Below are 54,311 nucleotides of genomic sequence, written 5' to 3' on the forward strand. Positions count from 1 at the left end.
AGATGCCGCCCACGGCCTGAGGCCCGCCGCGTCACCTCCAGCGCAGCAGCGCCCCCAGTCCGCCCGCGGGTATGTCCTCGTGCGTTCCTGTCGCCGGGGTCACCGAGAGGGCCGCGGCGTCGGTGGCGACCACGGAGCGGATCACGGCGTCGTCGGCGCGGGTCGGCCAGGGCCGCGGCTCGCCCAGTGTCTTGAGATCCGTGCGCCGCACCGCCACCTGGTCGGGGGCCTCGCCGATCCACACCTCGCGGTGTGTGTCGGGGCCGTCCGGACGGACCAGCAGTTCGTCGATGCGGTGCTCACGCGCCGCCTCGACCAGCGCGGGCACGCCCTCCACGGCTCCGGCACGCCCTTCGGCGTCGGGGGTCCGGGCGGCCAGGAACCGTCCCAGCTCCGCTTCCGCGCGCCGACGGACGTGCTCGACGCGGGCCCGCTCGACCTCCTCGTCCAGGAGCCTGCTGCCGATGCCGTGGTCGGCCTCCACCACGCGGTCGGCCAGTTGCTGGGGCAACCGCTCGTGCACGGCACGGCACTCCCGCTGCTCCCCGACCAGGATCAGCAGGTCGGCGCGGACCTCGTCCTGGCACGCGGCGAGCGCGTCGGCGATCTCCCCGGCATTGTTGTCCCAGGTGTTCTCCACCCTGAGCTGGAAGTGCCGCTCCGACCAGTCGGCCGTCGCCGTGCGGTGGATGGGCCAGGACTGACCGGTGACCGAGCCCGTCCCACGGCTGCCCACCCCGCTGCGCAGTTCGAAGTCCGCGCCCCTGCGGTCGACGTACGCCACCAGGCAGACGGGGTCCTCGCCCGCCAGTTCCAGCAGCGGCGCCACATGCGGCAGGGGCGCCCACCGGGCAGAGGTGCCGCCCGGCGGCCGGGCCAGCGGCGGGTCCAGGAACACCTCGCCGGCATGCGCGAAGACGGCTCGGCCGTGCGGATCGGTGGAGTGGCGCAGATCGTCCACGGCCTCGGTGACGGCCCGGCAGGTCGGCTCGTCGGCTCCCTGCTCGGCCAGCTCGCGGCCGACCGCCTGGGCGGTCAGCTCCCGTTCGTGCGGTGTGTCCTCCGTGTGCCGTGAGAGGTCGACGTACACCGACGCCCAGGGCCCGGAGCGTTCGTACAGCGGATACAGAAAAGCAAGATCCATGGTCTTCTCCCGGGTGCGCGCTGCGGCCGACGCGCCGTGCGGCGTGGCCGGGCCGGTCGTCCGCCGCGTCCGGCACCCCGTCACGCGGTCGCGGTCTGCTCGGCGAACACGTCCAGGAACGTCTCGCAGAACGCCTTCAGGTCGTCCGGCTTGCGGCTCGTGACGAGCTTGCCGGGGCCGTGGTCGCAGACCTGTACCTGCTCGTCGACCCAGGTGCCGCCCGCGTTGCGGATGTCGGTGCGCAGGCTCGGCCAGGAGGTCAGCGTCCGCCCCCGCACGACGTCGGCCTCGACCAGCATCCACGGGGCGTGACAGATCGCGGCGACCGGGCGGCCCCGCCGGAAGAAGTCCTTCACGAACGACAGGGCCGGCTCACTCAGCCGCAACTGGTCGGGGTTGGCGACGCCGCCCGGCAGCACCAGCGCGTCGAAGGAGCCGGCCGATGCGGGGTCCACGACCTCGTCCACGGGAAAGGTGTCCGCCCTGTCGAGATGGTGGAAGGCCTGCACCTCGCCCGGCCGCGTCGACACCAGTACGGGCTCGTGGCCCGCGTCGGTCACGGCCTTCCAGGGTTCGGTGAACTCGACCTGCTCCACGCCTTCGGGTGCGGTCAAAAACGCGATGCGCATGATGGTGATCGTCCTTTCGTCGGCCGTACGCCGCGGCGAAGGTGTGCCCTGCGGCGGTTGCCGCCGGTTGCCTCCCTTGGATTCGGCGCGCTCGCGCGACGCCGGTGTGACGCCGCCCGGAGTACCCACCGGCATCGCACCTATGCGCCCTGGCGGGCGTGGCCGGTCGCCGGCCGCTGCGGCGCCGTCACGGGTGTCCCCGCCGCGGGGACACCCGTTCCGGCGCCGCCCCGTGCCACCGTCACGCGGCCGCCCGCAACGCCTCCCGCTCCGGTACGCCTGCATCCCCTGCGTCTCCTTGCACCGCCCGCGGCACCGGAGCCGGCAGCCGGCGCGCCCGCAGGACGCGGCCGGCCGTGATCGTTCCGGCGATGAGCAGGCCGCCGACGATCAGGGCGCCGCGCGCACCGGAGACCTCCATCAGCAGGCCGAGCGCGGGCGGGCCGCCGAGGCTCCACACCGTGCCGATGCTGCTCCAGACGCCGAGCACCCGGCCCCGCAGATGGGCGGGCGGGTCGGTCTGCAGCACGGCCGTGCCCGCCGTGTCGGAGGCGGACTCCACCACGGCCATCGGCAGGACCAGCACCAGCAGCACGGCCAGCGAGGGCGACAGCCCGGCCGCCACCTGGAGCAGTCCGCCGGTCGCGGCCAGCGTGCCGACGAGCCGGACCGAGGGCCGGCGGGTCCGGGCGCCGAGGACGGCACCGAGGGCGCCGCCCACGGCGAGCACGGTGGACACGGTGCCGAACGCCCCCGCACCGCCCGCGAGCGGCCCGGTGACGAGCACGGCCAGGGTGAGCCCGTAGTTGCGGCCGAGGACCGAGCTGATGCCGGTGACGCAGGCGAGCGCGACCAGTCGTGGCCGCCGCGCGAAGTGGGCGAGCCCCTGGCGCACGGTCATGTCCCGGTCGGCCGGGTCGCTGCGCACGGCGGGCGCATCCTTCGGCACGGTACGCGCCGATCTGCCGTACGCGGGGCGCAGCAGCGGCACCACCGCGGTCACGAACAGGAACGACAGCCCGTTGGCGGCGTAGGCGGCGGCCGTGCCGAGGAAGCCGACGGTCACGCCGGCCAGCGCCGTGCCGAGCAGCCGGCCCGCGCTGTGCACCAGGGCGCCCACGCCGATGGCCGAGGGCACGTCCCCCGCGGGCACGAGATCGTTGCCGAGCAGGGCGCAGGCCGGTCCGTCGACGGTGGCGATGATGCCGGTCAGGGCGGCGAGCACGAGCAGGGACGGCAGGTCGAGCCGGTCCAGGGCCACGAGCACGGCCGTCGCGAACGCCACCGTGCCGAGCAGGGCCTGGCTGACGGCGACCGTCAGCCGGCGTGGCCACCGGTCGACGGCGGCGCCGCCGAGCACGCTCATGAGCAGTGCGGGCGCGGCCTGCACGGACATGGACAGGCCCGTCGCGGCGGCCGATCCGGTGATCTGCAGGACGAGCAGGTTCTGCACCGTGAGCTGCATCCAGGTGCCGACGTTCGACACGAGGTTGGCGACGGACCACCAGCGCATGCTGCGGTGCCTCAGCGACCGCCAGGGCGAATGCGAGGCTCCGGTGCGCGAGGTGGCGGTTTCGGGCATGGAAGAGGGCGGGGAAGGCGGGGAAGGCGGGGAAGGGGGAGAAGACACGGTCCGGTACTCGATGACGACGGGGAGTCAGCGACAGGGGCCGGGCGGAGCCGAGCGGCCCGACCGGTGCAGCCGAACAGCCCGGCCGCGCTGCGTGTGCAGCGTCCACCGAGTCGGTCACGGCTCGGACCATCGTGGCAGAGCGGTGCCGCGGCCGACCGTTCCCGTGCCGCGGATGCCGCCGCGGCTCGGCCCAACTGTGCGCGGCTGCGCCGCACTTGGGGTATGAGTGTGTTTGCTCACAGGCGCACCCGGCCAGTAGCGTTCACCAGTTGAAACCAACTGTGTCCGCCCTGGTCAGCGGGGCGCGGCGGGACCTGGGGCGGGCCCGGTCACGCGTTGTGCACGCGGGGCTGCCGGCCCCGGCGGTGCCGGCGGGCAACTGCCGGATGACACGGGGAAAACCAGGGGCCGGGAATCAGATGGCGTCGCGCCGTCACGCCGCTTGGGCCCGGGTGTGCGGTCCATGCGGTCGTCCGGACGCGCGGGCTCCGGCGCGCAGAAGGCGCGAGCACACCGAGGAAGTGGGACATTAGGAATCAACGTGTGAAAACTACTGCCCGGGGGAACCCAGTGGCAGTGCCGTCCGCACAGCGGCGGACCCGGGGCACGCTGACACTCGCGAGTGCACACCGGCCGGAACTTTCACTTTCGCACAAACATGTTTCTCTTCCCCGCCGGACGGTGAGGGCAGCGTGGCCTTCCTGCACCGCGACGCGGCCAAAGGACGCCTTATGACTGATACGACGACGTGTGCCACCTGGCGACATGCCCTGGTGACCGGCGGTGCCGGGTTCATCGGCAGCCACCTGTGCGAGCAGTTGCTGAACGCGGGAACCGAAGTCGACTGCGCCGACAACCTGTTGTCCGGAGCGCGCGCGAATGTCGCGCACCTCCAGGGCCGCCCGGGCTTCCGGTTCGTGGAGTGCGACGTCTGCGCGCCCGATGCCACCGGGCGGCTGGCCGGACCGTACGACCTGGTCCTGCACTTCGCCTGTCCCGCCTCGCCCGCCGACTATCTGCGGCTGCCCCTCGAAACCCTCGACGCAGGCAGTCTGGGCACCCGCGCCATGCTGGCCCTCGCCGAGCGGGACGGCGCGCGGTTCCTGCTCGCCTCGACGTCCGAGGTCTACGGCGACCCCCTGGTGCATCCCCAGCGCGAGGACTACTGGGGCAACGTCAACCCGGTCGGCCCGCGCAGTGTCTACGACGAGTCGAAACGTTTCGCCGAGGCACTGGTCACCGCGCATGTGCGCACCAAGGACGCCGACGCGGGAATCGTGCGCCTGTTCAACACCTATGGGCCGCGCATGCGGGCACACGACGGCCGTGCCGTGCCCACCTTCGTCTGCCAGGCCCTGGCCGGTCAATCGCTGACCGTGGCCGGGGACGGCAGCCAGACCCGTTCCCTGTGCTACGTCGACGACATCGTGGACGGCATCCTGCTGGTGGCCGCCAGCCGGTCGGTACGCCCCGTCAACCTCGGCGGCACCGACGAGGTGACCGTGCGGGAGATCGCCTCGCGCATCGTGGAACTGGCGGGTTCCTCCTCCCGTATCGAGTTCGTCGACCGCCCCGCCGACGACCCGCAGCGGCGCCGCCCGGACACTGCGCTGGCCCGCGAACTGCTGGGCTGGACGCCCCGGGTGCCCTGGGAGGAGGGCATCAAGCAGACCATCGCCCACTTCGCGGCGCGGCCGGTGCCCGAGCCGGCCCCGCAGGTGTGAGGCGCCCCCCCATGCCCCGACGGAGGCACCATGCGTGTTCTGGGAATCAACGCCCTCTTCCACGACCCCGCCGCCGCACTCGTGGTCGACGGCCGGATCGTGGCGGCGGCGGAGGAGGAACGCTTCAGCCGGCGCAAGCACGGCAAGCGGCCGATCCCGTTCTCCGCCTGGGAACTGCCCGAACTGTCCGCCCGCTGGTGCCTGGACCACGCCGGCCTGACCCCGTCGGACCTCGACGCGGTCGCCTACTCCTACGACCCCGAACTCGCCCGCCCGGCCGGCCTGATGGGACTGGACGACCCCTGGGACCACCTGCGGCAGGACTACGCCCGCCGGGCACCGGACTTCCTCGCCGAGGCGCTGCCCGGACTCGATCCGGACAAGGTCCGCTTCGTCGCGCACCACGTCGCCCACGCCGCCTCCGCCGGCCAGGCATCCCCGCATCCGGACTGCGCCGTGCTGGTGCTGGACGGCCGCGGCGAATGCGGTTCCCATCTCGCCGGCCGCTATGTCAACCGTGAACTGAGCGTGCTGCGTTCGCAGTCGCTGCCCGACTCGCTGGGCCTGTTCTACGAAGACCTCACCCAGCACCTCGGATTCCTGCGCAGCAGCGACGAGTTCAAGGTGATGGCCCTCGCCTCCCACGGCGAGCCGCGCTTCCTCGACCGGCTGCGCGGCTATGTCCACCCGGACGCCGACGGGGGCTTTCGGGCCCGCCCCGTGCCCTGGGCGTCCCTCGTGCCGCCCCGCGCCCCGGGCGGCGCCTGGACACAGGACCACGCCGACGCGGCGGCCAGCGCCCAGGTGTGTCTGGAAGAGGTCCTGCTGGGCCTTGCTCGGTGGCTGCGCGAGCACACCGGCGAGGACGCGCTGACCCTGGCGGGCGGCGTGGCACTCAACTGCGTGGCCAACACCCGGCTGTACCGGGACGGCCCGTTCACATACATCTGGGTGCAGCCCGCCGCCGGGGACGCGGGAACCGCCCTCGGCGCCGCGCTGCACGTCGCCCACCAGAAAGAAGCCGTGGAGGCCATGCCGTCCGCCGCCCTCGGACGCGGCTGGCACGACGCCGAACTGCGCGCCTGGCTGGAGCGTGCGGCCGTACCCTACGAGGAACCCGAGGACATCGCGGAGACCGTCGCCGAAGAACTCGCCCGCGACGGCATCGTGGCCTGGTTCCAGGGCCGCAGCGAATACGGCCCCCGGGCGCTCGGGCATCGCTCGCTGCTGGCCCATCCCGGCCGCGCCGAAAACCTGGAACGGCTCAACGCGGTCAAGGGACGTGAGGAGTTCCGCCCCGTCGCCCCGATGGTGTCGGCCGAACGGGCCGCGGAACTCTTCGACGGCCCCCTGCCCAGCCCGTACATGCTGTTCGTGCACGACGTGGCCGCCGAGTGGCGCGCGCGCATCCCCGCGGTCGTGCACGTGGACGGCACGGCCCGGATCCAGACCGTGGACCGCGCCAGCGAGCCGCTGGTGGCCCGGATGATCGACGGCTTCGAGCGCCGTACCGGGCTGCCCGTGGTGGTCAACACCAGCCTCAACACCGCCGGGCGGCCCATGGTGGACGACCCGCGCGACGCCCTTGAGTGTTTCGGCTCCGCCCCCGTCGACCTGTTGGCGCTCGGTCCGTTCGCCGTGCGCCGGAAGAAGGTGTTCGCATGATGTGCGGCCCCGGTGTGCGGGGGCACGGCGTCCCCGCCTACGCCGTCGTCGTCCCCACGATCGGGCGTGACTGCCTCACCGCGTGCCTGCGCGCGCTCGCCGCGGCCGACGGCCGTCCACCCGAGGAGGTGGTCCTCGTCGACGACCGCACGGACCCCGCCACGCCGCTGCCCTTGGAAGCGGCGGGCGTCCTGCGGGACCGTACCCGCACGCTGCGCACGGGCGGACGAGGTCCGGCGGCTGCCCGCAACGCCGGGTGGCGCACGGTGCGCGCGCCCTGGACCGTCTTCCTGGACGACGACGTCCAGGTGCTGCCCGACTGGTCCCGCCGGCTCGCCGAAGACCTCAGCGCGGCCGCCGCGACCACCGGCGGGGTGCAGGGACGCCTGCGGGTCCCGCTCGACCCGGACCGCAGGCCCACCGACTGGGAACGGGGCACCGCGGGTCTGGAACATGCGGCCTGGGCCACCGCCGACATGGCCTACCGCACGGCGGTACTGGCCGAGGTCCAGGGCTTTGACGAGCGGTTCCGCCGCGCGTTCCGGGAGGACGCCGACCTCGCCCTGCGGGTTTCGGACGCGGGCTGGTCCCTGTGCCGCGGGCGGCGCATTACCCGCCACCCGGTGCGGGACGCCGACCGGTGGGTGTCGGTACGGGCCCAACGCGGCAACGCGGACGACGCGCTGATGAGCCGTCTGCACGGCCGCGACTGGTGGCACCGCGCCCGGGCACCGCGCGGCCGGCTGCCCCGGCACGCGCTGGTCACGGCCATGGCCCTCGCGGCGCCCGCGCTCGCCCTGACCGGCCGGCCGCGCGCCGCCCGGGCCGGCGCCGCCCTGTGGGCGCTCGGCACCGGCGAGTTCGCCCTCGCCCGCGTCCTGCCCGGACCGCGCACCGCACCGGAGGTCGCCACCATGCTCGCCACCAGCGTCGTCATCCCGCCGCTGGCGGTTGGCCACTGGCTCACCGGTCTGGTACGGCACCGGGCAGCCGTGCCCCTGCGGCCAATGCCGTCGAAGCGGGCACCGGCACCGACCGCCCGACGGGCCACGCCGTTCGGAGGCACACCATGACGCGCCGCGCCGCCGCCCGGAGTTCCACCGTGTGTGGTGTGGCTCGTGTGCCCGCGGTCGTGCCGTTCCTCCGTGGCGGCGTGCGAGGTGACGCGTCGTGAAGGTTCTGGTCGTCCGTCTCGACAGCTTCGGTGACGTGCTGCTCGCCGGGCCCGCGGTCCGGGCCGTCGCCGCGCACAGCTCGCACGTGACGATGCTGTGCGGCCCGAGCGGGGACCCCGCCGCCCGGCTGCTCCCCGGCGTCGACGACGTGATCGTGTGGGCCGCGCCGTGGGAGGGCTTCGATCCGCCCGCCGTCGCCGAGGCGGACGTCGACGGCCTGATCCGGTGCCTGACGGACGCCGCCTTCGACACCGCGCTCATCCTCACCTCGTTCCACCAGAGCCCCCTGCCCACCGCGCTGCTGCTGCGACTGGCGGGCGTCGGGCGGATCGGCGCCGAAAGCGTCGACCACCCCGGGCGGCTCCTCGACGTACGGCACCGGCGTCCGCCCGGCCGGCACGAGGCGCAGGCGGCGCTCGACACCGCCGCCGCCATGGGCTTCCTGCCGCACCCGGGCGACGACGGGCGGCTGCGCGTCCTGCCCCCGCCCGACACCGCGGCCCTGACCGGCAACGGCCCCTACCTCGTCGTCCACCCCGGCGCGAGCGCGCCCGCCCGCACCTGGCACCCCGAGCGCTGCGCCGAGGCCGTCGACCTGCTCACCGATGCGGGACACCGCGTCGTCGTCACCGGCGGCCCCGGCGAGCGGGAACTCACCCGGGAGGTGAGCGGCCACACCGCCGTCGACCTCGGCGGCCGGACCGACCACCGCACCCTGGCCGGCGTGCTGTGCCTGGCCGACGTCGTGGTCAGCGGCAACACCGGCCCGGCCCACCTCGCCGCCGCCGTGGGGACACCGGTCGTGTCCCTGTTCGCGCCCGTCGTCCCGGCCGACCGCTGGGCCCCCTACGGGGTGCCGAGCATCCTCCTCGGCGACCAGACGGCGCCCTGCGCGGACAGCCGCGCCCGCAGCTGCCCCGTGCCCGGTCATCCGTGCCTGGACGAGGTCACGGCCCAGGACGTGGTGCGCGCGGTGCACAAACTCCTCCAGGAGGGCGGATGAACATCCTTGTCTGGCATGTGCACGGCTCATGGCTCACCTCGTTCGTGCAGGGGCCCCACACCTTCCTCGTCCCGGTGACCCCGGACCGCGGCCCCGACGGGCTCGGGCGGGCCCGCACCTGGCAGTGGCCGGCATCCGTCCGCGAACTGACACCCGAGCAGCTGCGGCAGGCCGACATCGACCTCATGGTGCTGCAACGGCCGCACGAGACCGACCTGGCCCGGCGCTGGACCGGCCGCCGCCCGGGCATCGACGTGCCCGCCGTGTACGTCGAACACAACAGCCCGCACGAGACACCCGCGGACACCCGCCACCCGCTGGCCGGCCGCCGCGACGTCACGCTCGTGCACGTCACCCACTTCAACCACCTGATGTGGGACAACGGCAGGGCACCGACCACGGTGATCGAGCACGGCATCATCGACCCGGGCCACCTGTGGACCGGCCGGGAGCGGCGCGCCGCCGTCGTCGTCAACGAGCCGCTGCGGCGCGGCCGTACCACCGGAACGGACCTGCTGCCCCGGTTCGCCGACTGGGCACCCCTGGACGTCTTCGGCATGCGCACCGACACCCTCGCAGGCCACCTCGGACTGCCACTCGAACGCTGCCGGGCCCGGGATCTGTCCCAGTCCGCTCTGCACGCGGCGATGGCCCGCTGCCGTCTCTACCTCCACCCGATCCGCTGGACCTCCCTGGGGCTGTCCCTGCTGGAGGCGATGTTCCTGGGGATGCCGGTGGTGGCGCTGGCCACGACCGAGGTCCGCGAGGCCGTACCCGACGGAGCAGGCGTCGTCTCGAACCGGTTCGACATCCTGCGGGACGCCGTCCGCGGCTTCCTCGCCGACGCCGAGGACGCCCGGACGGCAGGGGAGGCAGCCCGGGCGGCGGTGCGGGCCCGCTACGGAGAACGACGTTTCCGGGACGACTGGGAACGCCTGATCAAGGAGGTCACACGATGAGCCACAGCTACTCCGCGGCCGGGCGCGTCGCCATGGTCTCCGAGCACGCCAGTCCGCTGGCCCAGCTCGGCGGACCGGACGCGGGCGGCCAGAACGTCTACGTGGCCCAGCTCGCGGCGCAGCTGACCCGGCGGGGCCACGAGGTCGTGGTGTACACACGCCGCGACGGTCCCGGGTTCCCGGAGCGGGTGACCACGTCGGACGGCGTACGGGTCGTCCATGTGCCCGCCGGCCCGCCTGCCCCCATACCCAAGGACGAACTGCTGCCCTACATGGAGGAGTTCAGCCAGTGGCTGGCCCGCGAATGGGCAGCAGGACCACCCGATGTGGTGCATGCGCACTTCTGGATGTCGGGCCTGGCCGCGCTGGCCGGCGCGCGCTCCCTCGGGCTGCCGGTGATCCAGACCTACCACGCCCTCGGCACCGTGAAGAAGCGGCACCAGGGCGCCGCCGACACCAGCCCGCCCGAGCGCAACGCGATCGAGACGGCCGTGGGCCGCGAGTGCAGCGCGATCATCGCCACCTGCGCGGACGAGGTGGCGGAACTCGACGCGATGGGCCTGCCCCGGCGGCACGTCACCGTCGTCCCCTGCGGTGTCGACCCCGGGCTTTTCGCGCCGGTGCCCGGCGCGCGCGAGCACGGCACCGGGCCCCGGCGACTGCTCGCGATCGGCCGCCTCGTCCCACGCAAGGGCTTCGACCGCGCCATCCGCGCCCTGGCGGCCGTACCCGACGCCCAGTTGCTGATCGCCGGCGGACCCCAGCGCGCCCTGCTGCGCGCCGAACCGGAGGCGGAGCGCCTGTGGGCCCTCGCCGTCGAGTTCCGGGTCAGCGACCGCCTGGCGCTGCTCGGCGGGGTGAGCCGCGCACACATGCCGGGGCTGATCTCCAGCGCGGACCTCGTGCTGTCGCTGCCCCGCTACGAACCGTTCGGCATCGTCCCGGTCGAGGCCATGGCCTGCGGCACCCCCGTGGTCGCCACCGCGGTCGGCGGACAGCTCGACACGGTCGTGGACGGCCGCACCGGCGTCCTGGTGCCGCCCGAGAGCGCCGACCACGCCATCGGCACGACGGTCCGCGGCCTGCTCGACGACCGGGACCTGCTCGCCGAGTACGGCGCCCGCGGACGGCGGCGGGTGCTCGACCACTACACGTGGGACCGGGTCGCCGACGCGGTGACCCGCGTCTACAGCGCCGTGTCGAGTGTCCCCTCGCTCTCGGGAGTCGTCCGATGAAACCCGTCACCGACGTCACGCACTGCGACGACCTGATGAAGGCCCTCGAAGGGTTCCGTGCGGACGCTCCGCTGCTTCAGCGGTGGGGTACCGTCCTCGCCGGCCGTCTCGGCGACGGCGCGCGGCTGCTGGCCGCGGGCAACGGCGGCAGCGCGGCCCAGGCCCAGCACCTGACGGCCGAACTGGTCGGCCGCTACCGCGAGGACCGCCCCGCGTTCTCCGCGCTCGCCCTGCACACCGACACCTCCGCCACCACGGCGATCGCCAACGACTACGGGGTCCAGGAGATCTTCGCCCGGCAGGTCGCCGCGCACGGGCGGCCCCGCGACGTCCTGATCCTCCTGTCCACCAGCGGCGCCAGCGCCAACCTGCTCGTCGCGGCGACCGAGGCGCACCGTGTCGGCATGACGGTCTGGGCGCTGACCGGCCCGGCCCCCAACCCCCTGCGGGCCGCCGCCGACGAGGCGCTGAGCGTGTCCGCGACGAGCGCCGCCACGGTCCAGGAACTGCACCTCGTGGCCGTCCACATGCTCTGCGAGTCCTTCGACCCGGCGGTGCGCCGGCACACCGACGCGCAACGGCGCCACCACACCGGCAGGCGGCCGGCCGGCGCGGGGAGGGCCGCCGGATGACCACGCCAGGCCCGCTGCTCGTCGTCGGGGACGCCCTGCTCGACCACGACCTCACCGGCCGCGCCGAGCGCCTCGCACCCGACGCGCCCGTGCCCGTCGTCAGCGGCGTCCGGCGCACCAGCCGCCCCGGCGGCGCGGCGCTCGCCGCCTGCCTCGCCGCTCTTGACGGCCGGCCCGTCACCCTCGTCACCGCGCTGGGCGACGATGCGGCCAGCGACACCCTGCGCCGGCTGCTGGCCGGCCGGGTCCGGCTGGTACGGCTGCCGCTACGCGGTGAACTGTCCAGCAAGACCCGGGTGCTCGCGCAGGGCAGGCCGCTGCTGCGCATGGACGACGGGGACGGACGCGCCCTGCACGCCACGGACGAGGCACGCGAAGAGCTGAACGCGGCCGGGGCCGTCCTCGTCGCCGACTACGGCCGCGGCACCGCCGACACGCTGCGCTCCGCGCTGACCCGGGCGGCCGCCCGGCTGCCCCTCGTCTGGGATCCGCATCCGCGGGGCGCACCGCCGGTGCCCGGCGCCCGCATCGTCACCCCGTCCGCGGGCGAGGCACGTGCCTTCGCCGCCAGCCTCGACGACGCCCGGGAACCCGCGGCGGGCAGCGAACTGCGCACCAGCGCGCACGACGCCGCGCTGCTCGTCGCGGCCTGGCGGGCCGCCGCGGTGACCGTGACGCTGGGCGGACGCGGCGCGCTGCTGTCGCACGGCGGGACACCGCTGATGGTGCCCTCGCCGGTCACGTCCGAGGGCGACGCCTGCGGCGCCGGGGACCGGTTCGCGGCGACGGCCGCCGGGCTGCTGGCCGACGGCGAGCTGACCGAGAACGCCGTGCGCGCGGCCGTGCACGCCGCCACCCGGTACGTCATGGAGGGCGGCGTCCGCTCGCTCGGCACCGAAGTCCTCCCCGACGAGCAGGCATCCCGCGCGACCGGACACGAGCCGGACGACGACGCCGTGCGCACGGCCGACCGGGTACGGGCCGCGGGCGGGACGGTCGTCGCCGCGGGCGGCTGCTTCGACCTGCTGCACGCGGGTCACGTCGCCCTGCTGCAGGCTGCCCGGCGCGCCGGGGACTGCCTGATCGTGTGCGTGAACTCGGACACGTCGGTGCGCCGGCGCAAGGGCGGCGGCCGACCGCTCGTTCCGGTGGCCGACCGCGTCCGGGTGCTGCGCGCCCTCGAATGCGTCGACGCGGTCGCCGTGTTCGAGGAGGACACACCGGAGCGGCTGCTCGGCGAGCTGCGCCCGCACATCTGGGCCAAGGGCGGCGACTACGCCCGCGCCCCGATGCCGGAGGCGTCGCTGGTGGCGAGCTGGGGCGGCCAGGTCGTGCTCTTCCCCTACCTCGACGGACGATCCACCACCGGCATCGCACGGCGGGCCGCCCTCTCCCCCCGCCCCGCGGGCCTCGCCAGGGCCGCGGCGCCGGGACGGACGAGGCGGTGACCGCCGCACCGGATGCGCCGCGGGTGCTGGTGCTGCGCGCGCTGGGACTGGGCGACCTGCTCACCGGAGTACCGGCGCTGCGCGGTGTGCGCCGGGCCTTTTTGCGGCACCGGATCGTCCTCGCGCTGCCCGCGGCCCTCACCGAGGCCGCACTGGCCACCGGCGCCGTCGACGGGATCCTGCCGGCCGAGGCACCCGACAGGGCCGTGCCGCGGCTGGACCACTGGCCGGGACCACCCCCGGACGTGGCGATCGACCTGCACGGCAACGGGACCGAGAGCCGCGACGTACTGGCCGCCCTCGCACCGCGCCGGCTGCTGGCCCACGCACACGAGGACCCGGTCACCGGCCGGCCGCCGGTGTGGCGATGGGACGAACACGAGCGGGAACGCTGGTGCCGCTTCCTCGGGGCGTACGGCATCCCCGCCCACCGCGACGACCTGCGGCTGCCGACCCCGCAGGCGGCCTCCGCGGCGCCCGGCGCGGTCGTCGTCCACCCCGGCGCGCAGTCCGCCGCACGCCGCTGGCCGGCCCCGTGCTTCGCCGAGGTGGCCCGGCGCCTGCGGGCCCACGGCCATCGCGTCGTCGTCACCGGCGGCCCCGCGGAGGACGCCCTGGTGCTGGACGTCGCCGGGCGCGCGCGGCTACCGGACCGGGACGTGCTGCGCGGCGGACTGCCGTTCGGTGAACTGTCGGCACTCGTCGCCCGCGCCGCGCTGGTCATCAGCGGCGACACCGGCCTCGCCCACCTCGCGGTGGCGCACGACGCGCCGTCCGTGACGTTGTTCGGGCCGGTCCCGCCGCGCCTGTGGGGGCCACCGCCCGGCCCGCGCCACCGCGCCCTGTGGAAACCCGGACCGCCCGGCGATCCGCACGGCGACACACCCGACCCTCAGCTCCTGCGGATCGGAACGGACGAGGTCACCGAGGCGGCCCACACCCTGTTGCGCCCCGGCCCTGCCAGTCGGCCGGCACCGGCCATGCGACCACGGAACGGAGATGAGGCCCGTGTTCCCCCGGCCCGTCCCTGAACAGCAGTCCACCGCGACCGGCGTCCCGGACGGCCGCATCACGGTCGCGGTGATCACCCGCGACCGGTGCGCCAGCGTGCTGCGCACCCTCGACCACCTCGGCGCACTCCCGGAACGCCCCGCGGTCATCGTCGTCGACAACGGTTCCGACGACGCGACGCTGCGGGCGCTGCGCCGGCACCCGGCGGCCACCCGCGTGCTCAGCCCAGGCAGGAACACCGGGGCCCTGGGGCGCAACCTCGCCGTACGGCACGCCACGACTGCCTACGTCGCCTTCAGCGACGACGACTCCTGGTGGACGCCGGGCACACTGCGCCGAGCCGCCGACCTGCTCGACGCCCACCCACGCCTCGGTCTGCTGGCGGCCCGCACCCTCGTCGGCCCCCGGTCCACGGAGGACCCGCTCAACGCCGTCCTCGCCGCCTCCCCCCTGCCCGGCCGGCCCGACCTGCCCGGCCGGCCGGTCCTGGGCTTCCTCGGCTGCGCCTGCATCGCGCGCCGTGACGCCTTCCTCACCGCGGGCGGCTACCACCCGCTGCTCTTCTTCGGCGCGGAGGAGACCCTGCTCGCCTACGATCTCGCGGCCGGTGGCTGGGGCGTCACCTACGAGCCGTCCCTGACGGCCCGTCACCATCCCGCCCCGTCGGGCCGCGCCGACCGCAACCACCTGGTGCGCCGCAACGAAGTCCTCACCCTGTGGCTGCGCCGCCCCCTCCCGGTGGCCCTGCAGGGAAGCGCGCGCCTCGCCCAGGACGCGGCCGCCGCACGCCCCGGCGCCCGGCGCGCCCTCGGGGCCCTGCTCGTGCGGCTGCCGGCCGCGCTCGGCCGGCGCCGCCGGCTGCCACCGGACGTCGAGCGGGCGGCCCGGCTGCTGGACGGCGCCGCGACCCAGCGGACGCGCAGGGCAGGACCGCCATGAGCACGCACACCGACGCGCCCGACGGCCGTACGAGCGTCGTGGTGATCACCCACAACCGGCGCGCCGAACTGCTGCGCACGCTGGAGCTGATGCGACGGCTGCCCGAGCGGCCCGCGCTGATCGTCACCGACAACGCCTCGACCGACGGCACGGCCGAAGCGGTCCGGCGCGCCTTCCCCGACGTCCGGCTGCTGTGCCCCGGCCGCAATCTGGGCGCCGTGGGACGCAATCTCGCGGTGCGCCACGTCCGCACGCCCTACGTCGCCTTCTGCGACGACGACACCTGGTGGGAGCCGGGCAGTCTGCGGCGGGCGGCGGACCTGCTCGACCCGCGGCCCCGGCTCGCGGCCGTCACCGCCCGTATCGTCGTCGAGCCCGCCGGTACCGAGGACCCCGTCGTACCGGAGCTGCGCGGCTCGCCGCTGTCGGGACCCGACTGGCTGCCGGGGCCGGCCCTGGGCTCGTTCCTCGCGGCCGCCACCGTGCTGCGCACCGACGCCTTCCGGTCCGCCGACGGCTTCCACCCAGGACTGTGGCTGGGCGGCGAGGAGGAACTGCTCGCCACCGATCTGCAGCGGGACGGCTGGTGGCTGAGCTACGCCGAAGAGCTGACCGTCCATCACCAGGCCTCGGCGCTGCGGGACGGCACGGAACGGCGCATCACCGGCCTGCGCAACACCCTGTGGTTCACCTGGCTGCGCCGCCCGCTGCTGCCCGCGCTGCGCCGCACGGCCGAGCTGATGCTCACCGTGCCCCGCGACACGGCCTCGCTCCGCGCCTTCGCCCGCGCGGCGGGCGGGCTGCCCTGGGTCCTCAGGGCGCGTGCCCCGGTCCCGCCGGCCCTGGAAGAACGGCTGGCCACCTTGGAGCGGGCCCGACACGACTCGACCGCGCGCAAGTATGTGGGGTGAGCAGCCGGGCAACGGGCTGCTCACCCCACATACACCGGTCACACACCCGCGGTCACCGAGGGCGCTCGTCGCGGGTGTGTGTGGCCAAAGCCACGCAGGAAGCCGGCGGCGGCCGTCCCTGCACAGCCGTTTCCCGGACTACCGTTTCACCCAGACCTGTCCTCTTCCCCCTTGTTCCCGCCTGTTCCCGCCTGTTTCCCCTGTTTCCCCTGTTTCCTCTTGTTCCCCCTCATTCCCCCTCGGCCCTGGGACGGCAAGCAGTGCTCGCAGACCTCTCCCCGCTCATCGCGGCCACGGCCCGCTGGCTGCTGACCGCCTTTCCACCGGACGGTGGCGTGATCGCCTCGGCCCTGTGCGAGGCACAGGCGCGGCAGGCGGTGACCGTGGCGGCATGGCTGCGGTATCCCACCGCGCTCGACGCCGGTCTGGTCGCGATGGCCGGGCCCGGGGGTTCGTCGCGGCTCGACTGGATCACCGGCGCGGACCCGGCGCAGGACCCCGAGACGGCCGAGACGGCCTGGCGCACCTGGGTGGACGAGGTGGTCGCCAGCTGGGCGGCCGGCTTCCTCGCCGACCCGGACCTGGCCGGGCGCGCCGTGGACGCGCTCGCCGGGGGAGAGCACACCGCCGCCGCACGGGTCGACTTCCGGCGGCTGCGCACCCCCGACGACGGCGACCGGCGTGCGGGAGCGCTACTGAGACACCCCGACCTGCTCGCCCCCGTCGCCGAACTGCACCGCGCCCAACTGCTCGCCCGGCTCGACGAGTGCGGGCGCGCGGCCATGAACTGAGCGCCCCGATCCACGGGCAGGCCCTGCGGACCCGGCAGGCGGCCGGGGGCTCCGCCCTCGGCCGCGCGGCCGGTCAGTCGGGCTTGCCCCGGCCCGTCAGCGCATCGCGGAGCCGGTCGACCAGACCGACGCCCGGCGCCAGCAGTTTGTTGACCGGAGGCTTGTCCGGTGCGGAGGGGTGAGGGCGGGTCGGCGCGATCTGCTTCGTCTGCCGCACCTTGTCCCCGAGATCGTTCAGGGCGTCGGCGGGGCAGGCGGCGCGCAGCTTCGGGAAGAGGTTCTGCTCCTCGTCGGTGACATGCGCGCGGATCTCGCTCATGAGCGCGCCCACCAGCCGGTCGAACTCCGCGTCCTCCGCCTCCACACCTTCCAGATCCTTCATGGTCTGTTCGGCCTTCGCGTGGTCCTCGATCTCCTTGTCGGCCAGCGCGTCACCTCCCGCGATGTGCTCGCGCACAGCCGGGTAGAGATAGGCCTCCTCGGCCACCGAGTGCCGGACCAGCTCCATGGTGGCCTGGTCGGCGTACAGCTTCCGGTTCTTGTCACCGGGCGCCAGCGCCTCGATCTTCCCGAAGATCTCCTCGACCTCCCGGTGATCGGTGGTGAGTTCGTCGATCACGTTTCCACCGTGTCCCATGTCGTCCACCTCCTGACACAGCCCAGCGGTCCGTCCGCTGTAGCACCCGAGTCCCCGGCATGGGCGTTCTCACGCGCGGATCGCCTGCCGTCGTCGCCGCGCGGATCCTGCGCGGCGTCGGACGTGTCCTTTCGGGGAACTCGCCCCTGCGCACGCGGACCGACACGGCAGGGGAGCGTCCGGTCTCGAACCCGCAGCAGCCCGAGCAACCGTGAGCGCAGCGTGGACACACGACAGACGCAGAACAGGAGGCACCTTGCCCGGATCGCATGACCACAGGGGCGCCGTGAACCGGGTGGCCGCCGTGCTCTTCGACCGTGACGGCACCCTCGTCGAGGACATCCCGTACAACGGCGACCCGGACCGGGTCCGACCGCTGCCCGGTGCCCGGCCGGCCCTTGACCTGCTGCGCAGGGCGGGCCTGGCCACCGGCGTCGTCAGCAATCAGTCGGGCATCGGCCGCGGGCTGCTCACCCACGCGTCGGTCCGCCGGGTGAACGCGCGTGCCGACGCCCTGCTCGGGGGACTCGACACCTGGGTCTACTGCCCGCACGCGCCCAGCGACGGCTGCGCCTGCCGCAAGCCCCGTCCGGGGCTCGTGACCGAGGCGGCCCGGCGGCTGGGCGTGGCGCCCGCGGACTGCGTGGTGATCGGTGACATCGCCGCCGACCTGGAGGCCGCCCGGGCGGCGGGCGCGCGAGGTGTGCTGGTGCCGACGGCGGCGACGCTTCCGGAGGAGGTCGACGCGGCACCTTGCACCGCCCCCGGCCTGCTGACCGCGGTGTGCCGGCTGCTCAGGGAGAACAGGGGTGCGCACACGTGAGACGCCGGCCGAGCCGGCACAGCCGGTCCCGCATCCGGCCGCCTCGTCTTCCGCCCGCACCCCATCTCTTCCGTGTGCCGGGGGCCAGGGCTGGGGGACGTGTGCGCGCTCGGCGCCGTGTGCTCGTGCCCGGGTCGGGCGCTCGCCGTGACACGGTACGCCGTCAGCCGAGTGCGGCGGCGTCGTGACTGAGCGCGCAGTTCCCCGCGCCCCTTCGGGGCGCTGCACCTCGAATGGCGTCAGGAATCCGTCCGGGCCGTGTCGGGACGGCCCGGGACCGGACACGTTTCTCTCGTTGCTCGGCGGACTGACGCCGTCACGCCGTACGTCCTGGGGCGGACGGGGCGATGCGCCGGGAACCGTGCGCCCCTGCCTCATGGGGGCAGCCACCCCGTCTCCCGCCGCGGCATCGGTCCGTTCCCGCCGCGAGCGCGCACGGGGCCGGGCGGCTCGGCGACAGAGGCACGCATCTCCAAGGGGGGCTCGTCCGGGACGACGCCGAGGCGTGCCACGAACATCGGCTCTCCCCGGGCCAGCGCCCGGCGCAGGTGTTCCTTCCAGGCCGCATACCGCACACTCGCTGGTCCAGGCCATTGTGCTGTCACGCGTGCATCAACGAGAGATCCGTGCAGCCGGATGTCCGCCGGACGGAGGGAACTGCGGCATGGCATACCGGCCCGGGGGCACTCGGAAGACGGCCACAGGGGACCCGCACGGGTCCCGAAGGGACCTGAGGAGGCGAGATGACCAGCAGCACCGAGACCGGTGACATCACCGGCACCCTCGACAAGGACTACAACCTGATCTGGTACGTGGAGGCATGCCTCAACAACGCCTTGCGGCTGGAGACCTACATCGGCGACGCCGAGCGCGAGAAGGACAGCGAACTCGCGGAACTCTTCCGCAAGGCCCAGGCCGACAGCCGCAAGGGCGCGGAGCTGGGCATGGAACTGCTGCGTGATCGGCTGACGTCCTGAACCGCCCGGGCCGCCCAGCGCGGCCCGGCGGCGCACGGCCCGGCGCCGACACCCGGTGACCTTCACCGGGGCCGGCAACGGTGATCCGGCTTGTGATACAGGGAACGGGAAGGTCGGCCGGTATGAGGCTCACGAGACTGACGACGGGGACACGGACACACACCAACCTGAGCGGCGCGCTCGCATCGGCCATGGACGCCCTGGAAGGCGAGGAACGACTCGACGGCATCAGCGGGGCGCTGCGCAAGAGCGTTCGCGCGCTTCCTCTGGGCCGGGGCAGGGACATGCTGCGGGGCCTCTGGCTCGGCCATCCCCTCCACCCCGTGCTGGTGCAACTGCCCATCGGCTCATGGAGTTCCGCCGCGGTCCTCGACCTCTTCCCGGGTGAGAGCCGGGCCGCACGCCGCCTGGTGGCGGTCGGTCTGGCCGCCGCGGGACCGGCCGCGCTGGCCGGCTGGGTGGAATGGGCGGAGCAACGCCCGCGGCAGGCCCGGGTGGGCCTGGTGCACGCCGCGGCCAACGCGGCCGCGGTCCTCGCGTACGCCGCCTCCTGGTCGGCGCGGACGAAGGGGCGCCCCGTGCTCGGCCGAGCACTGGGCTACGGGGGGCTGACGATCGCCACGGCCGGGGGACTGCTCGGCGGCCACCTCGCCTATCGGCAGGCCGCCGGTGTCAACCATGCGGAAGCGGTCCCCGTGCTGGTCGAGCCGGGCTGGCACCGGGTCGGAACGCTGGACGACTTTCCCGTGGCAGAGCCCGTACGGCGGACGGCCGGCGAGGTGGCCCTGGTCGTCGTCCAGGACGCACCCGGAGTGCTGCACGCACTGGCCGACCGGTGCAGCCACATGGACGGCCCGCTGCACGAGGGCAAGGTCATGGAGGGCTGCATCGAATGCCCGTGGCACGGAAGCCGGTTCAGGCTCGCGGACGGAACGAATGTCCATGGCCCGGCGACGGCACCCCAGCCCCGGTTCGACTGCCGGGTCGTGGCCGGCGAAGCCGTCGAAGTCCGCCTCGCACCGCGGTCGCACTGAGACCGGCCTGAGACCGGGCCGAGGGGGTCGTCGGTGGCCGCGAGCGGCGACCGTGCGCAGGTGACCCGGGCACCGGGCGGGGGAGTCCGGTACCCGGGTCTTTCTGCAACCCACGGCCGCTCAGCCGCCTTCTTCGAGTTCCCCGCGCGGTACGGCGAAAACACATCCGTGGGCGTCACCCGCGAGCGGGGCCCCACACACCGGCGGTGCGCCGGGCGGCCCCGCTCCCTTCCCGTCCCGCTCGGACGCCCGCTACTTGTTGGGCCTGGCGGCGCTGATGTCACCGAGCGCCGATTCCGGGTCACGTTCGATCGCCATGTCGCCGAGGGCGACGATGCCGATCGGATGTCCGTTCTCGACGACGGGGAGCCGCCGAACGGAGTGCTCGCGCATCAACTCGACCGCGCGCCCGAGGTCTTCGTCCGGGCCGACGGTCACCAGCTCGCCGCTGCCCACCATGGCCGCGGTCGTCCGGTCCGGGTCCATGCCCTCCGCGATCGCCCGCACCACCAGATCGCGGTCGCTCACCACACCGTGCAGCTCCTCGTCGTGCGTCACCAGGACGGCGCCGATGTCCTGGTCCCGCATCAGCCGGGCGACCGCGGTGACCGACGCCTGTGGTTCCACGGTCACCGGGGTGCCGGTCATGATGTCGCGTACGTGCTCAGCCATCTCGCGTACCCTTTCCGCTCGTCTTCCGCTGGTCGCGGTGCCGTCCACCGCTCTGTGCGACCGGGTACCCACGGTCCGGCACCGTCCACCCGACCCCCGCCCGAAACCCTCACCGGCCACGGGCGGTCCCGCCCGTTTCCGACCCTTCGGGCCCCGCACCGCGCCCGCGCCTATCCGCCGGATCGTTCGTCGCCTCCCCGGCCCGCGGCTCGGGCGATCGCGTAGGCGGCCAGAGACACCACGGCCCAGGCGGCCGTCGCGGCCACGAGCACCGGCCACGCCGAGTGATGACGCACGAGAACCGTGACGACGACCGCGAACGCCACGAGCCCCAGGGTGCCCAGCGTGGCCCCGCGCGCGTCGTCGCGGGCGCGCCGCAGGCCCTCCTCCTCGGCGACGAGGGTCACACTGGCCAGCAGGATGGCGGGGAAGGCGAGGAAGACGCCGCCGACGTACGGCCCGAACAGCGCGGACACGACGGCCGCAACGAGTGACACGCCCGCGCCGAAGCCGAAGCGGACAAGCACGTCCTTGCGCGGGGTGCGCATGGCCGCCCGCCACTCGATCCGCACCCGGTCGGTGTCCTCGTCGCCGCTCCCGCCCGCCTCCCCGCTCACGGCGCTACCGCATAGGCGATGGCGGCCGCCGCCGCATACCACACGACGAGCGCCGCCGCCGAACCGCGCAAGGCTCCGAACCGGGCGAGCGCCGGGACGGCGACGAGACAGTACGCGGTGAAGGCCGCCGCTCCGGCGACCATGCCCCGTGCCGCGGTCGCCGCGTCCGCGTCGCCCTTGAACACCACCGTCAGGATCAGCCCGCCCAGCGCCACCGACGGGGCCGCGGCGAAGATTCCGGCCAGCCGCTTGGGCTGGACGGTTTCCGCCAGCAGCGCGAAACCCACCACGAACAGACCGCCGATGAGGGCCTTCAGGACGAACTCCAGCAGGTTCTGCATCCCCACAGCCTCAGCACGAAGCGACCTCCAGGCAACGACCCACGCCGGGATGCCGGGCGTCGGCCGTCACGGCGGCAGCAGGGTGCCCAGCGGTCCCAGGTCGAGGTTGAGGTCGGCCAAGGTGAGGCCGTAGCGGTCGCACAGTTCGGCCATGCGGTCGTGCAGCAGCATCAGGGTCAGGCCGAGCCGTTCCTCCTGCTCCTCGGTGAGGTCGCCCTCGTCGACGCGGTGCAGGGCCTGGCGCTCCATCAGCTGGCGCAGCAGCTCGACGATGGTCAGGACCAGCTTGACGAGGTCCCGTTCCACCGTGTCCGGGTCGGCGCGCAGACGACGCGCGACGCTCGATCCCCGCCCGGCCGGGGAGAGATCGTCCGGGCGGGCCGGCAGCAGCGAGAACGCCCGGTCGGCGGCCTCGGCCACCTCCCGCATGCGGTCGGCGGCCTCGGCGGGCGGGCGGTCAGCCGGGCTCGTCACCGCCGCCGCCAGGCTCGGTGAGCACGGGCTGCACCGGAAGGAACGTCGCCCATTGCTCGTCCAGTTGTTCGCGGATGGCGATCACCACGGCGCGCAGCGAGATCCGCACGAGATCGATGTCGGAGATGGACAGCACGAGATCCCCGCTGAGCACCACACCGCCGCTCAGCAGCCGGTCCAGCAGGTCGATCAGGGCGACCTGCTGCTGACGGCCCCTGCGGTCGTCGTACGCGTCGTACCCGGTCACCGCCGCCCGGCCTCCTCCTGCTCGTCGGGGGAGAGCGGGACGGTGAAGGAGTACGGCGCCCAGGGCCCGGTGACGTCCACGCGAATCCCGGGCAGGCCGTCCGCGGCATGCAGCATCCGGTCGCGGAACTCCTCGGCCAGCTGCCGGGGGACCAGATAGGCGTCATTGGCGACGTTCTCCCCGGGCACCTGGGCCAGGCTGCCCTCCTGCGGCCGGTGCCGGGTGCGTTCGACGGCGAGACCGCGGGCCTGTTCCTCGGTGCGCCGGACCGCATCCTCGGCGAGCCGCCACGCGTCCTGTCGCTCCTGTCGCTGGTGCCTGCGGCTGCGCAGATACGCGCGCCCCGGGTTCGCCTCATCGGCCGGGCCGCCGGCCTCCGGAGCCGGCGCAGGGGCGGGCGCCGCCTCGACGTACACCTTCACACCCCATTCCACATGGTCGGCCAGCCTCCCCAGCAGCGCGTCGAACGCCGCCTCCCGCTCGTGCAGAATCTCCCGCACCCGGTTCTCGTCGAGATACACGGTGGCCAGCCGCAGCGGCAGGACCGTGGTCCGCGCGGCCAGGGCCTCGATGACCTGGTGGTGGGCCCGCGCCGTCGCCTCCAGCCATCGCATGTCCTCCAGAGCGTCCTTCAGCGCCGCCTCCGAGAACTCGTCCCGGGGCACCGCGCTCACCACGGCGGCCACCCGACCCGAGCGGACCAGGCCGACCGGGGCGTCCGCGACACCCAGGACACCCGTGAGCGCGATCCGCTCCGACTCGGCGGATCTCACCACCGCGTAGGCGTAGCACAGCCGCTCGTCCACCGCTGTCAGCTCCGGTCCTCGTCGTCTGCGTCGTCTGCGTCGTCTGCGTCGTCTGTGTCGGCCTCGTAGCCCTCGTCGGCCTCGACTCCCCGGCGTTCACGGCGTGACTCGGCACGCCGCTCGCGCCGCCCCTGCTCGATGTCACGCGACCGGCGACGGCCGCTGGATACACCCTCGGTCAGCTCCGGCCCCAACTCACCGAGTTCTCTGCGCAGCGACTCCACTTCGGCGCGCAGCCGCTCGTTCTGCTCCCGCAGATCGCGTCGGTGATCGGCGCGGGACGACAGGGCGGGGTCATGCTCCCACCAGTCGATGCCGATCTCCCTCGCCTTGTCGACGGACGCCACCAGAAGCCGGAGTTTGATGGTCAGCAGCTCGATGTCGAGGAGGTTGATCTTGATGTCGCCGACGATGACGATCCCCTTGTCGAGGACGCGTTCAAGAATGTCGGCGAGGTTCGCGGACTGCCCCTGTCCGTACGGATGCAGGGCCGGCGACGACCTGGGGACGGGCTCGGTCACGGCACCTCGTCCTCATGCTTGTCCTTGCCCTTGCCCACGTGTTCCTCCTCGTCCTCCTCGTCCTTCTCTTCCTTCTCTTGCTTTTCTTGCTTTTCTTCTTCGTCTGTGGCTTTCTCTTCGGCCTCGTGTTCCTGCTCGGCCTTCTCGGTGTCCTCCGGACCGCTCACCACCTCGCCCTCGCGGATCTCCCCGCGCCAGCCGCCGGTGGCCTCACCGCGCATCATCACGAACGTGCGGAAGAGCTTCAGATCCAGCCGTGCGCGTCGGCCCTGGGCCCGGACCAGACCGCCGGTCTTTTCCACCACGCCCTTCGGGAAGTACTCCAGGACGAGCAGCACCTTGGTCAGGTTCTCCCCGAGCGGATGGAAGGTGACGACGCCCTTGGTGGTCGCCTTGTCACCCTCGGAGGTCCAGGCGATCCGCTCGTCGGGAACCTGCTCCGTGATGACGCCGCGCCAGTGACGGCCCGCCTTGGCGATCTTCACCTCCCACTGGGTGGTGACCTCATCCTTCTGTTCGACGCTGACGACACCCTTGGCGAACCGTTCGAACTCCGTGAACTGCGTCCATTGGTTGTACGCCTCGCGCACGGGCACGCCGATGTCGATGTCCTCGATGATGGTCAAGCCCCTGCCCGTTCCGGTGGCTTGCGGTGCCTTCTCATGCCGCTTCCCCGTGAGGTCCTTGGCCTTGTCCAGCAACGCGTCCTTGGCATGGGACGCCGTCGAGGTCAGTACCTCGCCCGACGGCGCGTGCCTGAGGAGTTGCCTGCCGCCCTTGACCGCGGCACCGGTGAGGGCGCGGGGTCCGAGGTGTGTCTCGGTCAGCTTGCGTGCCCCCTCGCCGAGCCGATGGCCCACGCCCTCCAACATCAATTCGAGCCGCGCCTCCAGGTAGTGCTCCACCTCGTCCTTCAGCCGGTTCGCGCCAGGATTCTGCAACGCCTGGCCACGGACCTTGTTGAGGGTCCCGGTGCCGCCGCCCGAGCCGCGTTCCGCCGACCTGCCCTCAGCCATCGTCCGGCCTCCTCGCTCGTGCCGCGGAGTCGGTCCTGGAACGCCCCTGGGCGTCCGCCGACCTGCTGCCGCGCGACTCGCCCTCGTCATCGTCCGGCCCGCGGTGCTGCGCCTTCTTCTCGCGCCCCTCGCCGCGGCCCGGCTCGCCCCCGCGGCGCTCGCTCCGGCCGTGTCCGGCCTCACGTTCGTCGTCCGCCGCCCGCTCGGTGCGTGGCTCGTCCTCGCGGTCCGCGCCCCGGCCGGCGTCCCGCCGCGTCGACCGGTCCGCCTCGTCCGCCTCGTTCTCGTGGTGCTCCTCGTGCTCCTCGTGCTCCTCGGCGGGCGGGTGCCCCCGTTCGTGCAGAGCGGTGGTGCGTTGGTGGATGGTGTCGGCCAGGCTGTCGGCCTTCGCGGTCAGCACGGACGTGGCCGCCGCCTTTCCCGCGCCCGTCAGCTCGGTGCGCACCTGCTGGGTGAGGTGACCGAGGAAGGGAGAGTCCTGGACGGCCTTCACGACCTGCCCGGGCTTGATCCGCGACCCGGCCATCAGCGCACCGAGACTCAGGGCGAGTTTGGCTTTCTTGGTACGGCCCAGCACATACCCGCCGAGGACAGCCGCACCGATCTTGGCGTTGTTCATGATGACGACTTCTTTCCTTGCCCACGCCTCACAGACCGCTCAGCCCGCCGCCGCGCAGCTGGAAGGCCCGGATCTCCTCCAAGCGGTGCATCAGTTCCCCTTCGCGCCGCGCGAAGTCCTCCTCGTCGATACGGCCCTCGCTGCGCGCCTGCTCCAACTGCACGAGCTGCTCCTGCACCGGAGCGGGGTCGTAGTACTCGTCCTCGGCGGCACGGACGACCTTGTCCAGCACCCACCAGACGCCCCGCACGGGCGCGGCGGGCAACACCAGGATCTCGGTGACCAGTCCCATGGCGACTCCTCAAGCGTGGGGACGGTTCAGGACAGCGGGGGTCAGGCGAAGCTGTACGGCGGCAGCGGCCCCCGCACGCGCAGTTCGACACCCTCGCCGTACCGTTCGGCCAACTCCCGGGCGGTACGCGTGAACTCCTCGGACCGCTCGCGGTCCACCAGATAGGACACGTTCACGAAGTACTGCTGGGACGGCTCCGCGAGCCTCTCGGACGACGCGAGCGGCCGCAGGGCTTCGAGTATCCCGGCGGCGAGAGTGTCCTGCCGCCGCTGCACCTCCTGGGCCACCAACTCCCCGAGCGCCACCCGGTCCTCGTACGTCCCGCCGCCTTCACGGGTCGCCTCGTTCAGCGCGCGGGCCTGCTCGGACGTCGCGAGGATGTCGCGCAGCAGCGAGTCCTCGTCCTGGACACCCTTGACGTTGAACTCCGCCCGTCCGGCGAACTCGTCGAGACGCTGAGCGTACCGCTCGGCACCCTCTTCCAGTACGGCGCGTACGGCGTCCTCGTCCTGGGCGACGAACCCGAAGCTCAGCGGAAGGACCGTGCCGTCCTCCCACAGGCGATCGAGGACTTCGTAGTGCGCCGTCAGGTCCCGGCGGGTGACCGACAGGTCCTTCGGGGCCTCACTGACGACCGCGCGCAACGACTCGCCGCCCACCACGTGCAGTTCGGCGGGTGATTCGCCCACGCCCTTGAGGCTGTTCAGGTCCAGCGGATGCGAGTCCTTGGTAATCCCGTACACATACACGGACATCGGCTCGCTCACTCCTCCCGCTCCCTGGAAGAACGGTGGCCCGAGCCGCGCTCGGCATGCTCGCGCCGCCTCTCGTCCTCGTCCGAGCGGCCCTTCTGGAACGACTCGGTGAACGCCTCGACGGCACCGGTCAGCGCTCCCTTGCTCTTGCCGCGGGCGCCGCCCTCCGAAGCGCTCTCGACGACGTCGGTCAGCTGGGCGGGGGCCTTGCGGCCCTCCTCCAGATCCAGCCGGTTGGCGGCCTCGGCGAAGCGCAGATACGTGTCGACGCTGGCCACGACCACCCGTGCGTCGATCTTGACGATTTCGATGCCCACGAGGGACACCCGGGCGAACGCGTCGATGACCAGGCCCCGGTCGAGGACCAGTTCCAGCACGTCGTACAGGTTCCCCGAACCTCCGGACCCTCCGGCGGCCGCGCCGGCGTTGCCCTGCGGCACAACAGTCACAGTCTGTTCCCTGAAAGCGAAGGGGATACCGCCGCCCAGTGGATGTCCTGTCGTCTCAAGACATCCCTAGCGACGGCCTTCTCTGTCGACCTGTGCGCGGGTGTAGCGGCGGGTGCGCTCGTACGCCATCAGCCTGCCCGCGGGGTCGAGAACGACCTGATAGCTGGCCATCACGCTGCTCGTGTCCGGAACGCGCTCCAGCTCCACGACCTCCACCTGGGCTTCCCAGCCCGCATCGGTCGGCCGCAGCGCCGAAACCGACACCGGGGCCCGCCCCAGCAGCTGCGCGAGTTGCTGGGTCGCGCCTCGCATGGCGTCGGGAGCCGGCACCCGTTCCGGGGCGGATTCCCCGGACGACGGGGCGGGCGCCTCTTTCCGCTCACGGTCGTTCGTGATCAGTCACCTTCTATCTCTCTCAATCATCAACCTTCTTGCCGGGCCGTGCCAGTTCAGAAGGGGGACAATTCACCCGGCCCGGCTGCGGACGCTGTGCGGTCCGCCTGTCACCCGATGTGAGCGCCGGCCGGGCCGCCGGCAGTGGTGCGATCGGCTCAGCTCAGCCCGGCCCCCTTCGAGGCGGCCTCCGCCTCCGTCCTCGCCCGGTCGGTGGCCAGCGCGCCGCCCGCGCTCTCCAGGTGGGCCCGCACGAACCACTGGAACTGTTCCAGATCCCGCACCTGCTCGATCAGCAGGTCCTCCGTGGCGATGTCGACCCGACCGGCCTCCTTGATCGCGCCGCGCACGCCGTCGATCACTCCGGTGTACACGAGGTCGAGCGCGCCGAGATGGGCGATGGCGTCGGCCCGGCCGATGGAGTAGTCGTCCCAGGTGCGCTCCGAGACCAGGGCCCCTGGCGTGCCCTGGGCGACGCCACCGAGCGCGGCGATCCGCTCGGCCACGTCGTCGGCCATCTGCCGCACCCGGTCCACCTGCGGGTCGAGCATTTCGTGGACCGCGATGAAGTGGGGCCCTACGACGTTCCAGTGCACATGCTTGAGCGTCAGATGCAGATCGTTGAGCGCGTGCAGCCGCAGCCGGAGCAGACCGATCAGCCGGCCGGCCGCCTCGCGTCCGATGCCGGGGACCGTGTACTTCGGGGTCAGTTCCTGCGTCATGGTTCACCTCGGTTCTCGACAGCAGCGTGTAGGTACCGCACCGGCTCTGTTGCCCCGGTTCCGCCGTGTCAGACCCGCGGATCCCGGGCCCGCCCCGATGCCCGGCAGGCCGGCATACCGCCGCGCGCAACGGGCACTCGGCGGTCGCGATGCACCACCCCCGGTTCCTCGGGCCGCCCAGTGACAAACCCGCCCGGGGCGGGGGTGCGCGAGCGGCCCGGGGAGAAGGCGAGGAGAAGCCGATGAGTGCCAGGGCAGGGACGAAGGACGAGATCCGGGTGGGCGATCGGCGGGTACCGGTGACCCATCCCGACAAGGAACTCTTCCCGGACGACGGGATCACCAAGGCCGAGCTGATCGACTACTACCGGACCGTGGCCCGCCCGATGCTCACCCATCTGCGGGACCGGCCCCTGGTGATGGAACGCTACCCGGACGGATACCGGGGCAAGTCCTTCTACCACAAGGACGTCCCCGACTACTTCCCCGAGTGGATCCGCACCGTCCGGGTGCCCAAGGAGGGCGGCAGCCTCACCATGGCCGTCTGCGACGACACGGCCACCTTGGCCTACCTCGCCAACCAGGCGTGCATCACCCCGCACCCCTGGCTGAGCACCGCGGACCGCCTGGACTGCCCGGACCGGCTGGTCTTCGATCTCGATCCCCCCGAGGACGGCGAGGACGGCTTCGCGGCCGTACGCTGGAGCGCCCGCACGGTGGGGGACCTGCTCACCGAACTCGGGCTGCGTCCGGCGCTGATGACCACCGGATCGCGCGGCATGCATCTGGTCGCCCTGCTCGACCGGCGCACCGACTTCGACACCGCCCGGCACTTCGCGAGGCGCGTCGCCGACGTGCTCGCGGAACGCCACGCCGACCGGTTGACCACGCAGACGCGTAAGAACAAGCGCCGCGGCCGGCTCTACCTGGACACCCAGCGCAACGCCTACGCCCAGACCTCGGTCGCCCCCTACGCCGTACGCGCCCGCCCGCACGCCCCGGTCGCGACCCCGTTGCACTGGGACGAACTCGACGATCGCGAACTGGGCCCGCGGCGGTGGACCCTGCGCACGCTCCCCGAGCGCCTGGACAAGTACGGCGACCCGTGGAAGGGACTCGGCCGCTGCCGGCGCTCGCTGAGCGTCGCGCAACGGCGTCTGGACGGCCTTGTGTAGATCCGCCGTACTGCAGGTACTCGCATCCGCAGAACGACTCCCTGGGGAGATGAATCAGATGGTGTTCCTCGGACTGCTCCTCCTCATGGCGACGGGCGCCTTCACCGCCCTGGCGATCGTCGGCAATCTGTCGGGCGGTCCGGACTACGCGGTGTCGGTTCTCGGCCAGCACATCGCCACCCTCGGCCCGCTCGGCATCTTCTGCTCCGGGCTGGCACTGGCCCTGCTGTTCTGCCTGGGCCTTGCCATCGTGGCCGGCGGAGCCACCCACCACCGCCGCAGGACGACACGTCTGCACCGGACCCGCGGGCCACGCACCACCACGCCAGGACCGATGACCGGCTGACCCACCGGCCCGAACCCGGGCGGTTTCACCGAACGGCCCAGGACCTGCCCCGGACCCGGGCGGCTTCACCGGTCGGCCCCGTCGGCGGATCGTCGCACTGTCGGCGTCGTCAGCGACCGGCGCCCCGCTCGCGGCGCAGCCGGCGGACCACGACCAGGAGGTCCACGACGGCGAGGAAGGCGAGGATCGCGCAGAGGGCGGCGATCGTGATCAGCACAGCGCGGTGCGGGCTGCCCCCGGGGCCGGAGACGCGCGCCCACAGTGCGAAGAGCGCGGCCGCCGCCGCGAACACCGGCAGGAAGATCACGCTCAGCAGCCGCCGCAGACGCAGGGCGCTCTGCGCGGTGACCGGCTCGCCGCCGGTGCGCGGAGCGTGCCGGCCGAGGGTGCCGGAGCGCGACCGCGGGGCCGACGGCTCGGGGTGCCCGTGAGGTTCGGGGCTCATGGTCGTCCTCCTCAGCGAGCGGTGCTCACGGCTCGTGCTCTTGCGACCGCTTCAGCGGTTCGGCCGGGCCCTGCTGATGTCCGCCAGCGCGGACTCAGGGTCGTCGCAGGTGGCCAGGTCGCCCAGCGTGACGATGCCGACCGGGCAGCCGCCGCGTTCCACGACGGGCAGGCGGCGCACGGCGTGCTCGCGCATCAGCTCGGCCGCGTGGTCGGTGGTGTCCTCGGGGGTCACGGTGGCCAGGGGCGGCCGGGTGCACATGGCGCCGACGGTCGTGGTGTGCGGGTCGAGGCCGGCCGCGAGGGCCCGGACCACGATGTCGCGGTCGGTGAGGACACCGAACAGATCGCAGTCGTAGGCCACCAGGATGTCCCCGACATTGCGCTCGCGCATCGCCGCCGCGGCCTGTTCCAGCGAGGCCATCGGCTCCACGGCGACCGTGTCGGGGGTCATCACCTCGCGAATCCGCCGTGTCATGTCGACTTCCGCCTCCCGCTTCGGCCGTGTGCTGTCCCCTGCCGCGTAGCCAGCACGGGCGACACCAAACCGATCCGGGGCATGCCGGGTCGGGCGGCGGCGCGGTGCCGGAGGGCCGCGCCGGTGGGCCGCTATGAGCTGACCCCCCGGCTGCTTTGCGCCGCCCTGCCCGCGGTGTGTGTGCGACGCGTCAGGTGGTCGCCAGTACGACCGCCATGGCCACCAGGCCGATGGCGACGAGCAGGACGACGATCCAGATGACGGTGAGCGGCGCGAGCGACCATCCCCGGCTCAGCGCCTCGCGTTCCGGCGCGGCGAGCCCGGACACCCCGGACTCCGCGGGAGGCGTCGCGCCGGGGGCCATGGCGGTGTCCTCCGGTACGGCGATGCCCTCCACCGGGTGGGCCGACGACCCGTCGTACTCGGCGGCCGGCCGTGCCGGTGCCGCCCCGGGCTTCGGCGCGTACCGGCGGATGCGGTGCGAACTGTCGGCGCGGTGCGCATGCTTGGCGTTCATGACCTCGGTCCTTCGTCTCCTCGTCGGAAGACGGCCCGGTTCCGCTAGGCCGGCTTCGCCTCGGCGAGGACGTCGTCGGCGAGCGGCTTGTCCAGCGCCGCGTGGACCAGGCCGTCGGTGAAGCGAGCCAGTTCGCGCTTGCTCACCAGGCTCGCCAGGTGCTCGGGCGAGGCGGGCAGACCGAGCCGCTTGGCGCCGTCCAGCGCCTTCTTGTCCACATAGGGCGCGAACTCCGGCCACACCGTCTGCACGGCACGCAGGAAGATGTCGGCGCCCGTGGGCCCGAGGCCGGGAATTTCCTGGAGCGCATCCCTCGGGTCGTCCCGCTCGCGCAGCTTGCGCAGATCGCCGCCGTACCGCTCCAGCAGCAGGTCCGCGCCGTCGCCCAGCATGGTGGCCGTGCGCTCGTCGTACCGCCGGTATCCGCCCTCGCCGAGCGCGTCGACCCGCTGCTGCCACGACGCCTTCGCCATCGCGCGCGCGGTGCGCATACCCGCCTCGAAGAGCGCCCGTGCGGCGGCCACCGCGATGTCCGCCTTGATGCGGGCGCTCAGCAGCACGGCAAGGACGAGCGCCTGGTAGAGCGGACCGGGCGTGTTCCGCAGCCTGATGCCCGCCTGGTCGAGATAGGTGGATCCCTGCCGGTCGAGCAGGGCCCGTACGACCGCCTTCTCCGTGCGGTCGCGGGAGTTCTTCCCGGTCGTCGTTGAACTCATGACGCCTCGCAACGTGGACGAAGCCGGACCGCGGTCCGGGGGCTCGTGCTGACGGGTTTCACGGGTTCGGCAACCGGAAACCCGGGTGCGAGGAGTTCCGGGGGCGACGCCGCCGGCCGCGGCACCGCCCGGTGCGCGAGCCGCGGAGGCGCGCCGGACCCGGTCCGACTGCGCGAGGAGCATTCATGTCCGACGAACAGGGCGAGTACGAGCAGCACATGGGCGACGAGGTGTACCAGCCGGACCGGTCCGAGGTCCAGGACGACGCCGGGGTACTGGACCCCGAGGACACCCTGGACGAGCGCGGTGTCAACCCCGCGATCGACGAGGGATACTCCCCGCCCGAGAAGCCGCTCGCGGCACAGAGCCGCGGTACCACCGCCGCGGAGCAGCGCGAGCGGGACTCCTTGGACGAGCGCCTGCGGGCCGAGCGACCCGATGTGGAGCCGCCGCCGGGCGACGGGATCGGGGACCTTCCGGGCGGGAGCGGAGAGCGCGTCGACGCGGAGGTCGGTGACCGGCGCGCCGGGCGGTTGGCGGCGGTCGGCGAAGCGTCCCGGGGGGCCGGGACGACGGACGACACCGTGGCGGAGGAAACCGGTGTCGCCGGCGGCGCGGCATCCGCCGAGGAGGCCGCCGTGCATGTCGTGGACGAGCCCGCACAGGCGTCGCCGGCATCCGACGAGGACGGGAACGGGCCGCCGCCCGCCTGATCCGCGCCGGTGGCGGTGGCACACACCGGCGTCGACGCAAGCGGTCCGCCGCGGCGTGTCGAGCGCCCGGCCCGGGGCACTGGGAGACGATGGACATCGCGCAGGACATCGCGCAGGTCATCGCGGACGGTCGGAGGCGGGCGGAGAGGCAGGACCGGGTGGAGCCGCAGGTCGCATCGGAGGAAGCCGGGAAGGGACGGGCCGCGACGCCCGCTCCCGAAGGGGCGCCCGGCCGTCCGCAGGAGGACGTACGGCGCAGGATCCCCCGTACCGACGCCCTGCTGCGGGAGCCGCGGCTGACCGAGGCGGCCCGTCGGCTGGGTGCGTCCGTCGTCAAGGCCGCGGTCCACGAGGCACAGGAGCGTGCGCGCACCGGGCGCATCCCGCCGGAACGGATCGCTGACACGGCCGTCGCGCTCCTGCCGCGGACGGCGGGCGGACTGCACACGGTGATCAACGCCACCGGGGTCCTGCTGCACACCAACCTCGGCCGGGCGAGCCTGTCGGCGGCGGCACGCCGGGCCGTGGCGGAGGCATCGGGCCCCACCGACGTGGAACTCGACCTGGCCACCGGCGTACGGGCCCGGCGCGGGCGCACGGCGCTGCGGGCCCTGCGCGAGCGGGTGCCGTCCGCCGCGGCGGCGCACATCGTCAACAACGGCGCCGCCGCCCTGGTCCTGGCCGCGACCGCGCTCGCCGCCGGCAAGGAGATCGTCATCAGCCGCGGCGAGATGGTGGAGATCGGGGACGGTTTCCGGCTCCCGGACCTCCTGCAGTCCACCGGGGCCCGGCTGCACGAGGTCGGCACCACCAACCGCACGACCGCCGCCGACTACGCCGCGGCGATCGGACCCGGCACCGGGTTCGTGCTGAAGGTGCACCCCTCCAACTTCCGCATCACCGGCTTCACGAGCGGCGCCGGCGTAGGGGAACTGGCCGCGCTGGGCGTCCCGGTGGTCGTCGACATCGGATCCGGGCTGCTGGTACCCCACCCGGTGCTGCCCGACGAGCCGGACGCCGAGACGCAACTGCGGGCCGGCGCCTCGCTGGTGACCGCCAGCGGGGACAAACTGCTCGGCGGACCCCAGTGCGGGCTCGTCCTCGGCGAGGCGGGCCTCGTCCGCACGCTGTCCCGGCACCCGCTGGCCCGCGCCCTGCGCGTGGACAAGCTGACGCTGGCCGCCCTTCAGGCCACGCTCACCGGACCGCCGACCCCGACCGCCGAGGCGCTGACCGCCGACCCGGCCGCCCTCCGCGCCCGCGCCGACCGGCTCGCCCGCGCCCTCGGCGGATACGGCATCGACGTCCGGTCCGTGCCGAGCGCGGCGACGGTCGGCGGCGGCGGCGCGCCCGGGGTGACCCTGCCCAGCGCCGCGCTGTCCCTGCCGGAGCCGTACGCCGCCGCGCTGCGCACCGGGCCCACCGCGGTCGTCGGGCGGCTGGAGGCGGGGCGCTGTCTGCTGGATCTGCGCGCGGTGCCGCCCGAGGACGACGACCGGCTGGCCGCAGCGGTCCGGTCGGCCGCGCAAGGGTAGCCGGCATGCGTGTCCTCGCCACCGCCGGCCACGTCGACCACGGCAAGTCCGCCCTGGTCCGGGCGCTGACCGGCATGGAACCCGACCGCTTCGAGGAGGAGCGGCGCAGAGGACTGACCCTCGACCTCGGGTTCGTGTGGACACGGCTCGGCCCGGACGGCGAACAGGTCGCCTTCGTGGACGTGCCCGGTCACGAGAAGTTCGTTGCGACCATGCTCGCCGGGGCCGGGCCGGTGCCCGCGGTGCTGTTCGTGGTGGCCGCCGACCAGGGCTGGCAGGCCCAGTCCGAGGAGCATCTGGCGATCCTCGACGCGCTCGGTGTGCGGCACGCGGTTCTCGCCGTGACCCGCAGCGACCTGGCCGACCCCGGCCCGGCCCGGGACGCCGCGCTGGAGCGCATGGCGGCCACCTCGCTGGGCGCCGTACCGTCCGTCGCGGTCAGCTCGGTGACCGGCGCCGGTCTTGACGAACTGCGCGCGGCACTGGCCCGGTCGGCCGCGGCCCTCCCGGTCCCGCCCGCCGACGCGGACGTACGGCTGTGGCTGGACCGGGCCTTCACGGTGCGCGGACACGGCACGGTGGTGACCGGCACGCTCGGGGCCGGCACCCTGCGGGTGGGTGACCGGGTGGCGACGGGCGAAGGGAGCGCCACGCTCCGCGTGCGCGGCCTGCAGACGCTGAACGAGGAACGCTCCGCCGTCAGCGGGGTGGCCCGGGTCGCGGTCAACGTGCACGGCCTGGCGGCCGGGGCGCTGCGCCGCGGTCAGGTGCTGCTGACACCGGAGCGCTGGCTGCTCACACACCTCGCCGACGTACGGGTCGTCGGTGAACCGGTCGACGACCTGCCGAGGAGGATCACCCTGCACATCGGCACCGCCGCCGTCCCGGTCGCCGTCCGCCCGCTCGGCCCCGACACCGCACGGCTGACCCTGGACCGTGACCTGCCGCTGCGCGTCGGCGACCGTGCGGTGCTGCGCGAACCGGGAGGCCGCCGCCCACCGTGCGCGGTGACCGTGCTCGACGTCCGCCCGCCGCCGCTGGCCCGGCGGGGCGCGGGCCGGGCCCGTGCGGAGCAACTGGCCACCATGACCGGTGTCCCGGACGGGCCGGCCGAGTTGCGCCGCCGCGGGCTGATCCGCCGTCCGGAACTGCTCGCCATGGGTGTGCCGGCCCCCCTCCCGCCGGTCGCCGGGGACTGGCTCGCCGACCCGGCGCACTGGGCCGGACTGCGCGAACGCCTGGCCGCCGCGGTGGACCGGTATGCGGGACAGCACCCCCTGGAACCGGGCCTGCCCACGCAGGCGGCCCGGCATCTGCTCGCACTGCCCGACCGGTCACTGGTGGACGCCCTGGCCGACGCGCCCGGCGGCCGGCCGCTCACCCGCCGGCAGGGCAGGCTGTACCGCTCCGAAAGCCTCAGGCCGACCCTGCCGCCCGCCGTCCGCGCGGCCGTCGACGCCGTGGTGCGGGAGCTTGCGACGGCACCGTTCAGCGCGCCCGAGGCCGACCGCCTCGCCGAACTGGGCCTGACCCGCAAGACGGTGGCCGCCGCGGTCGCCGCGGGCGCGCTGCTGCGGGTCGCCGACGGGATCGTGCTGCTGCCCGGCGCGGACGCGCGGGCCGCCGCCGTGCTCGCCCGGCTGCCCCAGCCGTTCACGCTGAGCGAGGCCCGGCAGGCCCTCGGCACCACACGACGGGTGGCCGTGCCGCTGCTTGAGCACCTGGACGCGCAGGGGTACACGGAGCGTATCGACGACCGGCGGCGGCGCTGCCGTACCGGCACCGCAAGCGGAGGCGGACGGGAATCGAACCCGCCTGCCCGAGATCCTCGGGCACCTCGGTTTTGAAGACCGGGAGGGCCACCAGGCACCCACACGCCTCCACCGACCCCTCAGGCTACGCGCGCAGGAGACCGCGATGACCACGACCCGCCAAGTGTCCGTACGACTCACGCAGTACGCCCACGGCGGCGGCTGCGCCTGCAAGATCCCGCCCGGTGAGCTGGAGGACGTCCTCGGCGCCCTCTCGGCACCGCTGCCGGCCTCGGCCGTCGACACGCCCCTCCTGGTCGGCCTCGCCACCGGCGACGACGCCGCCGTCGTCGCGCTGCCCGCGCAGAGCGGCCCCGCACAGGCCGTGGTGTCCACCGCGGACTTCTTCACGCCGGTCGTCGACGACCCCTACGACTGGGGACGCATCGCCGCGGCCAATGCCCTGTCCGACGTGTACGCGATGGGCGGCCGGCCCGTCGTCGCCGTCAACCTCCTGGCCTGGCCCCGCGACGTGCTGCCGTTCGAGCTGGCCCGTGAGGTGCTGCGCGGCGGGCTGCAGGTCGCCACCGAGGCCGGCTGCCATGTGGGCGGCGGTCACAGCGTCGACGATCCCGAACCCAAGTACGGCATGGCCGTCACCGGACTGGCCGACCCGGCACGGCTGCTGCGCAACGACACCGGCCGGCCCGGCATGCCGCTGTCGCTGACGAAACCCCTCGGCCTCGGCGTGCTCAACAACCGCCACAAGGCCACCGGCGAACGGTTCGAGCAGGCCGTCGCCACGATGGTGGCCCTCAACCGGGACGCGTCGGCCGCGGCCCTGGCGGCCGGGGCGGTCTGCGCCACCGATGTCACCGGTTTCGGGCTGCTGGGCCATCTGCACAAGCTGGCCCGGGCCTCGCGGGTGACCGCGGTGATCGACACGGCCGCCGTGCCGTACCTCGACGGCGCACGGCAGGCCGTACGGGACGGGTACGTCAGCGGCGGCACCCGGCGCAACCTCCAGTGGGTGACACCCGTCACCGACTTCGGCACGACCGACGACGACACACGGGTCCTGCTGGCCGACGCCCAGACCTCCGGCGGGCTTCTGGTCGCCGGCGAGGTGCCCGGGGCGCCGGTGATCGGGGAACTCGTGCCGTGCGGACCGCACTCCCTCGTGCTCCGGTGACCACGAGGCAGCGCGACCCCCTCACATCTGCGTGCCGGTACGGTCGTCGATGCCGGCCCGAGCCCGGTAGGCGCGCACCAGCTCGACGGCCGCCGGGCCCCGGGGGCGCCGGCCGGGCCGGATGTCGACGGCGATCGCCTTGGCCTCCTGGATGTGGGTGTTGGGGTCGAGGGACAGATGCAGCAGTTCGTTGGCGGCGTCGCCCGTGCTGTAGCCGTTCGGACCCCAGTGGTAGGGCAGCCCGATCTGATGCAGGGTCCGTCCCTGTACGGTCAGCGGCGGCACCCGGTCGGTGACCAGCACACGGGCCTCGATGACGTTGCGGGCGCTGACGATCGTCGCCCAGCCGGTGTGGGCAAGACCGCGCTCCGCGGCGAGTTGCGGCGAGACCTCGCAGAAGAACTCCGGTTGCAGCTCCGCCAGATAGGGCAGCCAGCGGGACATGCCGCCCGCCGTGTGGTGTTCGGTGAGCCGGTAGGTGGTGGCGACGTACGGGAACACCTGTGCGCCCGGTTCGTCGGCGCTCGGCTGGTAGCGGTTGTCGGGCAGCGGCGGCATCAGGTGCCGCACCGGGTTGCGCTGCTGCCGGCCGTACAGCAGGTTCCGGAACGGGGAGTCCTGCGGCTCGTAGTGCACGGGCAGGGGACCGTCGGTGAGTCCCGAGGGGGCGTACAGCCATGCCTTGCCGTCGGCCTGCATGATGAACGGGTCCGTGCCCGACAGGGCGTCGGCGCCGGTCGCGTCCGGCGGCGCCTGGTAGTGCGGGGACCTGCCCTGGGGGAAGTCGGGGACGTCGTGGCCCACCCACCGGGCCTTCTCCGCGTCCCACCACACCAGCGCCTTGCGCTCGCTCCACGGCCTGCCGTCCGGGTCGGCCGAGGCCCGGTTGTACAGGATGCGGCGGTTGGCCGGCCAGGCCCACGCCCACTCGCCCGCCACCCAGTTCTGCTCCGCGCCCGGCTTGCGACGGGCCGCCTGGTTGACCTCGTCGGCATACACCCCGCAGTAGATCCAGCAGCCGCACAGGGTGGAGCCGTCGTCCTTGAGCTGGAGGTAGGAGGACAGCGGCCGGCCGTCGGCGTCGCGGCCGTTGATCTCGGCGAGGACGGCCTCCGCGTCCGGTTCGGCGAGTCGGCCCTTGGTGGGGTAGTCCCAGGTCAGATCCAGCAGCGGACGGTCCATCGGGTCGGTGGAGCCGGCGAGCCTGCGCCGGATCAGCCGTCCCAGGTGGAAGGTGAACCACAGGTCGCTGCGGGCCTCACCGGGCGGCTCGACGGCCTGGTGGTGCCACTGGAGCATGCGCTGGGTGTTGGTGAAGCTGCCGTCCTTCTCGGTGTGCGCGGCGGCCGGCAGGAAGAACACCTCGGTGCGGATGTCCTCGGTGCGCAGCTCGCCCGTCTCGATCTCCGGGCCGTCCTTCCACCAGGTGGCCGACTCGATCAGCGAGAAGTCCCGGACCACCAGCCAGTCCAGGTTGGCCATGCCCAGGCGCTGGAGCTTGGCGTTGGCGCTGCCGACCGTCGGGTTCTCGCCGTACAGGAAGTAGCCCTTGCAGGTGCCCTCCAGCTGGGCCATGGTCGTCTCGTAGGTGGAGTGGGAGCCGGTCAGCCGCGGCAGGTAGTCGAAGCAGAAGTCGTTCTCGGCCCGCGCGGCCTCGCCCCAGTACGCCTTGAGCAGGCTCACCAGGTAGGAGCGCATGTCACCCCAGTAGCCCTTGCGTGCCGAGTCCGCTTCGACGAAGGCGTCCAGATCCTGGTTCAGGTGTGCGTGCGGCATCGGGATGTAGCCGGGCAGCAGGTCGAAGAGGGTGGGGATGTCCGTCGACCCCTGGATGGAGGCGTGCCCGCGCAGCGCGAGGATGCCGCCGCCGGGCCGGCCGATGTTGCCGAGGAGCTGCTGGAGGATGGAGGCCGCGCGGATGTACTGCACGCCCACCGTGTGCTGGGTCCAGCCGACCGCGTAGGCGAAGGCCGTCGTGCGGTCCCGGCCCGAGTTGTCCGTGACCAGGTCGCACACCTGCCGGAACAGGTCCTGCGGCACGCCGCAGATCTGCTCCACCGTCTCCGGTGTGTAGCGGGCGTAGTGCCGCTTGAGCACCTGGAACACGCAGCGCGGGTGGCTCAGCGTCTCGTCCCGCTCCGGCTCGCCCACGCCGATGTCCGCGCCGCCGGAGCCGTGGACCTCGCCGCGCGCGGCCTCGGTCACCGACCTGCCGCCCCTGGTGCGCTCCTCGTACCAGCGGTCGCGTTCGCCGGATGCCGCCTGCACCTGCATGCCTTCGTACTGCCAACTGCTGTTGTCATAGCGGCGGTTGTCCGGATCCAGGCCGGAGAAGACGCCGTCCAGGTCCTCCGTGTCCCGGAAGTCCTCCCGCAGCACCGTGGGCGCGTTGGTGTACGCCACCACGTAGTCACGGAAGTACTTGTCGTTCTCCAGGACGTAGTTGATGATCCCGCCGAGGAAGACGATGTCGGTGCCCGCGCGCAGCGGCACATGCAGGTCGGCCAGCGCGCTGGTGCGGGTGAAGCGCGGGTCGACGTGGATCACCTTCGCACCCCGGGCCTTGGCCTCCATCACCCACTGGAAACCGACCGGATGGCACTCGGCCATGTTCGAGCCCTGGATGACGATGCAGTCCGAGTTCTGCAGGTCCTGCTGGAAGGTGGTCGCGCCGCCGCGTCCGAACGAGGTTCCCAGACCGGGAACGGTGGAGGAGTGTCAAATGCGCGCCTGGTTCTCGATCTGGATGGCGCCGAGCGCGGTGAACAACTTCTTGATCAGGTAGTTCTCTTCGTTGTCGAGCGTGGCGCCGCCCAGGCTCGCGAAACCGAGCGTGCGCCGCGTGCGGGTCTCCTCGACCTCCCACTGCCAGCCCGCCCGCCGTGCCTCGATCACCCGGTCGGCGATCATGTCCATCGCCCGGTCGAGATCGAGCCGTTCCCACGCGGTGCCGTAGGGACGCCGGTACAGCACGTAGTGCTCGCGTGCGTCACCGGTGGTCAGCTGGAGGCTCGCCGAGCCCTTGGGGCACAGCCGGCCGCGGGAGACGGGGGAGTCGGGGTCGCCCTCGATCTGGGTGACCCGCCCGTCCTCGACGTAGACGTTCTGGCCGCAGCCCACCGCGCAGTACGGGCACACCGACTTCACCACCCGCTCCGCGCTCGCGGTGCGCGAGGTGAGCCGCGCGCTGCCCGCGCTCTTGGCGGCGGCCCCGCGGCCCAGCGGGTCGGTGCCCCTGAGCTGGCGGTAGACCGGCCACGAGTCGATCCAGGTGCGCACACCCATGAGTCAGACCTCCCGCCCGTCTGCCGCGCGGCCGGCCACCCGTACGGCCTCGGCGTCCTCCGGCCGCTCCCGCGTCTTGCGGAATCGATTGTCCCGCGGTACGGCGGCGACGGCATCTTCGCTCGGCGGGTACCCGCCCTGTGCCCGGTCTCCCCTGACCCTGCGTGGATCTTTGACCATGCGTGGACCTCCGTCAGCCGGTGCGGGCCCGCAGTCGCTCGCGCTGGGGTACGACCGTGTACTTCGGGTCCTCGGCGGAGGCCACCCCGGCGTGGAACACGCCGAGGCGCAGGGCGGCCGAGCCGGTCAGCAGGGCGGCCCCGGCCACCGCGGCCAGCGGCCGGCTGCGCCGCAGGCCCGCGAGTCCCGCGAGCGCCGCGCCGCCCGCCGTGAGGATCTCCGCCGACCACATCAGCGCCCGCGGCCCGCCCTGCTCATAGGGCTCGGCCGCCAGCCCCATGCGCCGCTTCATCACCTCGAACGCCCCCAGTTCCAGGGCCGCCCCGAGCAGCGCCAGCCGGCGCGCGGGGCCCGTCTGCGCGACGGGGGCCGCGGCCAGCGCGAGCCCGGCCGCCGCGGTGGCGCCGGAACCGGCGAAGACGAACGGCATCTCGCGATGGCCCTCGTGCCAGGACGGCACCGCCGTGTCCGAGATCAGCACGGCGGTGTACGTCGTGACCGCCGGGCCGAGCAGCGCCGCGGCCCCCGTGGCGGCCGAGCCGACGAGCCGGTAGCGGCCCGCGACGTCGGTCGCCGCCGCGGTCATGGTCAGCGGGACGTATCCGGCCAGCAGCCAGGACCCGAGGCTCATCGGCGAGGTCGGCTTGAAGACGCGCAGCATGGTGAGGAAACGCGTCGGCCGGCCCAGGTCGTGGACCAGCGCGACCAGGGACAGCGAGATGGCGGACGCCGCGGCCAGCTTCGCCGACCTGGCCAGCACGGGACGCCCGGTGGCCTGCCCGCCTGCGGCCAGCAGCGACGAGGCACCGGAGAGCCCGCCGAGGTACAGATAGCCGGCGATGTCGAGCGGCGCCCAGACCGGCTTCTTCAGCACCGGCCTGCCGTAGTACGAGGAGAAGCGTGCCTCGGGCACCATGGCCTGCTCGCCGCGTCCACGGCGGCGTCGGCGGCGCCCGGTGGGCGCCGTGGCGGCGTCCGGCCGGCCGGCCTCGGCGTCCTGCTTCCCACGGCGCCGCCCCTTGGATCCGGTCATCGTGGCCTCCTGACGAAACTGGCGACGGCCAGTGCGGCCAGCGAGGCGGCGGCGACGGCCGCGTGCCGCCACATGTCCGGGAGGTCCCGGGTGGTGACGACCGGGTCGGGCGGCAGGCCGTAGACCTCCGGCTCGTCCAGCAGCAGGAAGAACGCGCCGTCCCCGCCCACCCCGTCGTCCGGGCTCTCCCCGTACAGCCGGGCCTCGGTGGCGCCGGCCGCGTGCAGCTGCGTCACCCGGTTCGCCGCCCGTTCCCGCAGCTCGTCCAGCGGGCCGAACTGGATCGAGTCGGTCGGGCACGCCTTCGCGCAGGCCGGTTCCAGGCCGGTCCCGAGCCGGTCGTAACACAGGGTGCACTTCCAGGCGCGCCCGTCGCCCCGGCGCTGGTCGATGACCCCGTAGGGGCATGCGGGTATGCAGTAGCCGCAGCCGTTGCAGATGTCCTGCTGGACGACGACCGTGCCGAACTCGGTGCGGAACAGCGACCCGGTGGGGCACACGTCCAGACAGGCGGCGTGGGTGCAGTGCTTGCACACGTCCGAGGACATCAGCCAGCGCAACTCGGTGCGGCCGTCGGGGGACACCGGCGAGATCTGCCCGGCCGGTCCGTCCTCGTCCGCGGTGCCGGCCGCCGGTGCCGTCGCTTCCGGGTGGGCGCCGAGGCCGCGGGCGGCGTCGAAGACATCGACGTGCTCGTGCCCGTCCCCGGAGTCCGGGCGCACCGGTGTCCGCTGCTCGATGAAGGCCACATGGCGCCAGGTGTCGGCGCCGAGCCCCTGGGTGTTGTCGTAGGACATGCCCGTCAGCTCCAGGCCGTCCTCCGCAATGGCGTTCCACTCCTTGCAGGCCACTTCGCACGCCTTACAGCCGATGCACACGGAGGTGTCCGTGAAGAAGCCCATGCGCGGCGGGGCATCGGGGTATCCGGCGGCAGCCGCCACGTTCGGCTGGGGACCGAACAACTGGTTGCCGTGCACCGCGTCATGCTCCGTCCGACGCGTCCCGCCGACGTCGCTGTGGGTCATGGCTCGCCCTCCTCGACCAGGGCACGCGCTCCTCGGCCTGTCCCGCCTCGCTGTGGCTCTGCTTCGAGCCTGGCACGGCTGCCCGCGACACGCGCGCCCGAAACCACACCGCGCGGAGGCACGGCTCCCGGCTCCTGAGCGCGTACCCGGCCCGTGCGTGTCGGAACCCGCGGGCAGGGGACTCGGACCACCGCAGAAGGCCCGCCGTGGCCGACCGAGCACAGCCGTGAGCGGAGGAGTCGAGACCATGCGTGCACTGACCTGGCAGGGACTGCGAGACGTACGGGTGGAGACCGTCCCGGATCCGAAGATCGAGAAGCCGGACGACATCGTCGTCAGGGTCACGTCCTGCGGCATCTGCGGATCCGATCTGCATCTGTACGAACTGTTCGGGCCGTTCCTGGCGTCCGGCGACATCCTCGGCCACGAACCGATGGGGATCGTGGCGGACGTCGGGCCCGAGGTGCACGCCCTCGCCCCGGGCGACCGCGTGGTGGTTCCGTTCAACGTCTCGTGCTGTGACTGTTTCATGTGCGACCAGGGTCTGCACTCACAGTGCGAGACCACCCAGGTCCACGAGTACGGCACCGGCGCCGCGCTGTTCGGCTACACGAAGCTGTACGGACAGGTGCCGGGCGGACAGGCCGAGTTCCTGCGCGTGCCGTTCGGGAACCGGCTGCCCGTCAAGGTGCCCCACGGCACGCCCGACGACCGGTATGTGTATCTGTCCGACGTGCTGCCCACTGCCTGGCAGGCGGTCGAGTACGCCGACATCCCGCCGGGAGGGACGGTGACCGTGCTCGGGCTCGGGCCGATCGGCGACATGGCCGCCCGGATCGCCCAGCACCGCGGAGCCCGGCTGGTCATCGGGATCGACCTGGTCGACGAACGCCTGGCACGCGCCCGGGCCCACGGGGTCACCTGCCTGGACGTCCGGGACAGCGGCAAGGACCTGGGCAAGGCGGTGCGCGACCTCACCGACGGACGGGGAACCGACGCCGTCATCGACGCCGTCGGGATGGAGGCCCACGGCGCCCCGCTCGCCAAGGCCGCCCAGTGGTTCGTGGGACACCTGCCCGACGGCGTGGCCCAGCCGCTCATGGAGAAGGCGGGCGTGGACCGGCTCGGCGCGCTGCACACGGCCATCGACCTCGTCCGCAGGGGCGGCACGATCTCCGTGTCCGGTGTCTACGGCGGAGCGGTCAGCCCCATGCCGCTGATGACGATGTTCGACAAGCAGATCCAGGTCCGGATGGGCCAGGCGAACGTCCGGCGGTGGGTGGACGACATCCTGCCGCTGCTCACGGACGAGGATCCGCTCGGCGTCGACACGTTCAAGACGCACGACATGCCGCTGGAGGACGCGCCGAAGGCGTACGCGATGTTCCAGGCCAAGGAGGACGGCATGATCAAGACCCTGCTGCATCCCTGACCGCCCGCACCGCCGGCTGGGGTAAGCCGGGGCGGGGACGACACACCACGCGCGCCTGTCGGCCGATCGGGTGCCGGGCCCCTGTCGCACGGGTGTTTCGCGAGGGCGGGGTACTCGGCGCGCACCCCCCGGGCAACGGATGCCGGAGAACAGGGGGTGTGACACCGCGAGGAGGTCTGTCGTGAACGGTGTGCCGCACGAGGGAACCGTCAGCCGCGCCGTGGACCCGGTGTGACGGCGCCCGAGCCGGGAGCGGCGCCCCGCCGGGGAGAACGGCTGGCGGACGCGGCCGACCGGCGGCTGCCCGTGTACGACGGGGGCGGACCGCTGCTGCGCAAGGCGTTCCCCGACCACTGGTCGTTCCTGCTGGGCGAACTGGCCCTCTACAGCCTGGTCCTGCTGCTGCTGACGGGCGTGTGGCTGACCTTCTTCTTCAAGCCCGAGATGCGGGAGGTGGTCTACGACGGCTCCTACCGGCCGCTGCGCGGGGTGCGCATGTCGACGGCGTTCGCCTCCACCCTGGACATCAGCTTCGACGTACGCGGCGGCCTGCTGATGCGGCAACTGCACCACTGGGCCGCGCTGGTCTTCGTCACCGCGATCGGTGCGCACCTGCTGCGGGTGTTCTTCACCGGCGCCTTCCGCAGGCCCCGCGAGCTGAACTGGGTCATCGGCGTCACGCTCTTCGCGATCGCCCTGGCGGAGGGCTTCGCCGGCTATTCGCTGCCGGACGACCTGCTCTCCGGCACGGGCCTGCGGATCGCCCAGGGCATCATGCTGTCCATCCCGGTGGCGGGGACGTATCTCGCCCTGTTCGTGTTCGGGGCCCAGTTCCCGGGACACGACATCGTGCCCCGGCTGTACAGCATGCACATCCTGCTGCTGCCGGGGGCACTGGCCGCCCTGGTCACGGTGCACCTGATGCTGGTCTTCCACCTCAAGCACACCCAGTGGCGCGGGCCCGGCCGTACCAACGCGAACGCCGTCGGCAAACCGCTGCACCCGCGGTTCACGGCCTCGTCCGCCGGTCTGTCCCTGGCCGTCTTCGGGGTGTTGTCGGTGCTCGCCGGCATCGCGCAGATCAACCCGGTGTGGGTGTACGGACCCTACCGGCCGGACCAGGCGTCGACCGGGTCCCAGCCCGACTGGTACGTCGGCTTCCTGGAGGGCGCCCTCAGGCTCGTACCGCCCTGGGAGACGACCGTCGCCGGACACACCCTCATGTGGAACGTCCTCCTGCCGGCCGTCGTGCTGCCCGCGCTGCTCTTCCTCGTCCTGTACGCCTATCCGTTCGTGGAGCAGCGGTTCACCGGCGAGTGGAGGCAGGAGCGGCACCTGTGCGACCGGCCCCGGGAGCGGCCCGTGCGCACCGGCCTTGGCGTCGCGGGCGTGACCTTCTACGGCGTGCTGCTGCTGGCCGGCGGCAACGACGTGATGGCGGCGACCTTCCGCATCTCGGTGAACAGCCTGACCTGGGTGCTGCGGGTCGCCCTGATCGTGGCGCCCGTCCTCGCCTTCGCGCTCGTCCGTGCGCTGTGCCACGCCCTCGTGGCCGCCGAACAGCAGCGCCTGACGGAGGGTGAGGAGACCGGAGAGGTACGCCAGACCCTGGCCGGCGGATACGAGACCGGCCACCGGCCGGTCACGTCCTTCCGGCCGGGCGCCCCGCGCCTCCCGGTCAGTCCTCCCGCTCGACGCCCCGGTTCGCGTACTGGAACACCAGACCCAGAACACCCTGCGCCAGAACACCGAGGCCGATGAGGAACAGCCACAGCCCGTAGACCACACCGGTCGCCGCGACCGAGAAACCGAGCGCGGTCACGATCGGCCAGAGGCTGTGCGGCGGGAAGAACTCCAGCGGCCCGGCGGCATCGGTGACCTCCGCCTCGGAACGGTCCTGCGGGCGCCGGCCGCGACGTGCGTACTGCACCGCGCAGAAGAAGGACACCAGCGCGGCCATGCCGAACGCGACGATGAGCGCCGCGGTACCGGTCGGATCGCCCGACCACGCCCCGTAGAGCGCGGCGGTACCGCCGAAGAAGGCGGCCACACCGCCGAACAGCAGGGCTTCCACCTTCACTGCCGTCCCTCCCGCTCCGCCTGCCGCACGACATCGGGGTGGTGCAGGTCGAACGCCGGGGACTCCGACCGCACCCGGGGCAGCGCCACGAAGTTGTGGCGGGGCGGCGGGCAGTCGGTGGCCCACTCCAGGGCCCGCCCGTACCCCCAGGGGTCGGCCAGTTCGACGCGCCGCCCGTACCGGGAGGTGTACCAGACGTTGTAGAGGAACGGCAGGGTGGACACTCCGAGCAGCAACGCGCCCGCCGACGACAGGGTGTTGAGGAGTGTGAAGCCGTCGGAGGGCAGATAGTCGGCGTAGCGGCGGGGCATCCCCATCTCACCGAGCCAGTGCTGCACGAGGAACGTCAGCTGGAACCCCGGGAACAGCAGCCAGAAGTGCAGCTTGCCGAGCCGCTCGTCGAGCATCTTCCCGGTGAACTTGGGCCACCAGAAGTAGAATCCGGCGAACATCGCGAAGACCACGGTGCCGAACAGCACGTAGTGCAGATGGGCGACGACGAAGTACGAGTCGGTGACGTGGAAGTCGAGCGGTGGCGAGGCGACGAGCACCCCGCTGAGCCCGCCCAGCAGGAACGACACCAGGAAGCCGAGGGACCACAGCATCGGCGTCTCGAAGGAGACCGACCCGCGCACCATCGTCCCGATCCAGGCGAAGAACTTGATCCCCGTCGGCACCGCGATCAGGAACGACATGATGGAGAAGAACGGCAGCAGCACCGCGCCCGTCGCGAACATGTGGTGTGCCCACACCACGGCCGACAGCATGGTGATCGAGGTCGTCGCCCCGATCATGGGCAGATAGCCGAAGAGCGGCTTGCGCGAGAACACCGGGATGATCTCGGAGATGATGCCGAAGAACGGCAGGGCGACGATATAGACCTCGGGATGCCCGAAGAACCAGAACAGGTGCTGCCAGAGCAGGGCGCCGCCGTTGGTGGCGTCGAAGATGTGCGAGCCGAACTTCCGGTCGGACTCCAGGGCCAGCAGCGCCGCGGTGAGCACCGGGAACGCGGGCAGCACCAGGATGGATGTGAACAGCACGTTCCATGTGAACATCGGCATCCGGAACATCGTCATCCCCGGGGCACGCAGACACAGGATCGTGGTGATGAAGTTGACCGCGCTCAGCGTGGTCGACACACCGGTCACCACCAGCCCCATCGCCCACAGGTCGCCGCCGGCGCCGGGGGAGTAGTACGCGCTGTTGAGCGGGGCGTACGCGAACCAGCCGAACGAGGCCGCGCCGGTCGGCACCAGGAACCCCGAGACGACCATGAGGCCGCCGAAGAGGTACATCCAGTACGACAGCGCGTTGAGCCGGGGCAGCGCCAGGTCCGGGGCGCCGATCTGCAACGGCATCACCGCGTTCGCGAACCCCGCGAACATCGGCGTCGCGAAGAGCAGCATCATGATCGTGCCGTGCACCGTGAAGAGCTGGTTGTAGGTGTGCTCGCTCACGAACTGCAGCCCCGGCCGGGCCAGTTCGGCGCGCATGGCGAGCGCGAGCAGCCCGCCGAGCAGGAAGAAACAGAAGGAGGTCACCATGTACAGTCGGCCGATCACCTTGTGGTCGGTCGTCGAGGCCCAGCCCAGCAGCGTCCGCCCCAGTGAGGTCCCGGTGGGCGAAGACGTGCCCCCCTCGCCCTCGCCGAGGCGTTGTGGCACTTCGGTCATGGTCCTCCTCACCCCGGCCGGCAGCGGACAGCACCGGGCGAGTGCTCCGCCCGGCGGACGGGAAACCGGCGACTGCGCTGCGTGACGACGCTACCGGTGACAGCGATGAATACCGGTTCCGCCACGCTTTCCTGAATCCGGCGGCGAGGGGCCGGGTACTCGATGCCGATGGACACGACACTTGAGCACATGGCCGCCGCCGGGTCGACGGCCGGGATGATCGTCATCGTCGTCGGCGGGCTGCTCGTCACGGCCGCACTGGTGTGGTCGGTACGGCTCGGGACCAAGGTGCTGCGGCGGGAGCAGCTGCCGCAGCGGTCCACCGCGCGGACGAGGCCGCCGCGGTCGGGACCGGTGGGTGAGGAACGGCAGATGCGTGAACCCAGCGAGGTGCCCCGGGTGACGGAAGGCCACCGGCCCACGCCCCACGAACTCGGCAACACCCCGGACCGGCCGAGCGGGAACCAGGACCGGCCGCGCTGGCGGTCCGGTTCCGGCGGATCGTTCGGCGGCGGGGGCGGCGGCGCGACCTGAGGCCCGGACCGCCGCGAGGACTCAGCGGGAAGACGGCCCTGCCCCGCGGCGGGAAGACGGCCCTGCCTCGCGCAGGGCCGTGGCACCGCTGCGCCACGCGCCCAGCAGCCGGGCCGCGAGCCGGTCCTCAAGGTGCGAGGTGGCACGGATCCCGAACACCACGTCGTCCTCCAGCCGGGGTTCGCTCTCCAGCAGCCCGCCGACGACGTCGTGCCGCACGACCTGTTCATGCACCGCGTCCGCCTCGACGTGCTCCGTGTAGAACCGCACGGCCGCCGGACCGGCCCCCACCCGGCGCAGGGCCTCGGCGAGCCGGCGGGAGGCCGGGGACGAGGTCACCTCCACGGCGGCGAAGTGCCCGACGAGCGCACCGCGCAGCGCCCGGTGCAGACCGAACAGCGACATCACATTGACGGTCGCGAGCGCCTCGGCCGGAGCGCTGTCGACATAGCGCCCGTACGCGGTGTCCAGCCCGAGATCCGCCATGAGATCGGCGAACAGCTCCGCGTGGATATCGTCCGCGCGGCCGGCGCCGAACTCGTCGAACTCCACGGCGACCATGGCCGCCTTGGCCCGCCCGCGCAGCCTGGGGATCACCCAGGCGTGCGGGTCCGCCTCCTTCAGGTGGTACAGCGAGCGCAGCGCCGCGTACTCGCGCAGCTGCCGCAGCGTGCCCTCGTCGCGCAGATAGTGCGAGACACCGCCGTCGGTGTCGCCGACCGGTTCCAGCTGGAGTTCGTCCAGCGCACCCGCGGCCGTGTCGGTGTCCGCGACCGGCACGTCGAAGCGCAAAGCGCCGAGGAAGCGTTCCTCGATCGCGCCGCGCAGCGCCAGCAGGCCGCTGTCCCATTCGAGGCGGTCCGGTACGCCCGCGAAGCCCAGGTAGTGCAGCTCGTACAGGACATACAGCGCGAGTTGCAGATCGTCGCCGTACGCGGAACCCCGCACCGGGACCTGCGCATGGCCGGGCCCCGATCCGCAAAGTGCGGCCAGCACCGCGGCCGACAGCGCACCGCGCGGCTCGGGCGGCGGCGGTCGGTGGAGCGGGGCGTGCCGCCGAGCGGGCGTGGCCGTCATACGGCATCGCCCCCGCTGGGCCGCCTGTCGCGACGGCGGTGGCTGGTGTCGCACCAGGGAAAGATCCGGCTGCGGCGGCAGGTGCAGACCGCGACCATGAAACGCTTCGAGACGATCACCTCACCGTCCTCGCCCACCACTTCGACCGGCCCCTCCACCAGCAGGGGCCCGTCACGCTGGACGCGGATACGACGGGGGCGTTCAGGCATGTTCGGCACGGATCACCACCAGCTCCTCGGTCGTACCGTCGGCCGCCAGTCCCCGCTCGCGCAGCCAGGCGAGCCGCGAGCGCAGCACACGCCCGAACGGCAGCCGGGCCCGGTCGACGACGGCCGCCCGCAGCCCCGCCGCTTCGAGACGGTCCAGGGTGTCCTCGATGCCGCACAGGTGCGAGTGCACGAGCAGCAGCGCTCCCGCGGACCGCAGGATCGCCGGGGCGGCGTCGCAGACCCGGTCGATCAGCGCACGACCGTCGCGCCCGGCGTCCCAGGCCCGTGCGGCGCCCCGGCGCGGCAGCCCGCCCGGTGCGGGGACGTAAGGCGGGTTGGCGACCACGAGGTCGAAGCGGCAGCCCGGCACGGCGGACACCAGGTCGCCGTGGCGCACGCGCACGGTCTGCCCGTTCAGCAGGGCGTTGAACCGGGCGGTGGCCACCGCCCGCAAGGAGATGTCCACCGCGGTGACACGGCCGCCCAGCCGGGCCGCCTCCACGGCGAGCACCCCGCTGCCCGTGCCCAGGTCCAGGACGTCCGCCCCGTCCGTGATCCCCTCGCGGCACATGGCCCGCTGCAGCAGCCGGGTGTCGGCCTGCGGGGCGTAGACGCCCCGGGGAACCCAGCAGCGGGGCCACGACGTGGTGAGAGTGTCGACGGTCATCGGAGATGTCTGCGTCATCCGGGTCATCCGGCTGCCTGCAACGGAAGGGAGGTCAGCGCCCGGGCCACTCCGCACAGATTGTCGGCCATGGTGCGACCGGTGCGGTGCGCCCAGTCACGGCCGCGCCGCTCCTGCAGATAGTCGGGCCCCGGCCCCGGGCCGAGATGCCAGTACGTCCAGGCCTGACCGGGAACGGTGTAGCCGATGTCGGCGAGCGCCCCGGAGATCTCGCTGATCACGTGGTGGGCGCCGTCCTCGTTGCCGGTGACCACCACGCCCGCCACCCGGTTGTAGGCGACGGGCCGGTCCTCGTCGTCCGTCTCGGACATCATCGCGTCCATGCGTTCGAGAACGCGTTGCGCCACCGAGGACGGCCGGCCCAGCCAGGTGGGCGAGGCGATGACCAGTATCTGCGACTCCAGGAGTTTGTCGTGCACCTGTGGCCACTGGTCGCCGTCGCCCGCGTCGGTGACCACGCCCGGCGCGATGTCCAGGTCCACGGCCCGGACCTGCTCCACCGCCACCCCGTGCTCGGTCAGCCGCCCGACGACCACGGCGGCCAGCGCCTCGGTGTTCGAAGGCTCGGGGGACTTCTTGAGCGTGCAGTTGACGACCAGTGCTTTCACCGTTGCTCCCGGGGCGATCGACGACACATGGGGCACGCCGGGCGGTCCGGCGGTGCGGTCCGAGTACCCCTGCACCGCGGAGGTAACGAGACGTGGGACGGCGCGGCAGCGGTCACGCCAAGGGGCTGCGCGGCAGTGAGCCGAGCAGATGCGCCGGATCCTGGAAGACGGCGTCGGCGCCGGCCTCCTCCAGATCGGCGCGGGGTATGCCCCCGCAGAGCAGTGCCACACACCGCACCCCCGCGTGCCGGCCCGCCCGCATGTCCCACACCGTGTCGCCGACGAACACCGCACGCTCCGCCGGGACGCCCGCCAGCTCCAGCGCCCGCTCGACGGGTTCCGGCGCGGGCTTGCCTTCGGTGACGTCATCGGCACTGGCCGTCGCCGTGATGGCGTCGTCCGCGTCGATCGCCCGCCGCAGCGCGGACAGTTCGTCGCCGGCCGCCGAGGTGGCCAGGACGATCTGCCGGCCGTCCGCGGCCAGGCGCCGCAGCAGGTGTGCCGCGCCGGGCAGCGCGGTCAGCCGCTCGAAGTACTCGGCGTAGAGCACCTTGTGGGCGCTGCTGAGTCCCGCCGCCTCGCCCTCGGCCCGCGCCTCGCCCAGCAGATGCGTGACGAGGTCGGCGGAGCCGAGTCCGACCGCCCGGTGGATGGCGTGCGCGGTGATCCGGTGTCCGGCCTGGCGGAACGCCTCCCACCAGGCCACCACATGCAGATGGTTGGTGTCGACCAGGGTTCCGTCCACGTCGAACACGGCCGCTCGCCGCACCTGCGCCATCACGCCTCCCGGCAGTGGGGACCATGGGCTGTCCCGGGTCACACCCGGGTACCCGGCGAAACCCCTGCCGGAACCCCGGCCGGCGGTGGGCCGGGTTCCGCGAGGTTTCGTCCATCCGTCGACATGTGTCGTGTCGTCCACGTGGGGTGGGTACCCGGTGTCACGTGGACACATGGTGCGCCGGCAGTCCGGCGCGGCCGGCCAGTGGAGGAGGACGACATGAGCACGGTCAGCAAAACGGTGGACGTCGACGTTCCCGTTCATACCGCCTACAACCAGTGGACGCAGTTCGAGGAGTTCCCGAACTTCATGGAGGGCGTCGAGGAGGTCAGGCAGCTCGACGACCGGCACAACCACTGGACCTCCAGCATCGGCGGGGTCAGGCGCGAGTTCGACACCGAGATCGTCGACCAGCTCCCGGACGACCGGATCACCTGGCGCGCCATCGCCGGCGACGTACGCCAGCGGGGATCGGTCCGCTTCCAGCGGCTGGACGACACGCACACCCGGGTGGAACTCACGATGGAGGTCGAGCCCGAGGGCGTCGTCGAGAAGGGCGCGGACGCGCTGGGCCTGATCGACCGGCGGGTGAAGGGAGACCTGGGCCGCTTCAAGGACTACATCGAAGGCCGCGAGGGTGAAAGCGGTGCCTGGCGCGGACGGATCCGGCCCGAGGATCCCGGCTCGATGCGCTGACGGCCCGTTGCGGGCCCCACGCGTCGGGCCGCCCCTTCGGGGAACTCGTCCGGCGAACGACCACGTGAGCGGGCAGCACGCCCGGTACGCCGAAGAGGAGAGGCACCATGCCGGCCGGATCCAGTTCCAAACGCGAACGGCAGTACGAGCACATCAAGGAGAGCGCGGAGGACCGCGGCGAGTCGACGAGGCGGGCCAAGGAGATCGCCGCGCGCACGGTCAACAAGGAGAGGGCCAGGTCGGGCGAGTCGAAGACCGCGGGCAAGGCCTCGACCCGTGACGCCAAATCGTCGTACGAGCGCGGCGGGCAGCGTTCGCACCGCGGCGCGCAGGGCCCCACGAAGGACCAGTTGTACGACGAGGCCAGGAAGCGGAACATCCACGGACGCTCCTCGATGAGCAAGAAGGAGTTGGAGAACGCGCTCGGCCGCTGACGGGAGTGTGCCCTGCCCGCCGCTCCAGGCGGCCGCCGACGCCGTCACAGCCGAACCGGCCTCCCTGCGGTTCGGCTGTGACGTGCACCCTCACACCGAAAGGAGTCGCAGATGAGCAGCGAAACGGCTGGCGGGGTCGTGGTCACGGGCGCGACCGGGAATCTGGGAACGAGCGTGGTGCGCCTGCTCAGCGAGGACCCGCGGGTCGAGTGGGTGCGCGGCGTCGCCCGGCGCACGCCCGGCTGGGCACCCGACAGGACCGAATGGCACACCGTCGACATCGCGTCCGAGCAGGCCGACCTCGCCCCGGTGTTCCGGGGAGCCGGCGCCGTGGTCCATCTGGCGTGGGCGTTCCAGCCGACGCACGATCCGGCGAAGACCTGGCAGACCAACGTGCTCGGCAGCATCAGGGTGTTCGAGGCGGTGGCCGCCGCCCGGGTACCGGTGCTGCTGCACGCCTCGTCGGTCGGCGCCTACTCCCCGGGCCCCAAGGACCGGGCGGTGGACGAGTCCTGGCCGACCCACGGCTGGCCGGACGCCGCCTACTGCCGGGAGAAGGCGTACCTGGAGCGCGCCCTGGACACCTTCGCACGCGACCACCCCGAGATCCGCGTGGTCCGCATGCGGCCGGCGTTCCTGTTCAAGCGGGAGTCCGCGAGCGAACAGCGCCGCATCTTCGGCGGCCGGTTCCTGCCCGGCCCGCTGCTCCGCCCCGACCTGCTGCCCTTCCTGCCGGAGGTGCCCGGTCTGCGGGTGCAGGCACTGCACACGGACGACGCGGCCCGCGCCTTCCATCTCGCCCTGCGGCACAGCGGTGCGCGTGGCGCCTTCAATCTCGCCGCCGAACCACCCCTCGACGCCGGCCGGCTCGGCGAGATGCTCGGCCTGCGCCCGGTCCGGCTGCCCCGCACCGCGGCCAGGTCCGCGATCGCGGCGGCCTGGGGGCTTCATCTGCTTCCCGCGTCCCCCCACCTCTTCGACGCGGTTCTGCGGCTGCCCCTGATGGACTGCGGCCGGGCCCGTGGCGAACTGGGCTGGGAGCCGGAACACACCGCGCCGGAAGTGGTGCGGGAGTTCCTGGGCGGGTTGCGAGCGGGCGTGGGGGCGGACACGGTACCCCTGCGGGGCCGCAAGGTCGGCTGACCGGCCCGGCGTCTGCGTCCCCGCCGTCCTTCCCGCTTCCCGGGGTTCCCCGGGGAATCCCGGGGAACGCCTCACCGTGCGAGCCGGTGACGCTGCCGGGCCCGGCCGCTCAGCCGTCGCCCCAAGCCGACGGCGGCGGCCGCCAGGCCCACCGACGTGGTGGCGGCGGTGGCCACCGGGTGCCGGGCGAGGGCGGCCTGGGCGGAGTGGGGATGGGACTTCTCGTCGAAGACGCCGTGGGCGCCGTAGTCGCTGCCCGCCGGTCCGTCGGACGG

60 protein-coding genes, 1 tRNA gene and 1 pseudogene (1 of these 62 only partly in view) are annotated in these 54,311 nt (G+C 73.1%); 27 read left to right on the top strand and 35 right to left on the bottom strand.

Annotation, left to right across the window (positions count from 1 at the left end; translation table 11 throughout):
• Positions 1-31: 31 nt before the first annotated feature.
• The 3 genes from ACFYTE_RS16890 to ACFYTE_RS16900 form a co-directional block, all read right to left on the bottom strand.
• Positions 32-1,144 carry a Vms1/Ankzf1 family peptidyl-tRNA hydrolase gene (locus tag ACFYTE_RS16890; protein ID WP_388710265.1) on the bottom strand — a complete coding sequence of 371 codons (1,113 nt, stop codon included), beginning with the start codon at positions 1,142-1,144 and terminating at the stop codon, positions 32-34.
• An 80-nt stretch (positions 1,145-1,224) separates the two neighbouring features.
• Complete coding sequence (locus ACFYTE_RS16895) at positions 1,225-1,773, bottom strand: type 1 glutamine amidotransferase domain-containing protein (RefSeq protein ID WP_388710267.1); 549 nt, start codon at positions 1,771-1,773, stop codon at positions 1,225-1,227.
• Between the two features lie 241 nt (positions 1,774-2,014).
• A complete protein-coding gene (locus tag ACFYTE_RS16900; RefSeq protein WP_388710269.1) occupies positions 2,015-3,286 on the bottom strand; it encodes an MFS transporter in 1,272 nt (423 codons plus the stop codon).
• An 851-nt stretch (positions 3,287-4,137) separates the two neighbouring features.
• Between ACFYTE_RS16900 and ACFYTE_RS16905 the strand changes: the two genes are divergently transcribed.
• The 12 genes from ACFYTE_RS16905 to ACFYTE_RS16960 all read left to right on the top strand — a co-directional run bounded on the left by ACFYTE_RS16905 (position 4,138) and on the right by ACFYTE_RS16960 (position 16,899).
• Complete coding sequence (locus ACFYTE_RS16905; RefSeq protein ID WP_388710271.1) at positions 4,138-5,130, top strand: NAD-dependent epimerase/dehydratase family protein; 993 nt, start codon at positions 4,138-4,140, stop codon at positions 5,128-5,130.
• A 30-nt stretch (positions 5,131-5,160) separates the two neighbouring features.
• Positions 5,161-6,795, top strand: coding sequence for a carbamoyltransferase (locus ACFYTE_RS16910; protein ID WP_388710273.1), 1,635 nt, complete (start codon positions 5,161-5,163; stop codon positions 6,793-6,795).
• Entirely contained in the window at positions 6,795-7,868 is a 1,074-nt protein-coding gene (locus ACFYTE_RS16915) for a glycosyltransferase family 2 protein (protein WP_388710792.1), read from the top strand. The genes ACFYTE_RS16910 and ACFYTE_RS16915 overlap by 1 nt, the downstream gene beginning before the upstream one ends.
• A gap of 97 nt (positions 7,869-7,965) precedes the next feature.
• Complete coding sequence (locus ACFYTE_RS16920) at positions 7,966-8,973, top strand: glycosyltransferase family 9 protein (protein ID WP_388710274.1); 1,008 nt, start codon at positions 7,966-7,968, stop codon at positions 8,971-8,973.
• On the top strand, positions 8,970-9,932 hold the full coding sequence (locus ACFYTE_RS16925) for a glycosyltransferase (protein WP_388710276.1): 963 nt from the start codon (positions 8,970-8,972) through the stop codon (positions 9,930-9,932). Before ACFYTE_RS16920 ends, ACFYTE_RS16925 begins: the two co-directional genes overlap by 4 nt.
• Positions 9,929-11,167 carry a glycosyltransferase gene (locus ACFYTE_RS16930; RefSeq protein WP_388710278.1) on the top strand — a complete coding sequence of 413 codons (1,239 nt, stop codon included), beginning with the start codon at positions 9,929-9,931 and terminating at the stop codon, positions 11,165-11,167. Before ACFYTE_RS16925 ends, ACFYTE_RS16930 begins: the two co-directional genes overlap by 4 nt.
• The gene (locus tag ACFYTE_RS16935) at positions 11,164-11,799 is read left to right on the top strand and encodes an SIS domain-containing protein (protein WP_388710280.1); all 636 of its coding nucleotides are present in this window, start codon (positions 11,164-11,166) and stop codon (positions 11,797-11,799) included. The genes ACFYTE_RS16930 and ACFYTE_RS16935 overlap by 4 nt, the downstream gene beginning before the upstream one ends.
• A complete protein-coding gene (locus tag ACFYTE_RS16940) occupies positions 11,796-13,247 on the top strand; it encodes a PfkB family carbohydrate kinase (protein WP_388710282.1) in 1,452 nt (483 codons plus the stop codon). Before ACFYTE_RS16935 ends, ACFYTE_RS16940 begins: the two co-directional genes overlap by 4 nt.
• Positions 13,244-14,278: a glycosyltransferase family 9 protein gene (locus ACFYTE_RS16945; protein WP_388710283.1), complete on the top strand. Its 1,035-nt coding sequence runs from the start codon at positions 13,244-13,246 to the stop codon at positions 14,276-14,278. Before ACFYTE_RS16940 ends, ACFYTE_RS16945 begins: the two co-directional genes overlap by 4 nt.
• Positions 14,247-15,197, top strand: a complete 951-nt coding sequence (locus ACFYTE_RS16950; RefSeq protein ID WP_388710285.1) for a glycosyltransferase family 2 protein — start codon at positions 14,247-14,249, stop codon at positions 15,195-15,197. Before ACFYTE_RS16945 ends, ACFYTE_RS16950 begins: the two co-directional genes overlap by 32 nt.
• On the top strand, positions 15,194-16,108 hold the full coding sequence (locus ACFYTE_RS16955) for a glycosyltransferase family 2 protein (RefSeq protein WP_388710287.1): 915 nt from the start codon (positions 15,194-15,196) through the stop codon (positions 16,106-16,108). Before ACFYTE_RS16950 ends, ACFYTE_RS16955 begins: the two co-directional genes overlap by 4 nt.
• A gap of 260 nt (positions 16,109-16,368) precedes the next feature.
• On the top strand, positions 16,369-16,899 hold the full coding sequence (locus tag ACFYTE_RS16960; RefSeq protein WP_388710289.1) for a hypothetical protein: 531 nt from the start codon (positions 16,369-16,371) through the stop codon (positions 16,897-16,899).
• A gap of 73 nt (positions 16,900-16,972) precedes the next feature.
• On the opposite strand, the gene ACFYTE_RS16965 is transcribed toward ACFYTE_RS16960, so the two are convergent.
• Positions 16,973-17,536, bottom strand: coding sequence for a hemerythrin domain-containing protein (locus ACFYTE_RS16965; protein ID WP_388710291.1), 564 nt, complete (start codon positions 17,534-17,536; stop codon positions 16,973-16,975).
• A gap of 256 nt (positions 17,537-17,792) precedes the next feature.
• On the opposite strand from ACFYTE_RS16965, the gene ACFYTE_RS16970 reads away from it, so the two are divergent.
• From ACFYTE_RS16970 to ACFYTE_RS16980, 3 genes are all read left to right on the top strand, one after another.
• Positions 17,793-18,359, top strand: coding sequence for a D-glycero-alpha-D-manno-heptose-1,7-bisphosphate 7-phosphatase (locus tag ACFYTE_RS16970; RefSeq protein WP_388710293.1), 567 nt, complete (start codon positions 17,793-17,795; stop codon positions 18,357-18,359).
• 743 nt (positions 18,360-19,102) lie between these two features.
• Positions 19,103-19,336 (top strand): hypothetical protein, encoded by a 234-nt coding sequence (locus ACFYTE_RS16975; RefSeq protein ID WP_388710294.1) that lies wholly within the window; start codon positions 19,103-19,105, stop codon positions 19,334-19,336.
• A gap of 191 nt (positions 19,337-19,527) precedes the next feature.
• The gene (locus tag ACFYTE_RS16980; RefSeq protein ID WP_388710795.1) at positions 19,528-20,370 is read left to right on the top strand and encodes a Rieske 2Fe-2S domain-containing protein; all 843 of its coding nucleotides are present in this window, start codon (positions 19,528-19,530) and stop codon (positions 20,368-20,370) included.
• A gap of 252 nt (positions 20,371-20,622) precedes the next feature.
• Here the strand turns inward: ACFYTE_RS16980 and ACFYTE_RS16985 are convergent, their stop codons facing one another.
• The 14 genes from ACFYTE_RS16985 to ACFYTE_RS17050 all read right to left on the bottom strand — a co-directional run bounded on the left by ACFYTE_RS16985 (position 20,623) and on the right by ACFYTE_RS17050 (position 28,294).
• The gene (locus ACFYTE_RS16985) at positions 20,623-21,042 is read right to left on the bottom strand and encodes a CBS domain-containing protein (RefSeq protein WP_388710295.1); all 420 of its coding nucleotides are present in this window, start codon (positions 21,040-21,042) and stop codon (positions 20,623-20,625) included.
• Positions 21,043-21,212: 170 nt separating this feature from the next.
• Entirely contained in the window at positions 21,213-21,659 is a 447-nt protein-coding gene (locus tag ACFYTE_RS16990; protein ID WP_388710297.1) for a DUF3147 family protein, read from the bottom strand.
• The gene (locus ACFYTE_RS16995) at positions 21,656-22,000 is read right to left on the bottom strand and encodes a DUF3147 family protein (RefSeq protein WP_388710299.1); all 345 of its coding nucleotides are present in this window, start codon (positions 21,998-22,000) and stop codon (positions 21,656-21,658) included. Before ACFYTE_RS16995 ends, ACFYTE_RS16990 begins: the two co-directional genes overlap by 4 nt.
• Before the next feature lie 66 nt (positions 22,001-22,066).
• A complete protein-coding gene (locus tag ACFYTE_RS17000) occupies positions 22,067-22,429 on the bottom strand; it encodes a gas vesicle protein K (protein WP_388710798.1) in 363 nt (120 codons plus the stop codon).
• Between the two features lie 28 nt (positions 22,430-22,457).
• Positions 22,458-22,721 carry a gas vesicle protein gene (locus ACFYTE_RS17005; RefSeq protein WP_388710301.1) on the bottom strand — a complete coding sequence of 88 codons (264 nt, stop codon included), beginning with the start codon at positions 22,719-22,721 and terminating at the stop codon, positions 22,458-22,460.
• Positions 22,718-23,527, bottom strand: coding sequence for a GvpL/GvpF family gas vesicle protein (locus ACFYTE_RS17010; protein WP_388710303.1), 810 nt, complete (start codon positions 23,525-23,527; stop codon positions 22,718-22,720). Before ACFYTE_RS17010 ends, ACFYTE_RS17005 begins: the two co-directional genes overlap by 4 nt.
• Before the next feature lie 5 nt (positions 23,528-23,532).
• Positions 23,533-24,048, bottom strand: coding sequence for a gas vesicle protein (locus tag ACFYTE_RS17015; RefSeq protein ID WP_388710304.1), 516 nt, complete (start codon positions 24,046-24,048; stop codon positions 23,533-23,535).
• Entirely contained in the window at positions 24,045-25,064 is a 1,020-nt protein-coding gene (locus tag ACFYTE_RS17020; RefSeq protein WP_388710306.1) for an SRPBCC family protein, read from the bottom strand. The genes ACFYTE_RS17015 and ACFYTE_RS17020 overlap by 4 nt, the downstream gene beginning before the upstream one ends.
• On the bottom strand, positions 25,057-25,683 hold the full coding sequence (locus ACFYTE_RS17025) for an ABC transporter substrate-binding protein (RefSeq protein ID WP_388710308.1): 627 nt from the start codon (positions 25,681-25,683) through the stop codon (positions 25,057-25,059). Before ACFYTE_RS17025 ends, ACFYTE_RS17020 begins: the two co-directional genes overlap by 8 nt.
• Positions 25,684-25,711: 28 nt before the next feature.
• On the bottom strand, positions 25,712-25,975 hold the full coding sequence (locus tag ACFYTE_RS17030) for a gas vesicle protein GvpG (RefSeq protein ID WP_388710309.1): 264 nt from the start codon (positions 25,973-25,975) through the stop codon (positions 25,712-25,714).
• 41 nt (positions 25,976-26,016) lie between these two features.
• The gene (locus tag ACFYTE_RS17035; protein ID WP_388710311.1) at positions 26,017-26,742 is read right to left on the bottom strand and encodes a GvpL/GvpF family gas vesicle protein; all 726 of its coding nucleotides are present in this window, start codon (positions 26,740-26,742) and stop codon (positions 26,017-26,019) included.
• Positions 26,739-27,179, bottom strand: coding sequence for a gas vesicle protein GvpJ (gene gvpJ, locus ACFYTE_RS17040; RefSeq protein ID WP_388710313.1), 441 nt, complete (start codon positions 27,177-27,179; stop codon positions 26,739-26,741). Before gvpJ ends, ACFYTE_RS17035 begins: the two co-directional genes overlap by 4 nt.
• A gap of 66 nt (positions 27,180-27,245) precedes the next feature.
• A complete protein-coding gene (locus ACFYTE_RS17045; protein ID WP_388710800.1) occupies positions 27,246-27,578 on the bottom strand; it encodes a gas vesicle protein in 333 nt (110 codons plus the stop codon).
• 152 nt (positions 27,579-27,730) lie between these two features.
• The gene (locus tag ACFYTE_RS17050; RefSeq protein WP_388710315.1) at positions 27,731-28,294 is read right to left on the bottom strand and encodes a Dps family protein; all 564 of its coding nucleotides are present in this window, start codon (positions 28,292-28,294) and stop codon (positions 27,731-27,733) included.
• 242 nt (positions 28,295-28,536) lie between these two features.
• Here ACFYTE_RS17050 and ligD point away from each other — a divergent pair, with 242 nt between their 5' ends.
• Positions 28,537-29,469, top strand: coding sequence for a non-homologous end-joining DNA ligase (ligD, locus tag ACFYTE_RS17055; protein ID WP_388710316.1), 933 nt, complete (start codon positions 28,537-28,539; stop codon positions 29,467-29,469).
• A 49-nt stretch (positions 29,470-29,518) separates the two neighbouring features.
• Positions 29,519-29,815: a hypothetical protein gene (locus ACFYTE_RS17060; protein ID WP_388710318.1), complete on the top strand. Its 297-nt coding sequence runs from the start codon at positions 29,519-29,521 to the stop codon at positions 29,813-29,815.
• Positions 29,816-29,924: 109 nt separating this feature from the next.
• Here the strand turns inward: ACFYTE_RS17060 and ACFYTE_RS17065 are convergent, their stop codons facing one another.
• From ACFYTE_RS17065 to ACFYTE_RS17080, 4 genes are all read right to left on the bottom strand, one after another.
• Positions 29,925-30,260 carry a DUF6343 family protein gene (locus ACFYTE_RS17065; RefSeq protein ID WP_388710320.1) on the bottom strand — a complete coding sequence of 112 codons (336 nt, stop codon included), beginning with the start codon at positions 30,258-30,260 and terminating at the stop codon, positions 29,925-29,927.
• A 51-nt stretch (positions 30,261-30,311) separates the two neighbouring features.
• Positions 30,312-30,737 carry a CBS domain-containing protein gene (locus tag ACFYTE_RS17070; RefSeq protein WP_388710322.1) on the bottom strand — a complete coding sequence of 142 codons (426 nt, stop codon included), beginning with the start codon at positions 30,735-30,737 and terminating at the stop codon, positions 30,312-30,314.
• 190 nt (positions 30,738-30,927) lie between these two features.
• On the bottom strand, positions 30,928-31,254 hold the full coding sequence (locus ACFYTE_RS17075) for a DUF6480 family protein (protein ID WP_388710323.1): 327 nt from the start codon (positions 31,252-31,254) through the stop codon (positions 30,928-30,930).
• A gap of 44 nt (positions 31,255-31,298) precedes the next feature.
• Entirely contained in the window at positions 31,299-31,970 is a 672-nt protein-coding gene (locus tag ACFYTE_RS17080; protein ID WP_388710325.1) for an endonuclease, read from the bottom strand.
• A gap of 185 nt (positions 31,971-32,155) precedes the next feature.
• Here ACFYTE_RS17080 and ACFYTE_RS17085 point away from each other — a divergent pair, with 185 nt between their 5' ends.
• From ACFYTE_RS17085 to ACFYTE_RS17095, 3 genes and pseudogenes are all read left to right on the top strand, one after another.
• Positions 32,156-32,683, top strand: a complete 528-nt coding sequence (locus tag ACFYTE_RS17085; protein ID WP_388710327.1) for a DUF5709 domain-containing protein — start codon at positions 32,156-32,158, stop codon at positions 32,681-32,683.
• Positions 32,684-32,772: 89 nt separating this feature from the next.
• A complete protein-coding gene (selA, locus tag ACFYTE_RS17090; RefSeq protein ID WP_388710328.1) occupies positions 32,773-34,218 on the top strand; it encodes an L-seryl-tRNA(Sec) selenium transferase in 1,446 nt (481 codons plus the stop codon).
• 5 nt (positions 34,219-34,223) lie between these two features.
• Positions 34,224-35,924: pseudogene (locus ACFYTE_RS17095) on the top strand (GTP-binding protein); the annotation flags it as partial.
• Positions 35,925-36,006: 82 nt separating this feature from the next.
• On the opposite strand, the gene ACFYTE_RS17100 reads toward ACFYTE_RS17095, so the two are convergent.
• Positions 36,007-36,100, bottom strand: a tRNA-Sec gene (locus tag ACFYTE_RS17100).
• 35 nt (positions 36,101-36,135) lie between these two features.
• Between ACFYTE_RS17100 and selD the strand changes: the two genes are divergently transcribed.
• Positions 36,136-37,161 carry a selenide, water dikinase SelD gene (selD, locus tag ACFYTE_RS17105; protein WP_388710330.1) on the top strand — a complete coding sequence of 342 codons (1,026 nt, stop codon included), beginning with the start codon at positions 36,136-36,138 and terminating at the stop codon, positions 37,159-37,161.
• A 21-nt stretch (positions 37,162-37,182) separates the two neighbouring features.
• On the opposite strand, the gene fdh is transcribed toward selD, so the two are convergent.
• The 4 genes from fdh to ACFYTE_RS17125 are packed head-to-tail and all read right to left on the bottom strand — an operon-like array spanning position 37,183 to position 42,684.
• Positions 37,183-40,446, bottom strand: coding sequence for a formate dehydrogenase (fdh, locus tag ACFYTE_RS17110; protein ID WP_388710332.1), 3,264 nt, complete (start codon positions 40,444-40,446; stop codon positions 37,183-37,185).
• A 3-nt stretch (positions 40,447-40,449) separates the two neighbouring features.
• Positions 40,450-40,626, bottom strand: coding sequence for a hypothetical protein (locus ACFYTE_RS17115; protein WP_388710334.1), 177 nt, complete (start codon positions 40,624-40,626; stop codon positions 40,450-40,452).
• A gap of 13 nt (positions 40,627-40,639) precedes the next feature.
• Positions 40,640-41,659 (bottom strand): NrfD/PsrC family molybdoenzyme membrane anchor subunit, encoded by a 1,020-nt coding sequence (gene nrfD / locus ACFYTE_RS17120; protein WP_388710335.1) that lies wholly within the window; start codon positions 41,657-41,659, stop codon positions 40,640-40,642.
• Positions 41,656-42,684, bottom strand: coding sequence for a 4Fe-4S dicluster domain-containing protein (locus ACFYTE_RS17125; RefSeq protein WP_388710337.1), 1,029 nt, complete (start codon positions 42,682-42,684; stop codon positions 41,656-41,658). The genes nrfD and ACFYTE_RS17125 overlap by 4 nt, the downstream gene beginning before the upstream one ends.
• A 247-nt stretch (positions 42,685-42,931) precedes the next feature.
• Here ACFYTE_RS17125 and ACFYTE_RS17130 point away from each other — a divergent pair, with 247 nt between their 5' ends.
• Entirely contained in the window at positions 42,932-44,116 is a 1,185-nt protein-coding gene (locus tag ACFYTE_RS17130) for an alcohol dehydrogenase catalytic domain-containing protein (protein ID WP_388710339.1), read from the top strand.
• A 231-nt stretch (positions 44,117-44,347) separates the two neighbouring features.
• The gene (locus tag ACFYTE_RS17135; RefSeq protein ID WP_388710341.1) at positions 44,348-45,877 is read left to right on the top strand and encodes a cytochrome bc complex cytochrome b subunit; all 1,530 of its coding nucleotides are present in this window, start codon (positions 44,348-44,350) and stop codon (positions 45,875-45,877) included.
• Here the strand turns inward: ACFYTE_RS17135 and ACFYTE_RS17140 are convergent.
• Positions 45,795-46,196, bottom strand: coding sequence for a cytochrome c oxidase subunit 4 (locus ACFYTE_RS17140; RefSeq protein WP_388710342.1), 402 nt, complete (start codon positions 46,194-46,196; stop codon positions 45,795-45,797). The two genes, ACFYTE_RS17135 and ACFYTE_RS17140, sit on opposite strands and share 83 nt — an antisense overlap.
• The gene (ctaD, locus tag ACFYTE_RS17145; RefSeq protein WP_388710344.1) at positions 46,193-47,872 is read right to left on the bottom strand and encodes a cytochrome c oxidase subunit I; all 1,680 of its coding nucleotides are present in this window, start codon (positions 47,870-47,872) and stop codon (positions 46,193-46,195) included. The genes ACFYTE_RS17140 and ctaD overlap by 4 nt, the downstream gene beginning before the upstream one ends.
• A gap of 168 nt (positions 47,873-48,040) precedes the next feature.
• Here ctaD and ACFYTE_RS17150 point away from each other — a divergent pair, with 168 nt between their 5' ends.
• Entirely contained in the window at positions 48,041-48,406 is a 366-nt protein-coding gene (locus ACFYTE_RS17150; protein ID WP_388710346.1) for a DUF6479 family protein, read from the top strand.
• A 21-nt stretch (positions 48,407-48,427) separates the two neighbouring features.
• Here ACFYTE_RS17150 and ACFYTE_RS17155 read toward each other — a convergent pair whose 3' ends face one another.
• The 5 genes from ACFYTE_RS17155 to ACFYTE_RS17175 all read right to left on the bottom strand — a co-directional run bounded on the left by ACFYTE_RS17155 (position 48,428) and on the right by ACFYTE_RS17175 (position 51,754).
• Positions 48,428-49,483 (bottom strand): iron-containing redox enzyme family protein, encoded by a 1,056-nt coding sequence (locus tag ACFYTE_RS17155; protein ID WP_388710347.1) that lies wholly within the window; start codon positions 49,481-49,483, stop codon positions 48,428-48,430.
• Positions 49,480-49,701, bottom strand: a complete 222-nt coding sequence (locus ACFYTE_RS17160; protein WP_388710349.1) for a CDGSH iron-sulfur domain-containing protein — start codon at positions 49,699-49,701, stop codon at positions 49,480-49,482. The genes ACFYTE_RS17155 and ACFYTE_RS17160 overlap by 4 nt, the downstream gene beginning before the upstream one ends.
• Positions 49,685-50,359 carry a HemK2/MTQ2 family protein methyltransferase gene (locus ACFYTE_RS17165; protein WP_388710351.1) on the bottom strand — a complete coding sequence of 225 codons (675 nt, stop codon included), beginning with the start codon at positions 50,357-50,359 and terminating at the stop codon, positions 49,685-49,687. The genes ACFYTE_RS17160 and ACFYTE_RS17165 overlap by 17 nt, the downstream gene beginning before the upstream one ends.
• Positions 50,360-50,382: 23 nt before the next feature.
• Complete coding sequence (locus ACFYTE_RS17170; protein WP_388710353.1) at positions 50,383-50,985, bottom strand: flavodoxin family protein; 603 nt, start codon at positions 50,983-50,985, stop codon at positions 50,383-50,385.
• A 112-nt stretch (positions 50,986-51,097) separates the two neighbouring features.
• Positions 51,098-51,754: an HAD family hydrolase gene (locus tag ACFYTE_RS17175; protein WP_388710803.1), complete on the bottom strand. Its 657-nt coding sequence runs from the start codon at positions 51,752-51,754 to the stop codon at positions 51,098-51,100.
• A 228-nt stretch (positions 51,755-51,982) separates the two neighbouring features.
• Between ACFYTE_RS17175 and ACFYTE_RS17180 the strand changes: the two genes are divergently transcribed.
• From ACFYTE_RS17180 to ACFYTE_RS17190, 3 genes are all read left to right on the top strand, one after another.
• Complete coding sequence (locus ACFYTE_RS17180; RefSeq protein WP_388710354.1) at positions 51,983-52,459, top strand: SRPBCC family protein; 477 nt, start codon at positions 51,983-51,985, stop codon at positions 52,457-52,459.
• Between the two features lie 107 nt (positions 52,460-52,566).
• Positions 52,567-52,893 carry a plasmid stabilization protein gene (locus ACFYTE_RS17185; protein WP_388710356.1) on the top strand — a complete coding sequence of 109 codons (327 nt, stop codon included), beginning with the start codon at positions 52,567-52,569 and terminating at the stop codon, positions 52,891-52,893.
• Between the two features lie 111 nt (positions 52,894-53,004).
• Positions 53,005-54,036 carry an SDR family oxidoreductase gene (locus ACFYTE_RS17190; protein ID WP_388710358.1) on the top strand — a complete coding sequence of 344 codons (1,032 nt, stop codon included), beginning with the start codon at positions 53,005-53,007 and terminating at the stop codon, positions 54,034-54,036.
• A 71-nt stretch (positions 54,037-54,107) separates the two neighbouring features.
• Here the strand turns inward: ACFYTE_RS17190 and ACFYTE_RS17195 are convergent, their stop codons facing one another.
• Positions 54,108-54,311 carry the end of an SDR family oxidoreductase gene (locus ACFYTE_RS17195; RefSeq protein ID WP_388710360.1) on the bottom strand. Its footprint extends 831 nt past the window's final position, so 204 of the gene's 1,035 nt are visible here — the last part of the coding sequence; the start codon falls outside the window, past its right edge; it ends in the stop codon at positions 54,108-54,110.

This window comes from Streptomyces sp. NPDC004629, assembly GCF_042873595.1.
Taxonomy (GTDB): domain Bacteria; phylum Actinomycetota; class Actinomycetes; order Streptomycetales; family Streptomycetaceae; genus Streptomyces.

Excerpts from the sequence above, each read along its gene's own strand:
- ACFYTE_RS17150 (WP_388710346.1), top strand. The coding sequence starts at position 48,041 with ATGGACACGACACTTGAGCACATGGCCGCCGCCGGGTCGACGGCCGGG.
- ACFYTE_RS17065 (WP_388710320.1), bottom strand. The coding sequence starts at position 30,260 with ATGAGCCCCGAACCTCACGGGCACCCCGAGCCGTCGGCCCCGCGGTCG.
- ACFYTE_RS16955 (WP_388710287.1), top strand. The coding sequence starts at position 15,194 with ATGAGCACGCACACCGACGCGCCCGACGGCCGTACGAGCGTCGTGGTG.
- ACFYTE_RS16940 (WP_388710282.1), top strand. The coding sequence starts at position 11,796 with ATGACCACGCCAGGCCCGCTGCTCGTCGTCGGGGACGCCCTGCTCGAC.
- ACFYTE_RS17070 (WP_388710322.1), bottom strand. The coding sequence starts at position 30,737 with ATGACACGGCGGATTCGCGAGGTGATGACCCCCGACACGGTCGCCGTG.
- ACFYTE_RS17130 (WP_388710339.1), top strand. The coding sequence starts at position 42,932 with ATGCGTGCACTGACCTGGCAGGGACTGCGAGACGTACGGGTGGAGACC.
- ACFYTE_RS16965 (WP_388710291.1), bottom strand. The coding sequence starts at position 17,536 with ATGGGACACGGTGGAAACGTGATCGACGAACTCACCACCGATCACCGG.
- ACFYTE_RS17030 (WP_388710309.1), bottom strand. The coding sequence starts at position 25,975 with ATGGGACTGGTCACCGAGATCCTGGTGTTGCCCGCCGCGCCCGTGCGG.
- ACFYTE_RS16910 (WP_388710273.1), top strand. The coding sequence starts at position 5,161 with ATGCGTGTTCTGGGAATCAACGCCCTCTTCCACGACCCCGCCGCCGCA.
- ACFYTE_RS16890 (WP_388710265.1), bottom strand. The coding sequence starts at position 1,144 with ATGGATCTTGCTTTTCTGTATCCGCTGTACGAACGCTCCGGGCCCTGG.
- nrfD (WP_388710335.1), bottom strand. The coding sequence starts at position 41,659 with ATGACCGGATCCAAGGGGCGGCGCCGTGGGAAGCAGGACGCCGAGGCC.
- ACFYTE_RS16985 (WP_388710295.1), bottom strand. The coding sequence starts at position 21,042 with ATGGCTGAGCACGTACGCGACATCATGACCGGCACCCCGGTGACCGTG.
- ACFYTE_RS17000 (WP_388710798.1), bottom strand. The coding sequence starts at position 22,429 with ATGCGGGAGGTGGCCGAGGCCGCCGACCGGGCGTTCTCGCTGCTGCCG.
- ACFYTE_RS17155 (WP_388710347.1), bottom strand. The coding sequence starts at position 49,483 with ATGACGGCCACGCCCGCTCGGCGGCACGCCCCGCTCCACCGACCGCCG.
- ACFYTE_RS16980 (WP_388710795.1), top strand. The coding sequence starts at position 19,528 with ATGGACGCCCTGGAAGGCGAGGAACGACTCGACGGCATCAGCGGGGCG.
- ACFYTE_RS17075 (WP_388710323.1), bottom strand. The coding sequence starts at position 31,254 with ATGAACGCCAAGCATGCGCACCGCGCCGACAGTTCGCACCGCATCCGC.
- ACFYTE_RS16915 (WP_388710792.1), top strand. The coding sequence starts at position 6,795 with ATGTGCGGCCCCGGTGTGCGGGGGCACGGCGTCCCCGCCTACGCCGTC.
- ACFYTE_RS16975 (WP_388710294.1), top strand. The coding sequence starts at position 19,103 with ATGACCAGCAGCACCGAGACCGGTGACATCACCGGCACCCTCGACAAG.
- ACFYTE_RS16900 (WP_388710269.1), bottom strand. The coding sequence starts at position 3,286 with ATGCGCTGGTGGTCCGTCGCCAACCTCGTGTCGAACGTCGGCACCTGG.
- ACFYTE_RS16905 (WP_388710271.1), top strand. The coding sequence starts at position 4,138 with ATGACTGATACGACGACGTGTGCCACCTGGCGACATGCCCTGGTGACC.
- ACFYTE_RS17085 (WP_388710327.1), top strand. The coding sequence starts at position 32,156 with ATGTCCGACGAACAGGGCGAGTACGAGCAGCACATGGGCGACGAGGTG.
- ctaD (WP_388710344.1), bottom strand. The coding sequence starts at position 47,872 with ATGACCGAAGTGCCACAACGCCTCGGCGAGGGCGAGGGGGGCACGTCT.
- ACFYTE_RS17060 (WP_388710318.1), top strand. The coding sequence starts at position 29,519 with ATGAATCAGATGGTGTTCCTCGGACTGCTCCTCCTCATGGCGACGGGC.
- ACFYTE_RS16895 (WP_388710267.1), bottom strand. The coding sequence starts at position 1,773 with ATGCGCATCGCGTTTTTGACCGCACCCGAAGGCGTGGAGCAGGTCGAG.
- ACFYTE_RS17125 (WP_388710337.1), bottom strand. The coding sequence starts at position 42,684 with ATGACCCACAGCGACGTCGGCGGGACGCGTCGGACGGAGCATGACGCG.
- ACFYTE_RS16925 (WP_388710276.1), top strand. The coding sequence starts at position 8,970 with ATGAACATCCTTGTCTGGCATGTGCACGGCTCATGGCTCACCTCGTTC.
- ACFYTE_RS16930 (WP_388710278.1), top strand. The coding sequence starts at position 9,929 with ATGAGCCACAGCTACTCCGCGGCCGGGCGCGTCGCCATGGTCTCCGAG.
- ACFYTE_RS16995 (WP_388710299.1), bottom strand. The coding sequence starts at position 22,000 with ATGCAGAACCTGCTGGAGTTCGTCCTGAAGGCCCTCATCGGCGGTCTG.
- selA (WP_388710328.1), top strand. The coding sequence starts at position 32,773 with ATGGACATCGCGCAGGACATCGCGCAGGTCATCGCGGACGGTCGGAGG.
- ligD (WP_388710316.1), top strand. The coding sequence starts at position 28,537 with ATGAGTGCCAGGGCAGGGACGAAGGACGAGATCCGGGTGGGCGATCGG.
- ACFYTE_RS17050 (WP_388710315.1), bottom strand. The coding sequence starts at position 28,294 with ATGACGCAGGAACTGACCCCGAAGTACACGGTCCCCGGCATCGGACGC.
- ACFYTE_RS17165 (WP_388710351.1), bottom strand. The coding sequence starts at position 50,359 with ATGACCGTCGACACTCTCACCACGTCGTGGCCCCGCTGCTGGGTTCCC.
- ACFYTE_RS17190 (WP_388710358.1), top strand. The coding sequence starts at position 53,005 with ATGAGCAGCGAAACGGCTGGCGGGGTCGTGGTCACGGGCGCGACCGGG.
- ACFYTE_RS17115 (WP_388710334.1), bottom strand. The coding sequence starts at position 40,626 with ATGGTCAAAGATCCACGCAGGGTCAGGGGAGACCGGGCACAGGGCGGG.
- ACFYTE_RS17025 (WP_388710308.1), bottom strand. The coding sequence starts at position 25,683 with ATGAACAACGCCAAGATCGGTGCGGCTGTCCTCGGCGGGTATGTGCTG.
- selD (WP_388710330.1), top strand. The coding sequence starts at position 36,136 with ATGACCACGACCCGCCAAGTGTCCGTACGACTCACGCAGTACGCCCAC.
- ACFYTE_RS17180 (WP_388710354.1), top strand. The coding sequence starts at position 51,983 with ATGAGCACGGTCAGCAAAACGGTGGACGTCGACGTTCCCGTTCATACC.
- ACFYTE_RS17080 (WP_388710325.1), bottom strand. The coding sequence starts at position 31,970 with ATGAGTTCAACGACGACCGGGAAGAACTCCCGCGACCGCACGGAGAAG.
- ACFYTE_RS17020 (WP_388710306.1), bottom strand. The coding sequence starts at position 25,064 with ATGGCTGAGGGCAGGTCGGCGGAACGCGGCTCGGGCGGCGGCACCGGG.
- ACFYTE_RS16935 (WP_388710280.1), top strand. The coding sequence starts at position 11,164 with ATGAAACCCGTCACCGACGTCACGCACTGCGACGACCTGATGAAGGCC.
- ACFYTE_RS17185 (WP_388710356.1), top strand. The coding sequence starts at position 52,567 with ATGCCGGCCGGATCCAGTTCCAAACGCGAACGGCAGTACGAGCACATC.
- ACFYTE_RS16950 (WP_388710285.1), top strand. The coding sequence starts at position 14,247 with ATGAGGCCCGTGTTCCCCCGGCCCGTCCCTGAACAGCAGTCCACCGCG.